This window comes from Mycobacterium sp. Root265 (assembly GCF_001428895.1).
In the GTDB taxonomy this organism is placed as follows: Bacteria; Actinomycetota; Actinomycetes; order Mycobacteriales; family Mycobacteriaceae; genus Mycobacterium.
On the sequence record NZ_LMJA01000030.1, the window covers coordinates 228,683 to 286,353 of the forward strand.

Below are 57,671 nucleotides of genomic sequence, written 5' to 3' on the forward strand. Positions count from 1 at the left end.
CCTGGTCGACGTGCAGTCGGTCACCAAGGTCGAGGGCATGGCGTTCCTGGCCGACGAGGTCGAGGGCATCATCGCCGCGGCGCTGGACGGAACGCTGCGCGAAAAGGAAACTGACAAGGCCAAATTCGCCCGGTTGGCCGCGGCCACCGTGGAATCTGTGGGAGCGAGCGCATGACGGACCTGATCGGCTCTGACCTGGGCCTGACCGAAGCCCTCAGCAAGACTGCGCTGGTACCGACGACGGACCAGCCGCAGAAGGGCAAGGACTTCACCAGCGACCAGGAGGTGCGCTGGTGCCCGGGTTGCGGTGACTACGTCATCCTCAACACGATCCGCAACTTCCTGCCCGAGCTCGGCCTGCGTCGGGAGAACATCGCGTTCGTCAGCGGTATCGGCTGCTCCAGCCGATTCCCGTACTACCTGGAGACCTACGGTTTCCACTCGATCCACGGTCGCGCGCCGACCATCGCCACCGGTCTGGCGCTGGCTCGCGAGGACCTGTCGGTGTGGGTGGTCACCGGTGACGGTGACTCGCTGTCCATCGGCGGTAACCACCTCATCCATGCGCTGCGACGCAACATCAACATCACGATCCTGTTGTTCAACAACCGGATCTACGGCCTGACCAAGGGTCAGTACTCGCCGACCTCCGAGGTCGGCAAGGTCACCAAGTCCACGCCGATGGGCTCGGTGGACTACCCGTTCAACCCGGTGTCGCTGGCGCTGGGCGCCGAGGCCACCTTCGTCGGGCGTGCGCTGGACTCCGACCGTAAGGGCCTGACCGAGGTGCTGCGCGGCGCGGCAGCCCACCGTGGTGCCGCACTCGTCGAGATCATGCAGGACTGCCCGATCTTCAACGACGGATCGTTCGACGCGCTGCGCAAGGAAGGCGCCGAGGACCGGCTGATCAACGTCTCCCACGGCGAGCCGATCACCTTCGGTGCCGACGGTGAGTATGCGGTGGTCAAGTCCGGGTTCGGCCTGGAGGTCGCGAAGACCGCCGATGTGCCCGCCGATCAGATCGTGGTGCACGACGCGACGATCGACGACCCGGCGTACGCCTTCGCCCTGTCGCGGCTGTCCGAGCAGAACCTGGACCACATGGTGATGGGCATCTTCCGCCAGGTGAGCAAGCCGACCTACGACGACGCGGCGCGCCAGCAGATCAGCACCGCACGTGAGGCCAAGGCGCACGACACGGCCGCACTGCAATCGCTGCTTCGCGGCAAGGACACCTGGTCGGTCGACTAACGTCAGCGGGGTGACCGCACCCCAGGGGCCCGCCACCGGTACGGCCCTGGCTGGGATCGTGCTGGCCGGGGGCGCTTCGCGCCGCATGGGGCGGGACAAGGCCACCCTCGTGATCCGGGGTCAGACACTCGTGGAACGGGTGGTGACCACCGTCGGCACCCGCTGCGGTCCGGTGTTTGTCGTCGCGGCGCCCGGCCAGGCGCTTCCCGAATTGTCTGCCCAGATCCTGCGCGACGAGGTCCGCGGCGTCGGCCCGCTGTTGGCGACGGCTCGCGGGCTGAGGGCCGCTGCGGACGCGGGCCGGGAATGGGCATTCGTCTGCGCGGTCGACATGCCCCACCTCAACGCCCGCATCATCGATGAACTGGCCGTCGCCGCCGCATCGACCGCGGCCGATGTGGTGCTGCCCTGGGACGGGCGGGACCACTACCTGGCCGGCCTGTATCGCACTGCGCTGTCGGTACGGGCGGACGAGTTGGTGGCGGCCGGCGAGCGCAGCATGCGCGCCCTGGTCGACGACGGCGACACCCAGCGCATCGTCATGGAGCAACGGCTCGAGTTGACCAACGTCAACACGCCGCAGGATCTGGGCTGATTGCGTACACAGCTGTGGCGACTGATCCAGCAAATTTGACATTCGTACGCGAATTTCGCCGTATTTATCTTCAACCGAGTTTATCGGCTCCAATAACGTTCGAATAACGAACGCGTGAATGAGATATCTCGTACGCCGGAATCGGCTGCGCCACCGGTATGGAACTGGTCCGATTACCCGAGATGCACTGGCGCACTGTTGATTTGAACCACCGGGGCGCGGACTGTCAATGTCCTGCGCACCAGCCTGATTCGCCTGTTGTCGCCATCATGGCGCCCTAATGCGAAGTGTGCAGGCCGTGGTTGTCGGCCCGCTTGCACCGCGCCTCGGGGTGGTGCCTCGTGGGGAGTCGGCGACCTGTGCAGCTGCACACCTATCTGGGGCGAAAAAACCTGCGGTGCAACTGTTTTGGTCAAATCAACGCGAATATTGCTGTGCTGCTATGTAGTTGCGCTATCTAACTTCGGACGATCCAAAGGTGTTCATCCGCAACAGAAGTGGCCGATCGGCTGAATCTGGGCGTAGGTTGGTAGGTCAGCGAACAGATCGCGACGCTGCAGCTTTTTCGGGTGTGTAAGAGCGGCGTTTTCGGGGAATCCTGCGATCTGCACACGGTAGGTAAGCGACGCCGGTGGCGCAGCTCACAAAAACCTTGTGATCTGCCTCACGAGACAGGTCTCGACCTGCAATTCAGGTTTCGCCATGGAATTCCGTGTTGACCTGCGCTGTCTGGGCGAATGCCCGGCCGTGATCATCCTGTGATCTGAAAGCGACACGTTCTCCATCGAAGTGACTTCGCCGCGCGATTTTTGTACGTTCAATTCAACTCCAGAGCCGGAGCAAATAATTACATAATCAAGAACCTGCGTGTGAGTGGGCCGACGACGGGATGAGATGCCTGTCGGGCAACCGGGTGTGTCATCCGGTGAGACGTCCTATGTCTCCCACTGTCGTGCCTGACCGAGATGGCACGCCCCAAATTCCCCGCCTGTGTATTCAGGCATTCCGTCCGCGTTCGCGCGGGCGTCTTTGGCGCGCGCTTGGCGAGAGGATTGACGTTGAAGAACATCCGCAAAACGTTCGGTATGGCCACTTTTGCCGGGGCGATCGCTGTTGCCCCGATGGCTATGGCCACAGGTACCGCACATGCGGACTCCGTGAACTGGGATGCCGTTGCAGCCTGCGAGTCGGGCGGCAACTGGGCCATCAACACGGGTAACGGCTACTACGGTGGCCTGCAGTTCACCATGGGCACGTGGCATTCCAACGGTGGCGCGGGTGCGCCGCACGCCGCCAGCCGCGAAGAGCAGATCCGCGTCGCGGAGAACGTGCTGCAGAGCCAGGGCATCGGTGCCTGGCCGTCCTGCGGTGGCCGGGGATAACCCGATATCAGACGAATCACAATGGCGCCGGGCTTTACGCCCGGCGCCATTGTTTTCTCATAGACACCGCTGATATCCCCCTGTCTCATAAGAAACTGCTAAAACTTCCGTCCCCTCCGTAACGGGTGATGTCGGTCACCCGAAACACCAGATAACCGCGTCGCAAGAACGCTTCACTCCTGGTTCGCGGCCCTCGTGTCACCGGTCGGGGAAGGACCGCAAATGAAGAACATCCGAATTGCCCTCAAGAACATCCTGACGAAGAGCCTGTGGGTGGCCGCCGCAACCGGCGCGCTCTCGGTGGCTCCGATGGCCATGTCGGCCACCGCCGCCGCCGACAGCGTCAACTGGGACGCCATCGCGCAGTGCGAGTCGGGTGGCAACTGGGGCATCAACACCGGCAACGGCCACTATGGCGGTCTGCAGTTCAAGCCGGCCACCTGGAACGCCAACGGTGGCGTCGGCTCGCCGGCCGGGGCTTCGCGGACCGAGCAGATCCGCGTCGCCGAGAACGTGCTGCGGACCCAGGGGCTCGGCGCCTGGCCCAAGTGCGGGCCGCGTGGTGCCACCCCGGCGGTCTTCAGCACCCCCGGAATCAAGACTCCCGCTCCGGCCGCCGTCGGCTGCCAGGCCATCCGCGGTGGCGCCGTGCTGGGGCTTTTCGACTTCCGCAAGATGTGCAAGATGGTGGAGACCGCCGCCGCGGCCTTCCAGCCGCGCTGATATCAGTCGCCGGGTAATACGAAGGCCGAGCGCCCGGCGATCGAGGCCAGGTGCCGGGCCAGTACCGCCTCCGGGATCAGAGCCGTGGCCCGGCTGGCCAGCCCACTGAGTACGGCCGGTCGCATGTTCACGACGCGGCCTACGGTCCGTGACTCGAGGACCAGCGCGCGCACCCGACGCCTGCGGAAATCGGCGAAACGCGCGAATGCGCTCGACAGATCGGTCTCCCCGCCGACGGTCAGCGCCGCCAGAATCGCGGCATCCTCCAGGCCCTGGCAGCCGCCCTGGCCCAGGTGCGGACGCATCGGATGCGCGGCATCACCGACGATCACCGCCCTGTCACGCGCCCACGTGGCAGCGGGAGCGCGATCGTAGAGGTCGTTGCGAAGCACCGCCGCCGGGTCGGTGGACGCCAGCAGGCCGGGAATCGGTTCCGGCCAGTCGCCGAAGACACGCTGCAGATGTGCGTGCTCTCCGCCCGCCGCCATCTGCCCCTGCGGCACCCGCTGGGTCGCGAACCAGTAGGTGTGCGTGGGGCCCATCGGCACGTGACCCACCTCGAGGCCCGGTCCCATGGTCTCTCCGGCGAGATCGGGATCCAGTGCGTACGAGGCGATTCCGCGCCAGGCCGTGTACCCCGCGTACCGCCGGGGAAGATCGCCGTTGAGGTGGCGTGCCACCGGCGAGTCGACCCCATCTGCGCCCACCACGGCGTCCACGGTGGCAACGGTCCCGTCCGACACGGTGATTCGGGCTCCGGTGCGGGACACCTCGACGGCGGTGGCTGCCACGCCGTGCGTCACCGTACCCGCGGGCAGGGCGCCGGCCAGGATTTCGGTGAGCGTGCCGCGGTGGATGATGACCAGCGGTTCGCCCAGGGCCCGCACGATCCGGTCGGCGGCCGGCCTGCGCAGCCAGCGGCCGTCACGCCAGCGCACCGCACCGGCGCTGACCCTGCCGCCGGCGGCACGCACCTGCTCACCCAGGCCCAGCACGTCCAGGGCGGCCAGGGCATTGGGCCAAATGCTGATGCCGGCACCGGTGGCGGTATCCGTGCGCTGTTCGATCACGGTCACGTCATGGCCCACCCGGCGCAGGGCGACGGCGGTGGCCAGTCCGGCAATACCTGCGCCGACGACCATGATGCGCTCGGACATGCCGCCGACCATATCGGGCGCCGCGTCAACCAGACGAGACAGCGAGGTCACATCACCGAAACGCAGCTTTGGTTTCCTGAAGGGCAACGTCGTCAACCACTGGTGTCCACGGGAAAGGGCTCATGCGACCGGACCTCGAGCTGACAAGTGTGCCCGGATGGGCACTGACCCCCACCCGACCCGATGCTGATCTGTCCGGGCGTGCGTGGACCATCATCGCGTTCGGGCCGGGCGGCGCCGATGTCGCACGGGACTGGGTAGCCCAGATCGACTCGGCCGGTGGTGAATCGGCGGTACGCCTGCACCAGGTCGACGCCGGGCAGGCGATCGAGGTGCTGACGGCCGACCTGGCCGATGCCCGGGTGGGCTGGCGGTTGATGATGGCCGGCCCCGCCGACGCCTGCCTGCACCTGCGCGGCGCCGCGACGGGCCTCGGTGTCGCCGACGACGAGATGACGGTGGCGTCCACCGAGGTCGATTCACGCGCGGTGCACTGTGTGCACTGCGGGGCCGTCACCCGGGCGCGGGTCCAGCTGGACGAAGTGCTGCCGTGCGGATCGTGCGAGCGGAAACTCCTGGTTTATTACCATGTTTCGCGTCGCGGCGGAACATATCTGGGCTTCATGGTCGATGCCGAAGAGCCGGCCGGGGCCGTCTCGTGAACACTCTCAAACTCGTCGTCACCGCGGTCGATGACACGATCGGCGGCATTCGGACCCTCACCCTGGCCTACCCCGACGGGGCGGCCCTGCCGTCGTTCACGCCCGGCAGCCACATCGTCGTGGACTGCGGTGGCAGTGCCAACGCCTATTCACTGACCGGCGATGGTAATTCGCCTACCGCGTATGTGATCTCGGTGCTGCGCTGTGACGAGGGCGCCGGGGGCTCGCGGTGGATCCACGACGAGCTGGCGCTGGGCGACACCGTCGCCGCCGGACTGCCGCGCAGCGCGTTCGCTCCGGTGCTGCGGGCGCGCCGGCACCTGCTCGTCGCCGCGGGCATCGGCATCACCCCGATGGTGTCGCACCTGCGCAGCGCGCAGCTGTGGGGACGGGACGTCCGGGTGCTCTACATCCACCGGGAGGGCCGGGCGGCCTACGCTGACGTCGTCGCAGGACTCGGCGAGCACGCGTCGATGCATACTGCGCGTGCGGCCTTCACCGACGAGCTGCTGGCCGCGCTGGCCGACCAACCCTTCGGCACCCACCTCTATGTGTGCGGACCGGCCTCGTTCATCGAGTACGTCACCGGTGCGGCCGCGGATCTGGGATGGCCGGCCAGCCGGATTCACCTGGAACACTTCGGATCCGACGCGCTCGATCCGGGTGAGCCGTTCGCGGCCCGGGTCACCTCCACCGGTGAGGAGTTCGTCGTCGACGCCGGTGTCTCGCTGCTGGAGGACTTGGAGCGCCGTGGCTTCGAGGTGCCCAATTTGTGCCGCCGGGGGGTGTGCGGAGAATGCCGACTCCCGGTCTCGGCCGGAACGATCACCCACCGCGATCTGTACCTGACCGACGCCGAGAAGGAGGCCGGCGACGCGCTGATGGCCTGCGTGTCGCGCGGTGGCGACGAAACCCTGGAGGTAGCACTGTGATCTCGACACCCGATCTCGTTCGTACCTTTCCTTTCCCGTTCGCCGCGGACACCTACCGCTACAGCACCAATGTCGAGCCCGCAGGCTCGGCGGTCCCCACCCCGGTCGGGCGCTGGGGTGAGCGGGTGGTCGATGTCGACAGCGAATACGAACACGAACTGGCCGAGCGGGCAGCCGTTCTCGCGACCGATCCCACCCGCAGCGCGGTGCTGCCACACATGCGCCCAGCCTGCTGGGACGCCATGCTGACCCTGATGCGCGAGCTCGCGAGCGGCTACCCCGACAGCATGTCCCTGCAGCGACACGGCACCGGGTGGCGCTGGCGCAACGACAGACTGGGCATCGAACAGGACTTCATCCTCGGCGATGAGAGCACGCTGCCCGCCGAACCGCTTGCCTATATCGCCGGCCAGGTGCAGGAGGACATCGTCCTGCTCGACCAACGCGACGGTGACCTGTTCGGTGACGCCGGCGTGGTCACCTTCGCCGCGGACTGGTCGTTCGGGTTCGACGTCGGCATGACGTTTCTGGAGATCCACGGGCCGGTGCCCCGGCTGCGGGCCACCGGCGTCATCACCCGCGCCAGGGATTTCCTCATGCGGTTGCAGCCCGGTGAGACCTACCGGCGCACCAACTGGACGTTGACCATCGGTCGCCGCCTTGACGTCTCGACCGAGCTGTATCACGAGTGGGGGCCCGACCGCACGATGATCAACGGCGTCACCGACGAGGAGTTCGGTCGGCTGGTGCATCTTCGGGTCGAGGTGCAGCACCTGATCCGGTTGCCGGAGTCGGGGTCGATCTGCTTCCTGATCCGCACCTATATGTTGCCGCTGGCCGATATCGCCGCCGTCGACGCCTGGCGGGTGCGCGCGGCGGCGGTGCTGGCCGAACTGCCCGAGGACATCGCCGACTACAAGGGCATCATCGGGTACCGCGACCGTGCGGTCCAGTGGCTGCGGTCCGCCTGACAGCCAGGCCGACTGTACGAGAAATCGCCCGGATCCTCGAGGATCCGGGCGATTTCGGTGTGCTCGATCAGTAGGTCGTCGGTTCTCCTTCGGCCACCGGGCCGGGCTCCACCGGCTTGTGCTCGATGATCGCCCGGTACGCGGCGTTCTCGTGCTGGATCATCCGGACGAAGAACCCGATGAAGAGCAACACCGCGAGGATGAACACGATCCACACGCCGAGCGAGTATCCGCCGAAGGTGAAGACCACGCCCGCGTCGTCGTAGCTGTCGATGGGACTGAACATTTACTTGACCTCCTCGGTGACCACCAGCACGGCACCGTTGGTGCGCATCGCGGTGATCGGGATACCTTCCGGGTACGGCGTGGCCGGAACCTCGCTGAGATCCAGCCCCTGCTCCTCGACCTCCGGCGGAATACGCAGCAGGCCAACCTTCTTCAGGCCCAGCGAGACCAGATAGGCGGGGATGAAGCCGAGTGCGGCGAAGACTACCGCGCCGACCGCCTGGCCCCAGAACGAGACGGACGGGTTGCCGTCGGTGTTCGGGTAGCCCGAGAGGAAGACGCCGGCCATCAGCACCGAGTACAGGCCGATGCCGCCGTGCACGGAGACCGCGCCGACCACATCGTCGATCTTGAACTTTTCCAACAGCTTTCCGAGGTACGGCGCGAGAGCGCCGGCGCCCAGCGCGATGAGGAAGCCCAGCGCCGGGTGGTACAGATCCATTCCGGATGCCACGCCGATGACGCCACAGAGGCCACCGGAGATGGTCCAGAACGGCTCGCCCCGCGATGTGACATAGGCGCCGATGATGCCGCCGGCCAGGCCCATCAGGGTGTTGAAGGCGAAGGCGCTCAACGTCGTCGGGCTTCCGTAGATGGTGGCGTAGCCGCTGGGACCGTAGATGACACAGCCCATCAGGAAGCCGAAGAAGCCGGTGAAGATCATCATCAGTCCGACCATGGTCAGCGGCAGGTTGTGCGGGCGGATGGTCACCGGAGTGCCGTCGGGCAGGAAACGCCCGATGCGCGGCCCCAGGTTGATCAGGATGCCCAGCGTCGCGAAACCGGCGATCATGTGCACGCACCCGGCCGCACCGACATCGTGGAATCCGAGCTTGGTGAGCATCCAACCGGCGCCGTGCCACCCCCAGGCTGCACCGATGATCCACGTGACCGACCCCACCATGACGGTGAGCACCAGGAAGCCGCTGGTCCGAATGCGTTCCAGCACAGCACCGGACATGATCGAACCGGTGGTGGCGGCGAACAGCGCGAAGGCCCCCCAGAAGATGCCGCTCGCCGGGTCCTGGACGTTCGGGCCCATATTGTCGCTCCACGGGAGCGCAGCCCTTGCGGCGTCGGTCATCTCGATGAAACCGCTGGGCATCGCGTTGTACAGGAACCAGCCGACGAAGAAGAACGATGCCACGATGGTGGCGAAGGCCAGCAGATTCTTCATCGCCGTGGCGAGCACGTTCTTGGACCTCGACGCGCCGACCTCGTAGGCGAGGAAGCCTGCGTGGATGAGCATCATCAAGGCGATGGACATCCAGTAGAAGAACTCGTTGTTGACGGCCGCCATCGTCGAGAGGGCGTCCTCCACTTCAGGTGTCAAAAGGACCTCCGCCGATCGTTTCTGGGGGATGGGGTGGGGGAGGCACTGCGTTTAACGACAGTGGCCTTGAGGTACTGACGGTGTACCGGATTGAAACTAACTGCGCGAATGTGTCCGAGCGGTCAAGGCGAGTTAATTCCGCGTGAAGAGGTGCGACGCACTCCGAAGTTGGGATCGGTAGCGTCGGCCACCCAACACGCTCTGTGCCATGACGACATTCACCCGCCTGGGCCTCGGCCTGGCCGCCACCGCACTCTCGATCTCGGTACTGACCGGATGCTCCAAGATCGACGACATCCGGGCCATCACCGACGCCGCGACCACCGGCGTCGAGCAACTGAGCGACAACGCCGACGGACTCACCGAGATCGCCGCCGGCGACCTGGTGACCGTCGAGGGAATCGACACGGCGCTCGGCGCCATCTCCGAGCGTGTCGGTGCCGGCCCGATGAATGTGGTCGAGATCGTCATCACCCAGCAGTTGATCACCGTGCAGGCCATCGACCCGGCCGCGCCCACGGAGCTCAACCAATGGACCTACACCGCGGGCCACGTTGGCGACCTGCGCCCCGTCGACTACGACGACGACACCGAGGCGCTGCAGCAGAACCTGTTTGCGGTGACCGACGTGCCCGCCACCGCGATCATGACCGCGATCGGCAATGCGATCGGGGCCAGCGGTATCGCCGACGGCGATGTGCAGTCCGTCGTCGTCAAGCGCAATCTGCCCTTCGGCGATGAGCTGCAGATCCTCATCAACGTGCAGGGTGAGCGCAGTGACAAGCAGGTGCGTGCGGACGCCACCGGTCGGGTCACCGAGGTCCTGTAGGCCACAGAGAACCCGGGAGAGGGGTCCAGCGATACGGTGATGTCATGACACCGTTCCATGACCTGGATGCCTATTTCGCGTTGCCCAGGGTGGCCGGGCTCGCCGTCGCCCCGGGCGGTGACCGGGTGGTGACCACGATCAGCGAACTGAACCACGACAGCACCGAATACATCACCGCCCTATGGGAATTGGACCCACAAGGCGTCGAGCCCGCCAGACGGCTGACCCGCGGCGCCAAGGGAGAGTCCGCACCCGTCTTCACCGCCGGCGGTGACCTGTTGTTCGTCGCGGTCCGGCCACGGGCCGGGGAGGACGAGCCGCCGGCGGCACTGTGGCGATTGCCGGCGGCCGGCGGCGAGGCGGTCCAGGAGCTCGCGCTGCCGGGCGGGGTCGCCGCGGTGCACACCGCGCAGCGCGCGGCGCGGACCGTCGTCACCGCACCGGTCCTGCCCGCGGCGAGGGATCTGGACGAGGACAAGCGGCTTCGCGCGCTGCGCAAGGACAACAAGGTGTCGGCGATCCTGCACACCGGATATCCGGTGCGGCACTGGGATCACGACCTGGGACCCGGCCAGCCGCACCTGTTCGACGCCGACGGCCAGCGCGACCTGACTCCCGGACCGGGCGGCGCCCTGCGCGATACGGCACTCGATGTCAGCGCCGACGGCAGTTTCGTGGTCACCGCATGGAACGCCGCGGCACCCGGGGTGGCGCTGCGCTCGCACCTCGTGCGTATCGATGCCGCCACCGGCCGGCACACCACGGTCGCCGAGGATCCCGGCGCCGATCTGGGGGAGCCCGCCATCTCTCCGGACGGAAGCCGGCTGGCCTTTCTCCGCGAGACAACCTCCACGCCGACCCGGGCGCCGCGGATCACTTTGTGCTGCATGAGCTTCGGCGAGGCGTGGGTGGAACTCGGCGACTGGGACCGCTGGCCGACATCGGTGACCTGGTCCGCCGACGGCGCACAGTTGATCGTCACCGCCGACGAGGGCGGGCGCGGACCGGTCTTCGCCGTCGATCCCGGCACGGCCGCGGTGACCCGGCTGACCGCCGACGATTTCACCTACAGCGATGTGCAGGCCGCCGCCGGCGGGGCGATATTCGCCTTGCGCAGTTCCTATCTGAGCCCGCCGCACCCGGTGCGCATTGACCCCGGCGGTTCCGTCACGGTGCTGCCCTGCGTCCAGCTGCCCGAGCTGCCCGGGCACGTCGAAGAAGTGACGGCCACCGCGCAGGACGGCGCCACGATCCGGTCCTGGCTCGTGCTGCCCGACGGCCTCGGCGAACAAGGTCCCGATCCGGCGCCGTTGCTCCTCTGGATTCACGGTGGACCGTTGGCCAGTTGGAACGCCTGGCACTGGCGGTGGAACCCATGGCTGCTCGCAGCGCAGGGTTACGCCGTGCTGCTGCCGGACCCGGCGCTGTCGACCGGATACGGCCAGGCCTTCATCCAACGCGGCTGGGGAGCATGGGGTGCGGCGCCCTACACCGATCTGATGGCGGTCACCGACGCCGCCTGCGCGCACCCCCGGGTCGACGAGTCGCACACCGCGGCGATGGGCGGATCCTTCGGCGGCTACATGGCCAATTGGATCGCCGGACACACCGACCGCTTCGATGCCATCGTCACCCATGCAAGCCTGTGGGCACTGGATCAGTTCGGGCACACCACCGACGGCGCCTACTGGTGGGTGCGCGAGATGACCGAGGAGATGACGCAGCGCAATTCCCCGCACCACCATGTGGCGAACATCCGCACACCGATGCTGGTCATCCACGGTGACAAGGACTACCGCGTGCCCATCGGGGAGGGCCTGCGGCTCTGGTACGAGCTGCTGAGCCTGTCCGGTCTGCCCGCCGACGACGACGGCAACAGTGCCCACCAGTTCCTCTATTACCCGTCGGAGGGGCACTGGGTCGGGGCCCCGCAGCACGCCAAGATCTGGTACCAGGTGGTCACCGCATTCCTGGGCAACCATCTGTTCGGTCGGGAGGTGGGCCCGCCGGAAGTCCTCGGGTAGCTTCGGGACCCATGACCTCCTCACAGCGCGAATTCGACATCGTCCTGTACGGCGCCACCGGGTTCGCCGGCAAGCTCACCGCGCAGTACCTGGCCGAGGCCGGGAAAGGTGCCCGGATCGCGCTGGCCGGCCGCTCGCTGGTCAAGGTCCGCGATGTCCGGGACACCCTGGGCGCCGAGGCGCAGGACTGGCCGCTGATCGAGGCCGACACCGCGCAACCGTCCACGCTGGCCGATATGGCGGCGCGCACCCAGGTGGTCATCACCACCGTCGGGCCGTACACGAAGTACGGACTGCCGCTGGTGCAGGCGTGTGTGGCGGCCGGCACCGACTACGCCGATCTGACCGGTGAGACGCTGTTCATCCGGGACAGTGCCGAACAGTTCCACAAGCAGGCCGTCGACACCGGTTCGCGCATCGTGCATTCCTGTGGATTCGATTCCGTCCCTTCGGATATCACCGTCTACGCGCTGCACGACCGGGTGCGCAAGGACGGCGCGGGCGAACTCGCCGAGACCAGCCTGGTGCTGCGCTCGTTCGCCGGAGGCGTGTCCGGCGGCACCGTTGCCTCGATGGTCGAGTTCATGCGGACCGCCGCGGAGAACCCGCAGTCACGCGGCGATCTCGCAGACCCCTATACGCTGACCACCGACCGCGGGGCCGAGCCGGATCTGGGCCACCAGTCCGACAATCCGTGGCGGCGCGGCCGGGAGATCGCCCCCGAACTCGACGGCGTCTGGACCGGTGCGTTCGCGATGGCCGCACCCAACTCGCGAATCGTGCGGCGCAGCAATGCCCTGCTGGACTGGGCGTACGGGCGCACGTTCCGGTACTCCGAGCAGATGAGCATGGGCTCCTCGGTCATCGCGCCGGTGGCTGCCGCGCTGGACACCGCGGTCAACGTGGGGATGTTCGGGCTGGGCACCCGTTACATCAACAAGGTTCCCAGCGGCCTGCTCGAGCGCGTGCTGCCCAGGGCCGGCACCGGTCCCAGCGAGCGCACCCGGGAGAAGGGGCATTACCGCGCCGAGACGTACACCACGACCACCACCGGCGCACGGTACCGGGCCACCATCGCCCAACAGGGCGACCCCGGGTACAAGGCCACCGCGGTGCTGCTCGGCGAGTGCGGGCTCGCGCTCGCGCTCGACCGCGACAAGCTCTCGGATCTGCGGGGGGTGCTGACCCCGGCCGCCGCCATGGGCGATGCGCTGCTGACCCGGCTGCCCGCCGCAGGGGTGACTTTGGAGACCGCTCGCCTCAACTGATTCGGGCGGTATGAACCGGGGCCGCGCCGAACGCCTGTGGGCCATGATCGATAAGGGCTAGGGTCCCTCTCAGGGGTACCTGACATCGACAGAGGTGAGTGGGAAATGGCCGGTCTGGATGAACTCTTCGCACAAATTCCCGTACAGGACATTGCGGCGAAACTGGGGGCAGACCAGGGCGAGGTGAACAGCGCCATCCGGACGCTGGTGCCGGCTTTGGTGGGTGGATTGCAGGCCAACGTCCAGGCCGATGACATCGACTCGACCGACCTGGAGGCCGCGGTGGGCTCGCAGGCGGCCAGTGGTCTGCTCGACGGCGGGGTCAAGGTCGACGATGTGGACGCCGGTGAGGGCGACAAGATCGTCGCCAACATCTTCGGCGGCAACGACAGCAACTCGGTCGCCTCGGCGCTGGCCGGCACCGGCGCCGGAAGCGGCGACCTGATCAAGAAGCTTTTGCCGATCCTGGCGCCGATCGTGCTGGCCTATATCGGCAAGCAGTTCTCCGGCAACTCCGCCCCCACGCAGCCGCAGTCCGCGCCGTCCGGCGGTGGGCTCGGCGATGTGCTCGGCAGCATTCTCGGCGGCGCCGGTGGCGGTGGTAACAATCCGCTGGGCAGCATCCTGGGCAGCGTGCTCGGTGGCGGCGGCCAGGGCGGCAATCAGGGCAATGTCATCGGGGACATTTTGGGTGGCCTGTTGGGTGGGAAGAAATAGCCCGGCGCGGTTTCCCTAGAATCGACGGGTGACCGACAGCCCGCGTGACCGTGCCGATGCCCTCCCCAAGTCCTGGGAGCCGAGCGCGGTAGAAAGCGAGCTGTATCAGGGCTGGGTCGACGCCGGCTATTTCACTGCCGATCCCAAGAGTGACAAGCCCGCCTATTCGATCGTGCTGCCGCCGCCGAATGTGACCGGCAGCCTGCACATGGGCCATGCGCTGGACCACACCCTGATGGATGCGCTGACCCGGCGCCGCCGCATGCAGGGCTACGAGGTGCTGTGGCTGCCGGGGATGGACCATGCCGGTATCGCCACCCAGTCGGTGGTGGAGAAGCAGCTCGCGGTCGACGGGAAGAACAAAGAGGAGTTCGGTCGCGAACTGTTCATCGACAAGGTGTGGGACTGGAAGCGTGAATCCGGCGGCACCATCGGCGGGCAGATGCGCCGCCTCGGTGACGGCGTGGACTGGAGCCGCGACCGGTTCACCATGGACGAGGGTCTGTCCCGCGCGGTGCGCACCATCTTCAAACGGCTCTACGACGCTGGGCTGATCTATCAGGCCGAACGGCTGGTCAACTGGTCCCCGGTACTGCAGACGGCCATCAGCGACCTCGAGGTCAAGTACGAGGACGTCGAGGGTGAACTGGTGTCGTTCCGGTACGGCTCCATGAAGGACGATGAGCCGCACCTCGTGGTCGCCACCACCCGGCTGGAGACGATGCTCGGGGACACCGCCATCGCGGTGCACCCCGACGACGACCGCTACCGTGCCCTGGTCGGCCAGACGTTGGCGCACCCGTTCCTGGACCGGCAGATCATCGTGGTGGCCGACGGCCACGTCGACCCCGAGTTCGGCACCGGCGCAGTCAAAGTCACCCCCGCCCACGACCCGAACGACTTCGAGATCGGGGTGCGGCACAACTTGCCGATGCCGTCGATCCTGGACAAGGCCGGCGCCATCACCGGCACCGGGACCCGGTTCGACGGGATGGACCGCTTCGAGGCCCGCGTCGCGGTGCGCGAGGCGCTCGCGGCCGAGGGGCGCATCGTGGCCGAGAAGCGCCCGTACCTGCACAGCGTCGGGCACTCCGAGCGCAGCGGCGAACCGATCGAGCCGCGGCTGAGCCTGCAGTGGTGGGTCAAGGTCGAATCGTTGGCCAAGGCCGCCGGTGACGCGGTGCGCAACGGCGACACCGTGATTCACCCCGCCAGCCTGGAACCGCGCTGGTTCGCCTGGGTGGACAACATGCACGACTGGACCATTTCGCGGCAGCTGTGGTGGGGCCACCGCATCCCGATCTGGCACGGGCCCGACGGGCAGCAGGTGTGCCTCGGTCCTGACGAGACCCCGCCCGAGGGCTGGGAGCAGGATCCCGACGTGCTGGACACCTGGTTCTCCTCGGCGCTGTGGCCGTTCTCCACCATGGGCTGGCCCGAGCGCACACCCGAGCTCGAGAAGTTCTATCCGACAAGTGTTCTGGTCACCGGTTACGACATCTTGTTCTTCTGGGTGGCGCGCATGATGATGTTCGGCACCTTCGTGTCCGGCGATGGCACAGTGCCCGAGGGGGAAACCGGTCGGCCCCAGGTCCCGTTCCAGAACGTCTTCCTGCACGGGCTGATCCGCGACGAGTTCGGCCGCAAGATGAGCAAGTCCAAGGGCAACGGCATCGACCCGCTGGACTGGGTGGAGAAATTCGGTGCGGACGCGCTGCGCTTCACCCTGGCCCGCGGGGCGAGCCCAGGCGGGGACCTTTCCATCGGTGAGGATCACGCCCGGGCGTCGCGCAACTTCGCCACCAAGATCTTCAACGCGACGAAGTTCGCCTTGATGAACGGTGCGGAGCTGGCCCCACTGCCGGCACCCTCGGAGCTCACCGACGCCGACCGCTGGATCCTCGGTCGGCTGGAAGAGGTTCGCGCCGAAGCCGATTCGGCTCTGGAGGGTTACGAGTTCAGCCGGGCCTGCGAGGCGATCTACCACTTCGCCTGGGACGAGTTCTGTGACTGGTACCTGGAGCTGGCCAAGGTGCAGTTCGGGCAGGACGACCATGCCACCCACACGGCCACGGTACTGGCCACGGTGCTGGACAGTCTGCTCAAGCTGCTCCATCCGGTGATGCCGTTCGTCACCGAGACGTTGTGGAAGACGCTCACCGACGGGGAGTCCATCGTCATCGCCGAATGGCCGTCGCCATCCGGTGTCGCTGTGGACTCCGTTGCCACGCAACGCATCACCGATATGCAGAAGCTGATCACCGAGGTGCGCAGGTTCCGCAGCGACCAGGGTCTCAATGACCGGCAGCGGGTGCCGGCGAAGGTGGTCGGTATCGATGCCGTGGGTCTGGACGCCCAGTTGCCTGCGATCGCCGCGTTGGCCTGGCTCACCGAGCCCGCGGACGGGTTCACCCCGTCGGCGGCCGTCGAGGTGCGGGTGACCGGGGGCACGGTGCTCGTCGAACTCGACACCTCGAGCACCGTCGACGTCGCTGCCGAACGCAAACGGCTGGAGAAGGATCTGGCCGCCGCGCAGAAGGAACTCGCCCAGACCGCAGGCAAACTCGGCAACGAGGCCTTCCTGGCGAAGGCGCCCGACGCGGTCGTCGACAAGATCAAGGCACGCCGGCAGTTGGCGGCCGAAGAGGTCGAGCGGATCACCGCCCGCCTCGCGGGTTTGCAATGACCCAACCCGCACCGGACGAGATCGCGGCGCTGCTGCAGGTCGAGCATCTGCTCGACCAGCGGTGGCCCGAGACCAAGATCGAGCCCAGCACCACCCGCATCTCCGCACTGCTGGAGTTGCTCGGCTCACCACAGCGCAACTATCCGGCGATCCACATCGCCGGCACCAACGGCAAGACCTCGGTGGCCCGCATCGTCGATGCCCTGCTGACCGCACTGCACCGGCGCACCGGGCGCACCGTGAGCCCGCACCTGCAGTCGGCGGTCGAGCGCATCTCCATCGACGGCAAACCGATCACTCCGGCCCAGTACGTCGAGACCTACCGGGAGATCGAACCGTTCATCGAGTTGGTGGACCAGCAGTCCGAGGCGGCCGGTGGTCCGCGCATGAGCAAGTTCGAGGTGCTCACCGCGATGGCCTTCGCCGCGTTCGCCGACGCGCCGATCGATGTGGCGGTGGTGGAGACCGGGCTGGGTGGGCGCTGGGACGCCACCAATGTGATCGCCGCGCCGGTCGCGGTGATCACCCCGATCGGGCTGGACCACACCGACTATCTCGGTGACACGATCGCCGAGATCGCCGGGGAGAAGGCCGGAATCATCATCAAGGCCGAGGACGACCTGGTTCCCGTCGATACCGTGGCGATCATCGGCCGGCAGGTCCCCGAGGCGATGGAAGTGCTGATGGCGGAGGCCGTGCGCGCCGATGCCGCGGTGGCGCGCGAGGATTCGGAGTTCGCGGTGCTGGAACGCCACGTCGCCATCGGCGGTCAGCTGCTGACCCTGCAGGGCCTGGGCGGGGTGTACCCGGAGATTTTCCTGCCGCTGCACGGTGAGCACCAGGCGCACAACGCCGTGCTCGCGCTGGCCGCGGTCGAGGCGTTCTTCGGGGCCGGCGCCGACCGTCAGCTCGATGTCGACGCGGTGCGCACCGGCTTCGCCTCGGTGAGCAGTCCAGGCCGGCTGGAGCGGGTGCGCAGCGCGCCGACGGTGTTCATCGATGCCGCCCACAACCCGGCGGGCGCCGCGGCGCTGAGCCAGGCCCTGGGCGACGAGTTCGATTTCCGCTATCTGGTCGGCGTCGTGTCGGTGATGGCGGACAAGGACGTCGACGGCATCCTCGCGGCCCTGGAGCCGGCCTTCGACATGATTGTGGTGACCGACAACGGTTCACCCAGGGCGATGGACGTGGAACTACTCGCCGCCAAGGCCGAGGAACGATTCGGCCCGGAACGGGTGGTCGTGGCCGCCGCGCTACCCGATGCCATCGAGACCGCGACGGCTCTGGTCGAAGAATCGGGCAATGACGGCGAAGGATATTCGGGGAGCGGCATGGTCATCACCGGTTCGGTCGTCACGGCGGGTGCAGCGCGCACCCTGTTCGGCCGGGACCCGCAATGAGCACCGCACCGGGCGGGGATGTGCCCGATCCCGACGCGACACCGCAGGCGCCGGTTCCCGGCGACCCGTGGCGCAGCTTCCGCGGCATCATGGCCGCCGCGCTGATCCTGGAGGCCATCGTCGTGCTGCTGGCCCTGCCGGTGGTGTCGGCGGGGGAGAACGGTCTGACCGCGCTGAGCGGAACGTTCCTGATCGGCATGGCGGTGGTGCTGGTGCTGATGTCCGGGGTGCAGGGCAGGCCCGGCATCATCTGGGTGAACCTCGGGATCCAGGCGGTGTTCATCGCCGGTGCGCTGATCCACGGCGCGATCGGGTTCATCGGCGTGGTCTTCGCCGGGGTGTGGGCGCTGATGATCTACCTGCGTAGCGAGGTCAAACGCCGTCAGGACCGCGGCCTGCTGCCCTTTCAGCAGGCTGCTCCGCCACCCGAGCGGGACTAGTCATTACTGCCCGGTAGGCTGTGCGCCGTGACTGAGCGGACCCTTGTTTTGATCAAGCCTGACGGCGTACAGCGGCACCTGATCGGTGAGATCATCGGCCGGATCGAGCGCAAGGGGCTGACGTTTGCCGCTCTCGAACTCAAGGTCGTCTCCGACGACCTCGCCCGGCAGCATTACGCCGAGCACGACGGCAAGCCGTTCTTCGGTTCGCTGCTCGAATTCATCACCTCCGGTCCGGTGGTGGCCGCGGTCGTCGAGGGCCCGCGTGCCATCGCGGCCTTCCGTCAGATCGCCGGCGGGACCGATCCGGTGGAGAAGGCGACCCCCGGCACCATCCGTGGTGACCTGGCACTTGTCACCCAGGACAATCTGGTTCACGGCTCCGATTCGCCCGAGTCGGCGGCCCGTGAAATCGCCCTCTGGTTCCCGGAACTGACCGGCGCTTAACCCCACGTTCTCACCGCTTCGTCAGATTCTGGCGAGCGGTGTGGGATACTTACCCCGGGAGACCGGCGCCACAACAGGGTCGGTCACCCGGATGAAGACTTCGACGAGCGCGACCATCGCGTTAGCGGTGCGGCGCCAGAGCGTCCAGCCATCATTCAGCCAGGCGCCGAGTTTGTTCATCGCGAACCGCTCGGGGCGAGACCATAACAAGTTCGGGAGAAGCTCCCCGGACCCATAGCGGAAGCCCTCGCGTGGCCGCGTCATTACGACGCGCCCGGGGGCTTGAGGAGAATTTGTGGCCGAAGATGCCCCTACCCAAGACCTGTCCGAGAACACCCAGAGCAGCGAAGAGTTGCCCGCGAAGCTGAGAGTCCACTCTCTGGCCCGCGTGCTGGGAACCACCAGTAAGCGCATCGTCGATGCACTCGCCGAGTTGGACGGTCGCGCGCGCAGCCCACACTCGACGGTCGAGCGGGCCCAGGCCGAACAGGTCCGCGAGGTCCTCAACGCCGAAGCCGCCGCATCCGCGGTCGAGGTCCCGGCCACCGACACCCCGGCGGACGTCGCAGCCCCGGAGCCGCCGGTGGCCGAGACGCCCGCCGCGGAGGCGCCGGCCGCCGAGCCGGAGCCCGCGCAGCCGGTCGTCGAGGAGCCCGAGTCCCGGCTGCTGCTGGAGGCCCCGCCGGTCGCCGAGGCGGCTGACGAGGATGCCGAGAAGTCCGCTGAACCCGCGCCGTACCTGCCGCTGTTCGTGGCGCCGCAGCCGGTCACGGCGTTCAAGCCGCGTCCGGTACCCGTACCCGACGACGTCGATGACGCCGACGACGACACCGACGAAGCCGACAGCGCTGACGGTGACGATGCCGGCGACGATGACCAGTCCGAACGGCCCGCCGCCCGGCGGCGTCGCCGTGGCCGCCGTGGCCGTGGCCGTGGACGCGGTGAGCAGAGCGCCGAGGACGGCGAAGACGCCGATGACGACGCCGCGACCGATGGCGCCGAGCAGGCCGGTTCCGAGGATTCCGATGGCGAGGATTCCGAGGGCGAGGACAACGATTCCGATGATGACGGCGGTGAGGACGGCACGGGCTCGGAGGCGGGCAGCCGTCGCCGTCGACGTCGCCGCCGCCGCAAGTCGGGTGCGGGCGACTCCGACGAGGCCGTGGCACCCGACGATCCGCCCAACACCGTCGTGCACGAGCGTGCCCCCAGGGAGAAGGCGGCCAAGGCCGGCCGCGACCCCGACGAGATCCAGGGCATCTCCGGGTCCACCCGGCTGGAAGCCAAGCGTCAGCGTCGCCGCGATGGCCGCGACGCCGGCCGCCGGCGTCCGCCGATCCTGAGCGAGGCCGAGTTCCTGGCCCGCCGCGAAGCCGTCGAACGCACCATGATCGTGCGGGACAAGATCCGCACCGAACCGCCGCACGAGGGCGCCCGCTACACCCAGATCGCGGTCCTCGAGGACGGCGTCGTGGTCGAGCACTTCGTCACCTCGGCCGCCTCGGCCTCGCTGGTCGGAAACATCTATCTCGGCATCGTGCAGAACGTGCTGCCCTCGATGGAGGCGGCGTTCGTCGACATCGGCCGTGGCCGCAACGGCGTGCTGTACGCCGGTGAGGTCAACTGGGAGGCCGCCGGTCTCGGTGGTGCCCAGCGCAAGATCGAACAGGCCCTCAAGCCCGGCGACTACGTCGTCGTCCAGGTCAGCAAGGACCCGGTCGGCCACAAGGGTGCCCGGCTCACCACGCAGGTCTCGCTGGCCGGCCGCTACCTGGTGTACGTGCCGGGTGCGTCCTCGACGGGGATCAGCCGCAAGCTGCCCGACACCGAACGCCAGCGCCTCAAGGAGATCCTGCGCGAGGTCGTCCCGGCCGGAGCCGGCGTGATCATCCGCACCGCGTCCGAGGGCGTCAAGGAAGACGACATCCGCTCGGACGTGAACCGGTTGCAGGAGCGCTGGACAGAGATCGAGGCCAACGCCGCCGAGGTCACCAAGAAGAAGGCCGGCGCCGCGATAGCGCTCTACGAAGAGCCCGATGTGCTGGTCAAGGTCATCCGCGACCTGTTCAACGAGGACTTCTCCGGTTTGATCGTGTCCGGCGACGATGCCTGGAAAACCATCAGTGACTACGTGAATGCCGTTGCGCCGGAACTGGTTCCGCGGATGACCAAGTACGAGCCGAGCGCGCCCGACGGCCCGGATGTGTTCGCGGTGCACCGCATCGACGAACAGCTGGCCAAGGCGATGGACCGCAAGGTGTGGCTGCCCTCGGGCGGCACCCTGGTCATCGACCGCACCGAGGCGATGACCGTCGTGGACGTCAACACCGGCAAGTTCACCGGCTCGGGCGGCAACCTCGAGCAGACGGTGACCAAGAACAACCTGGAAGCCGCCGAGGAGACCGTGCGCCAGCTGAGGCTGCGCGATATCGGCGGGATCATCGTGATCGACTTCATCGACATGGTGCTGGAGTCCAACCGGGACCTGGTGCTGCGCCGGCTGACCGAAGCGCTGGCCCGCGACCGCACCCGCCACCAGGTGTCGGAGGTGACCTCGCTCGGGTTGGTGCAGCTGACCCGCAAGAAGCTCGGCACCGGCCTGATCGAGGCGTTCTCCACGACCTGCACGCATTGCGCGGGCCGCGGCATCCATCTGCACGCCGATCCGGTGGACTCGTCGGCGCCGTCCGGAAATGGCGGTGGGCGCAAGTCCGAACCGGGCTCCGGCAACAGCCGGCGCAGCAAGCGTGGCAAGAAGGCGGCCAAGCCCGAAGAGGTCGCCGACGACATCCAGATGGCGAAGGTGCCCGCCCACGCGGCCGGAGAGCATCCGATGTTCAAGGCGATGGCGGCCGGCCATCACGGGCCGGATGACGAGGTGCCCGCCGACGCCGACGACGACGCCATCGAATCCGACGAGCCGACCGTTGACGGTGCAGAGACCGACGACACCGAGGAATCGACCGCCGACTTCGAGGAGTCCGGCACCGCCGAGGACTCGGACGACTCCGATGACGAGTCCGACGAGGACGATCTCGACCTCGACGATGACGACGACGAAGAGGACGACGACGAGATCGAGGTCCTCGACGACGACGATGACTCGGACGAGGACGATTCGGACGAGGACGACGACTCCGATGACGAGGACGACTCGGACGACGATGACGACGAGGACGATTCCGATGAGGATGACGACTCCGAGGACGCCGAATCGGCCGCCTACGAGCCTGCGGTCGCTGCCCCTAGGGGCCGGGTCCGCAGGCGGGCGGCGGCCCGACCGGCAGGTCCACCGGCCGGATAGACGGTATCGAACAGGCGGTTTGACCCTCTACCCGCTGGTCACGTACCCTTGACCAGTTGTCGCGGGGCTTGCAGCCGCAACTGCTGGCTCGGCCCGCACCCAAGACCCGCACGTGCATGTTCGAAATTTGCGCGCGCCCAGACGAACGAAGCAGAGGTAGATCCACGATGGCAGCCGATAACGCCACGTACGCAGTCGTCAAGACTGGCGGCAAGCAGTACAAGGTCGCCGTCGGGGACATTGTCAAGGTAGAGAAGATCGAGTCCGAGCCCGGCTCGTCGGTCTCTCTGCCGGTTGCTCTCGTCGTCAACGGCGCCGATGTCACCACCTCGGCCGACGACCTGGCCAAGGTCGCCGTCACCGGCGAGATCCTGGAGCACACCAAGGGCCCCAAGATCCGTATCCACAAGTTCAAGAACAAGACCGGCTATCACAAGCGCCAGGGCCACCGTCAGCAGCTGACGGTGCTCAAGGTCACCGGAATCAAGTAAGAACGGGAGCGAACAGACATGGCACATAAGAAGGGCGCTTCCAGCTCTCGCAACGGTCGCGACTCAGCCGCCCAGCGGCTCGGCGTCAAGCGTTTCGGCGGCCAGGTGGTCAAGGCCGGCGAGATCCTGGTCCGTCAGCGCGGCACCCACTTCCACCCGGGCGTGAACGTCGGCCGCGGTGGCGACGACACCCTGTTTGCCACGGCGCCCGGCGTCGTGGAATTCGGCGCCAAGCGCGGCCGCCGGACGGTCAACATCGTCCGTCTCGTGCGCTCGGAAGCCTGATAAACCGAGGACTTTCTGCGAACGTGAAGCTGCTGCGGGTTCTCTGAAGAAACTCGCAGCAGCTTTCGTTTTTCGGAAGGACTTATCTCATGCCCCGTTTCGTCGATCGCGTGGTCATCCATGCGCAGGCCGGCAACGGCGGCAACGGCTGTGCCTCGGTGCACCGCGAGAAGTTCAAACCCCTCGGTGGACCCGACGGCGGCAACGGTGGCCGCGGTGGCTCCATCGTGTTGGTGGTGGACCCGCAGGTGCACACCCTGCTGGACTTCCATTTCCATCCGCACATCGTCGCCTCGTCCGGTAAGCCGGGCGCCGGCAGTAACCGTGACGGCGCCATCGGCGGCGATCTCGAGGTCAGGGTTCCCGACGGCACCGTGGTGCTCGGCGAAGACGGCCGGATGATCGCCGACCTCGTCGGTGCGGGCACCCGCTTCGAAGCCGTGGTCGGTGGCCGCGGCGGTCTGGGCAACGCGGCACTGGCCTCACGTGCCCGCAAGGCCCCCGGGTTCGCCCTGCTCGGCGAGAAGGGCCAGGCCCGCGATCTCACCCTGGAACTCAAGACCGTCGCCGATGTCGGCCTGGTCGGGTTCCCGTCGGCGGGCAAGTCCTCGCTGGTCTCCACCATCTCGGCGGCCAAACCCAAGATCGCGGATTACCCGTTCACCACCCTGGTGCCCAATCTGGGCGTGGTGTCCGCCGGTGACCACACCTTCACCGTCGCCGATGTGCCCGGCCTGATTCCCGGCGCCTCCGCCGGCCGCGGTCTCGGCCTGGATTTTCTGCGTCACCTGGAACGGTGTGCGGTGCTGGTCCACGTCGTCGACTGCGCCACCATGGAACCCGGCCGTGACCCGATCTCCGATATCGAGGCCCTGGAAGCCGAGTTGGCCGCCTATCAGCCGACCCTGCAGGGTGACTCGACGCTCGGGGATCTCGCCGACCGTCCGCGCGCGGTGGTGCTGAACAAGATCGACGTTCCCGACGCCCGCGAGCTCGCCGGTTTCGTCCACGAGGAGGTCGCCGAGAAGTTCGGCTGGCCCGTCCTGGAGATCTCGGCGGTGAGTCGGGATGGTTTGCGGCCGTTGATCTTCGCTTTGTGGGACATGGTGGCCGCCTACCGTGCCGCGCAGCCCGAGGTGGCTCCGCGCCGCCCCGTGATCCGCCCGATCGCGATCGACGAGACCGGTTTCACCGTGACCCCGGACGGCCAGGGCGGTTTCGTGGTGCGTGGCGCCCGGCCCGAGCGCTGGATCAACCAGACCCAATTCGACAACGACGAGGCCGTCGGCTACCTCGGGGATCGCCTCGCTCGCCTCGGCGTCGAGGACGCGCTGCTCAAGCAGGGCGCCAAGCCCGGGTGCGCGGTCACCATCGGCGACGTCACCTTCGACTGGGAGCCGCAGACCCTGGCCGGAATCGACACCCAGATGTCCGGTCGCGGAACCGATCTGCGCCTGGAGCAGACCGACCGCATCGGTGCGCCCGAACGTAAGGCTGCCCGCCGGGAGCGTCGTCTCCCCGACGTGGACGAGTCGTGAGCCTGCACCGGGAGGCCGTCCGGACAGCACGCAGTGTCGTCGTCAAGATCGGCACCACGGCACTGACCACCCCGTCCGGGGTGTTCGACGCCGGGCGACTGGCCGGGCTGGTCGAGGCCATCGAAGGCCGGATGAAGGCCGGCTCCGATGTCGTCATCGTGTCCTCGGGCGCGATCGCGGCGGGCATCGAACCGCTCGGATTGAGCAGGCGCCCCAGCGATCTGGCGACCAAGCAGGCCGCCGCCAGCGTCGGGCAGGTGGCTCTGGTCAATGCCTGGAGCGCGGCGTTCGCGCGCTACGAGCGCACCGTCGGGCAGGTATTGCTGACCGCGCATGATATCGCGATGCGGGTGCAGCACAACAACGCTCAGCGCACACTGGATCGGCTGCGGGCACTGCACGCGGTGGCGATCGTCAACGAGAACGACACGGTGGCCACCAACGAGATCCGCTTCGGTGACAACGACCGGCTCTCGGCACTGGTGGCACACCTCGTCGGCGCGGACGCGCTGGTGCTGCTCTCCGATATCGACGGTCTCTACGACGGTGACCCGCGCAAGGCCACGGCCGACAAGCCCGCCCGGTTCATCCCCGAGGTGGCCGCCGACGGTGACCTCGACGGTGTGATCGCCGGGCGGGGGAGCAGTCTGGGCACCGGAGGGATGGCCTCGAAGCTGTCCTCGGCCCTGCTCGCCGCGGACGCCGGGGTGCCGGTCCTGTTGGCCGCAGCGGCCGATGCCGCGGCCGCTCTGGACGACGCGTCGGTGGGCACGGTCTTCGCTCCGCGCTCCGAACGCATGTCGGCGCGGCGGTTCTGGGTGCGCTACGCGGCCGAGGCCAGCGGCGCGCTCACACTGGACGAAGGTGCGGTGCACGCGGTCGTGCGGGGCAGGCGATCGCTGTTGCCCGCCGGCATCACCGCGGTATCCGGCAAATTCCACGGCGATGACGTCGTCGAACTGCGCGGGCCGGATGGGGAGACGGTCGCCCGCGGTGTGGTGGCCTATGACGCGGCCGAATTGGCCGACATGATCGGCCGCTCCACCCGCGAACTGCCACCGGAATTACGGCGTCCCGCCGTGCACGCCGACGACCTCGTCGCGACCTGACCTGAAACCGCCGAATCCGGCATTTCACAGGTACCTGTGATTTCCAGCTAATTCTGGTTGGCAAATTTGCCGCAGACAAATGGGGCGTTGCCTGCAACTTTGCGTTCGCCCCGCGTTGTCGCTGATCATGATCACAATGCCCCTGCATGACGATGCCTTGAGCTAATGCCGCCATGGTGCCGAATATCGCGGTATGCTCCCTCCCAATAAAGTGTCAGCAAAGGGGAAGTAGGGGCATGACACGTCGATCGGTACTCGCGGTAGGGGCGCATCCCGACGATATCGAACTTGGCTGCGGGGGCGCCTTGGCTAAGCATGTCGCGGCCGGTGACAAAGTCGCGATGCTGGTGGTGACCCGCGGTGAGGAAGGCCCCGGCCGGTCGGCCCAACGTGTTTCCGAGCAGCTGGCAGCCGTCGAAGTACTCGGCGTGGACACCTTGCTGTGGGGCGAAGGGTTCCTGGACTGCCGGGTGTCACTGCAGGAATTCGAACTCGTGCACCTCATCGAGGACGCCATCGAGCAGGTTTCGGCCACCGTCATCTACACCCATATGGCCAATGACAGCCACCAGGATCACCGGGTCGTCTCGCGGTGCACCATGGGTGCGGCGCGCTGGGTGTCGACCATCATGGCCTACGGCGGACCGTCGGCGGTCAGCTTCAACCCCACCTCGTTCATCGACATCTCCGATTCCCTCGACAAGAAGGTCGAGGCCCTGATGTGCCATGTCTCGCAGGCCGAGGCCAGCGAGAAGGTCAGCGCGTCGTGGGTGCGCAGCGCGGCCGAGCATTACGGATTTCTGTGCAGGCGCCCGTTCGCCGAGGGTTTCGAACCGATCCGCCAGGTCGTCGATTTCTGAGGCTGTGCCGAACATCGATCCTGTCGCTGTGCCAACGTTTCTCGTAGTGGGCGCCGGCACCACCGGTATCGGCGCCGCGGTCCGCCTCACCGAACTCGGTATCGACCACCTCGTGGTGGACGCCGGGGATCGGCTCGGCGGGATGTCCGCCTCGGTCACCGACGACGCCGGCTTCACCTGGGATCTGGGTGGCCATGTGCTGCACAGTCACTTCGCCGACTTCGACCGTGCCGTCGAGGCCAGCGGCGTCCGGCTCAACCACGTCACCCGCAACGGCTGGGTGTGGCTGTACGGCGACGGGCCACAAAGCCTGGTGCCCACGCCGATTCAGCAGCAGCTCACCGAGTTGCCCACGGATCTGGACCCTGACGCCCCGGTCGACCATCTTGCCGACTACTACCGCAACAACTTCGGCAGCCGGCTCTATGACGAGTTCTTCGAGCCGTACAACCGCAAGATGTGGACCCTGCCGCTGGAGGACGTCGACCACGAATGGACCTCGCTGCGCAGCGGAAGCGCCGCGCGCAATGTCCCGGTGCTCGGGTTGGCCGGCGGGCCGCCGCCACCGGCGTCGACGTTTCCGTATCCGGTCGGGGGGACCGGAGCGCTGTGGCAGGCGGTGCACGACCGGTTGATGACACCGGCTTCGGTCCGGCTGCGGACCCGGGTGCTCGATGTGGACCCCGTCGCCCGGGAGGCGCACCTGGACGACGGCAGCACGGTGGCGTTCCGGTTCTGTATCAGCACCGCCCCGGTCACCGCCGCGTTGGGCTGGATCGGCTGGTCCGAGCCGGCGCAGACCCTGCGCGCCAGCAGAGTTCACGCAGTCGGCCTGGGATATGACGGTCCGCCACCGGCGACGCTGGCGGACAAGACCTGGCTGTACTGCCCGGCGGAATCGGTGCCCTGGTACCGCGCGACGATGCTGAGCAATTACGACCCGGCCAACGCCGGACCCGGCCGGTGGAACATCCTGTGCGAGGTACCGGTTTTCGCCGACGACGCGATATCGGCGCAGGACGCGGTCGAGGGTGTGCAACGCTCGCTGCAGCTGCTCGGCGCCGACCCGGCACGGGTGGTCGGCCGCTTCGCCGACACCCTGGACTTCGGCTACCCGGTGCCCACGCTGGGGCGGGATCGACTACTGCGCGAAGCCGACGAGCGGTTACGCGCGCACGGCATCTACAGCCGGGGCCGCTTCGGGGGCTGGCGGTACGAGTCGTCGAACCAGGACTACGGCTACGTCCAGGGCCGCCAGGCCGTCGACAATGCGCTGTCGGGCACGCCCGAGGATGTCTACTGGCACCCGGAGCGGTTCTGAGCACGTCCGCATCGGCTAACCCTCCAGATACAAAGCACCCCTGATGATTTCGGTCAGCGTGCCCGCCAGTTCGGCGTCATAGGAACTGGGCTGTAACGGCAGGTTCTGCTGGCATACCCGCTCCACCATCCACACCAGGCTGCTGGCCGTGGTGGCCGCGGGCAGCGCGGCGCGGATGGATCCGTCGGCTTGGCCGGCCTCGATGACACCGGCGAACTGCGCGCCGATCCCGGTGAGCAGTTCGCGGTAGGTCTCACCGACCTGCGCGTCGTAGCCGGCCATCTCGTTGAGTGCGATGAGCACCGGTTGGTGGCGCCGGTAGCTGGCGATGATGCGGGCCATGGCCGAGCGGATGTCGGTGGGGTCGCGGCGTCCGGCCACCGTCCACCACTGGGCGGCGTCCTCGGTCAGGTCGCCGAACACCTGGCGCGCCAACCGGCGCAGCAGATCGCCCTTGTCCTCGAAGTAGATGTAGAAGCTGGCCCGGGATATCCCGGCCTCGGTGGCGAGGCGGTCGACGCTGAGCTCGGTGAAACTGGTGCCATCGGTCATCAGCCGGTCGGTCGCGTCCAGCAGCCGGCGTTCGATCTGTGCGCGGCGCTCCTGGCGGTTGGCCTGCGACTTGCGCGTTGCCCGTGTCACCGATGGCATGTGCCCAGCGTATCGGCCACCGCATCATCTTGACTAGACACGCTGTCTAGACTTATTGTCGCAGACATGACTGTGTCACCGATCACAACCGCTCGGCGCTCCTATGACCCCATCGACATCTCGTCGAAGGTGTTCTGGGCGACCACGGCTGCTGAGCGAGAGAAGTCCTTTGCTCAACTGCGGGCGCAACGACCGGTGAGCTGGCACCGGCCGGTCGAGGAGACGCTCCTGCCCGACCCCGAGGATCCCGGCTATTGGGCCGTCACGCGCCATGCCGACATCCAGGCCGTGAGTCGCGACAGCGAGACGTTCCTGTCCGGGAAGGGCGTGCTGTTCGACAGCGTGCCCGAAGAGCTGCTGGAGGCCTCGCAGTCGTTTCTGGCCATGGATGCGCCGCGGCACACGCTGATCCGCAAGGTGGTGCATTCGGCGTTCACACCGCGGCAGGTGGCCCGGATCGAAACCTCGATCAAGGCCAATGCCCGCGCGATCGTCGAGGAGCTCAAGGCCGCAGGCAGCGGGGTCGATTTCGTCGACCAGTGCGCCAAGGAACTTCCGATCCGCACGCTCTCGGACATGGTGGGCATCCCGGAATCAGAGCGCCAGCAGGTCGCCCACGCTGCCGATGCGTTGGTGTCCTGGGCCGATCCGATCTACCTGGACGGCCGCAATGCACTGGAAGTACTGCTGACCAGCCAGTTCTATCTGCATCAGGTCGCTCAGGCGCTGGCCGCCGATCGCCGGGAGACCCCGGGTGACGATCTGATCAGTGCGCTGGTGCACGCCGAGGTCGACGGGGATCGGCTCACCGACGCCGAGGTGTCGGCGTTCTTCGTGTTGCTGGCGGTCGCCGGTAACGACACCACCCGACAGGCCAGCAGCCACGCGCTGAAGGCGCTCACCGACTTCGGTGACCAACGGGCTTGGCTGATGGAGGATTTCGATGACCGCATCGGCGGCGCAGTCGAGGAGTTCGTGCGGTGGGCCAGCCCGGTGATGACGTTCCGGCGCACCGCCGCCGTCGACGTCGAACTCGGCGGCCAGCAGATCGCGGCCGGTGACAAGGTCGTCATGTTCTACGCATCGGGCAACTGGGACACCGAGGTCTTCGACCGCCCCGAACGGTTCGACCTCAACCGGAAACCCAACGCCCATCTGAGTTTTGGCGGCGGCGGACGGCACTTCTGCCTGGGCGCGCATGTGGCCCGGACGCAGCTTCGGGCGTTGTTCGGTGAGCTGCTGAACCAGTTGCCGGATATCGCCGCCGGTGAACCCGCCTACCTGCAGGGCAATTTCGTGCACGCCATCCGGGCCATGCCCTGCACTTTTTAGCCTGTCGGCGTGGATGCGAGCTCGCCGGCGAGCAGCGTCAGCAGCTCCGAGCAGCCCGCCTCCAGCTTCACCGTGGCCAGCGCGTCACCGCGGGTGGGTCCGCGGTTGATGATGGCGATCGGCATACCCGCGGCGGCCGCATGCCGGACGAACCGGTAGCCGGAGAACACCGTCAGCGACGAGCCCGCGACCAGCAGGGCATCGGCGGCGTCGACCAGTGAAAAAGCTTGCTGCACACGCTCCTTGGGCACGCTCTCGCCGAAGTAGACGATATCGGGTTTGAGCATGCCGCCGCAGCGCGGGCAGTCGAGATACCGGAAGCTGGAGGTGTCGTCCACCACGGCGTCCGCGTCGGGGGCGACTGCGATACCCCCCACCTGTTCGGCACGTTCGGCGAACCCCGGGTTGAGCGCCTCCAGTTCGTCGGCCAGTGCCTCGCGGGACATGGTGCGCCCGCAGTTCAGGCACACGACCTGGGCGTAGGTGCCGTGCAGGTTGACCACGTGCGTGCTGCCGGCCTTCGTGTGCAGCAGGTCGACATTCTGGGTGATCAGCCCCGTCACCACCCCGGCGGACTCCATGCGTGCCAGCGCGCGGTGGCCGGCATTCGGAACGGTATCGTCCATGTGGCGCCAGCCGAGATGATTACGCGCCCAGTAGCGCTGCCGGAACACCGGGTCGGAGCGGAACTGGCCGATCGTCATGGGATTGCTGGGCGGGGAATCGGGCCCACGGTAATCAGGGATTCCCGAATCGGTGGACATCCCCGCACCGGTGAGGACCGCCACCCGGCATCCGGTCAGAGCCGCGACCAATTCGGGAGCATCCACCTCATCGAGGATAGGCGCGTCCAGCCCATCGACGCATGGCATGGTGGCCCCATGGCGTGGCTCTCACCCGATCAGCTGGCCGATCGCTGCCGGCGCGCCGCGGCGGCGGCTCTGGCGGCCGGTCGTGCGCTCGGACTGCAGGCCGAGTCCGCGACCGTCCTGCACGACGTGTTCTCGGTCGTGGTGCGACTGGATCCGACTCCCGTGGTGGCGCGGGTGCCGGTGGTGCTGCCGCAGGGTTACACGCCGGACCTGCAGCAGGCCCGTCAGCAGCGTGAACTCGACGTGGTCGCCTGGCTCGACGCCCAGGGTGTGCCGGTCATACCACCCAGCCCGCTGGTGCCGCGGACCCCGGTGCGCCACGACGGATTCCCGATGACGTTCTGGGAGTTGGCCGACGTGGCACCCGATCACGAGCCCTACTCCGGTGTGGCCATCACCAAGAGCGCCGAACTGCACGCCGGGCTCTCCGGGTACCGCGCGCCGCTACCGTTCCTCGCGCCGTTCAACGAGGCGGCGCCGGGCATGTTCGCCGCACTCGAGGAGTCCGAGCTGTTGAGCTCCGCCGACATCGACCGGGCTCGTGCCGAATACGCCGCGTTGCGCACGGAGCTCTGCGACTCGGCCGCGTTCGCCGCGCGGCATCCCGGTGTCACGGTGCAGGCCGTGCAGGGAGATGGCCCGTCACACAACGTCATCCGCACCACCAGCGGCATCAAGTTCTCCGATTTCGAGGACGTGTCACTCGGTCCCGTCGAATGGGATCTGGCGATGCTGGGCCCCGAAGCGGTCGCCGAGTACGACGCCGCCGCGGTCCGGCTCGGGCTGCGGCCCACCGATCCGCAGGTGCAACGCCTCATGGACACGGCCCGCGCCATGCAGTTCATCAGCTGTGCGACGTTGGTGCCCCAGCTGCCGGTGCTGGCAGATGGGCTGGCCTCGGTGATTGCGAGCTGGCGGGCATCGGCGCCCCTGACCTGACCTGAGTTGTTGCGCGCAATGCCAGAATGGCCGGGTGGACTTCTACTCCGCCTACCGACACGGCTTCGTCCGCGTGGCCGCCTGTACACACCACACCGCCCTGGCCGATCCGGCTGCCAACGCCGAATCGGTGCTGCGGCTGGCCCGGGAATGCCATGACGAGTCCGTCGGGCTGGCGGTGTTCCCGGAACTGACGCTGAGCGGCTACTCGATCGAGGACATCCTGCTGCAGGACACCCTGCTCGACGCCGTCGAAGACGCGCTGGCCACCGTGGTCGCCGCATCCGCGGATCTGCTGCCGGTGCTGGTCATCGGCGCACCGTTGCGGCACCGCAACCGGGTCTACAACACCGCCGTGGTGATTCACCGCGGTGCGGTGCTCGGAGTGGTGCCCAAGTCCTACCTGCCGAACTACCGCGAGTTCTACGAGCGTCGGCACTTCGCGCCCGGTGACGGGGTGACCGGAACGATCCGGCTCCACGGGGACGCCGGGGCGAGCGGAGCGGCGGGGGCCAGTGATGTGCCGTTCGGGTCCGATCTGCTGTTCGCCGCCGCCGACCTCCCGGACTTCGTGCTGCACGTCGAGGTCTGCGAGGACATGTGGGTGCCCGTGCCGCCGAGCGCGCAGGCGGCTCTGGCCGGTGCGACGGTGCTGACCAACCTGTCCGGCAGTCCGATCACCATCGGCCGGGCCGATGACCGCAAGCTGCTGGCCCGCTCGGCGTCCTCGCGGTGCCTGGCCGCCTACGTCTATGCCGCTGCCGGTGAGGGTGAGTCGACCACTGACCTGTCCTGGGACGGGCAGACGATGATCTACGAAAACGGGGTGCTGCTCGCCGAGTCCGAACGCTTCCCCAAGGGGGAGCGGCGCAGCGTCGCCGATGTCGACGTCTCGATGCTGCGCGGCGAGCGGTTGCGGATGGGCAGTTTCGACGACAACGCCCGTGCGCACCGCGGCACCGTGGACGCGTTCCGCACGGTCGAGTTCACCCTCGACCCGCCCGACGGTGATATCGGGCTGCGCCGTCAGGTGGAGCGGTTCCCGTTCGTACCGTCGGATCCCACTCGGCTGCAACAGGATTGCTACGAGGCCTACAGTATCCAGGTCGCCGGCCTGGAGCAGCGGCTACGCGCACTGAACTTCCCCAAGATCGTGATCGGCGTCTCCGGCGGACTGGACTCCACCCACGCCCTGATCGTCGCCGCCCGCGCGATGGACCGGGAAGGCCGGCCGCGCAGCGACATTCTCGCGTTCACCATGCCGGGGTTCGCGACCGGTGATCGCACCAAAGGCAACGCCATCGCGCTCAGCCGGGCACTGGGGGTGACGTTCGCCGAGATCGACATCCGGGAGACCGCACAGCTCATGCTCACCGAGATGGACCACCCGTTCGGCCGTGGCGAGAAGGTCTACGACGTCACCTTCGAGAACGTGCAGGCCGGGCTGCGCACCGACTACCTGTTCCGGCTGGCCAACCAGCGTGGCGGCATCGTGCTGGGCACCGGCGATCTCTCCGAGCTGGCGCTGGGCTGGTCCACCTACGGCGTCGGTGACCAGATGTCGCATTACAACGTCAACGGCGGTGTGCCGAAGACGTTGATCCAGCACCTGATTCGGTGGGTCATCTCATCGGGTCAGTTCGACGATGCGGTCGACGAGGTGCTCCAGTCGGTGCTCGACACCGAAATCACCCCGGAGCTCGTGCCCACCGGCGAGGACGAAGAGATCCAGAGCAGCGAGGCCAAGGTGGGGCCCTATGTGCTGCAAGATTTCTCGTTGTTCCAGGTGCTGCGCTTCGGATTCAGTCCGTCGAAGGTGGCGTTCCTGGCCTGGCACGCGTGGCACGACGCCGAACGTGGACACTGGCCGCTGGGCTACCCGCTGGACAAACGGCCCGCCTACTCCCTCAAGGAGATCCGGCGCTGGTTGCAGGTCTTCGCGCAGCGCTACTACTCGTTCTCCCAGTTCAAACGATCGGCGCTGCCCAACGGTCCCAAGGTCTCGGCCGGCGGTGCGCTGTCGCCGCGCGGCGACTGGCGGGCACCCTCGGACATGTCCGCCCGCATCTGGCTCGACGAGATCGAGCGCAACATTCCGGAGAGTTAGTCCTACAACCGGCCGTCGACACGAAGGTCGGGGTGCACCCAGTCGGGGGAGCGGCGCTCCTTGAAGGCCACGAAACCTTGGCGTGCCTCGGGTCCGCTGTAGCTGGCCTTCATGCCGATGCGGTCGAACAGACCCAGGTAGTTGTCCAGGCTGGACTTGATCACCGAACGGGCCGCCGGGGCGGTCCGGCAGACCTGTGCCAGCACCTCTTTGGCCTCGGCGAGCAGATCGTCATGGGCCACCACCCTGGTCACCAGACCCCACTCGAGGGCCTCGGCGGCGGTCAGGACGCGGCCGGTGAACATCAGGTCGCGGGTGCGCACCGGGCCGATGAGCCGGGCCAGCATCTGGCTGTAGTAGGTGTCGGCGATCCCGCGGAACAGTTCGGGTACCCGGAAGGTCGCGCGGTCGCTGACCACCGCCATATCGCTGCACAGCGCGATCTGCATGCCGCCGCCCTGGGCCAGGCCGTTGACCGCCGATACCACCGGCTTGACCGATTGGCGCAGCGTCTCGAACGGCGTCACATCCATCGACAGCGCCGAGCCCCACGTCATCCAGTCATCGGAACCGTCACCGCCTCCCAGATCGCCGCCGGGGGCGAAGACGTCGCCGGTTCCGGTGATCAACAGGCCGGCCAGGTCGGGATCGGTCTCGACATGACTGATCGCGTACCGGATGCCGAAGTACATCGCAGGCGTCATCGCGTTGCGCGCCTCGGGCCGGTCCAGGCGCACCACCCCGAACGGGCCCTGCCGCTCGAATTTCAGGAACGGGGTACCGAGCCAGTCGCCCTCGGGCGGTCGCGGTGTCATGGCAGCCGACTATAACGGCAACTGTTGGTGATTCAGTTCAGTGCATCCTCGATTGCCTCGTCATCGGGCGCGCAATCACCGGCCCCCGGGACCAGCGTCGCGAGCGCGCCCGCGGCGCACGCGCGGCGCAACGCGTGCGCGGGGTCGGCGGCCCAGCCCGCGGCCAGCACACCGGCGAAGACATCCCCGGCGCCGGTGGTGTCCACTGCCTCGACGGCCGGGGCGGCGACCCGGGCCTCCCCGTCGGCGCTGCGGTGCACGGCTCCTCGTGCACCGAGCGTGGTGACCAGGTGGGGCACCGGCCAGTCCCAGCGCTGCGCCTCGTCCTCGTTGACGATCACGACGTCGGTGACCTCGGCCAGCTGCGCCAGCGCGGCCGGGTCGGCGCCCACCGGGGAGGCGTTGAGCAGCACCGCCGCGCCGGCGCCCCGGGCGACCCGGGCCGCGGCGAGCGCGGTGCCGATGGGAATCTCCAACTGCATGAGCAGCACCTCGCAGCCGGCGACCAGATCGCGCAGACGCGGCGAGCTCAGACTGAGATGTCCGTTGGCACCCGGCGCCACCACGATCACGTTCTCGGCGTGCGCATCCACCACGATGCTCGCCGTCCCGCTGGGCACCGGCAGTGCGATGACACCGCCGACGTCGACCCTGTTGGCTTCGAGATGGGCACGCAGCGCCGCACCGGTGTCGTCCTCGCCGACCGCGGCCACCAGCACTACATCGGCGCCGGCGCGGGACGCGGCGACGGCCTGGTTGCCGCCCTTGCCGCCGGGGGACCGGGCCATCGAGGAGGCCAGCACCGTCGCGCCGGGCGCAGGCAGTGCCTGCACGGCGAAAACGAAGTCCATGTTCACGCTGCCCACCACACACACCCGCGCCACGCGCTCACCGTAGTCACCATCGGCGTCCCATGGGCGAGATCGAACTGAGGGTCGTCCAGGCCCGGGATCGAAGAAGAAATCGCAACCCTGTGTTCGATCTCGCCCATGGGGTGACCTCGCGGGACCCCACCGGGCTGGACCCGGGGATGCCCGATACCCTGGCTTAATGAGTGTACAGACACCTGTCACGACCGACCTGCGGCAGCAGGTCCACGATGCTGCGGCGGCCGCCCGGATCGCGGCTCGCGCGCTGGTCACCCTGAGCACCGTCGCCAAGAATCGCGCGCTGCATGCCGCCGCCGACGCCGTGCTGTCCCACGCGCACGACATCCTGGCCGCCAACGCCGAGGACCTGGATGCCGCGCGTGCCGCGGGCACCGCCGAATCGATGCTGGATCGCCTCGCCCTGAACCCGCAACGCATCGACGGGATCGCCGCCGGGCTGCGCCAGGTGGCCGGCCTGCCCGATCCGGTGGGTGAGGTGCTGCGCGGCAGCACCTTGCCCAACGGCCTGCAGCTACGCCAGCAGCGGGTGCCCCTCGGCGTGGTCGGCATCGTCTACGAGGGCCGCCCCAATGTCACCGTCGACGCCTTCGGGCTCACCCTGAAATCCGGCAACGCGGTGCTGCTGCGCGGGAGCTCGTCGGCGGCACGCTCGAACGCGGCGCTGGTGTGGGCGCTGCGCGAGGCCCTGGTCGCCGAGGGGCTGCCCGCCGACGCGGTGCAGCTGCTGCCCAGCGCGGACCGGTCCAGTGTCACCCATCTGATCCAGGCCCGCGGACTCGTCGATGTCGTGATCCCGCGCGGCGGCGCCGGATTGATCGCCGCGGTGGTCCGCGACGCCACCGTGCCCACCATCGAAACCGGCGTCGGCAACTGTCACGTCTTCGTGCACGCCGCGGCCGATCTCGATGTGGCCGAACGCATCCTGCTGAACGCCAAGACCCGGCGGCCCAGCGTCTGCAATGCCGCCGAGACCCTGCTGGTGGACAGGTCCGCCGCCGACACCGCGCTGCCCCGGCTGCTCAACGCGCTGCAGGACGCCGGGGTCACCGCGCACCTCGACCCCACCGACGAGGAGCTGCGCGCGGAATTCCTGTCCATGGACATCGCGGTGCAACTCGTCGACGGCGTCGACGGCGCCATCGAGCACATCAACGAATACGGCACCGGCCACACCGAGGCCATCGTCACCACGGAACTTGCTGCCGCGCAACGATTCACCGAGCAGGTCGATGCGGCCGCGGTGATGGTGAACGCGTCGACCGCCTTCACCGACGGTGAGCAGTTCGGCTTCGGCGCCGAGATCGGCATCTCCACCCAGAAACTGCACGCCCGGGGGCCGATGGGGCTTCCCGAACTGACCTCCACCAAATGGATCGTGTGGGGCGACGGCCAGACCCGCCCCGCCTGAACACCGCTGCGAAAAGAGAACATGTGAGCCTCCCTGCCCGCCCGGCCCCGCTGTTCGCCGATATCGACGATGTCGCCAAGCGGCTCGCCGAAACCGGCTACCTACCCGACAAGGCCACCGCCACTGCCGTTTTCCTGGCCGACCGGCTCGGTAAGCCGCTGCTGGTGGAAGGTCCCGCCGGCGTCGGAAAGACCGAACTGGCCCGCGCCGTCGCGCAGACCACCGGATCGGAACTGGTTCGCCTGCAGTGCTATGAGGGCGTGGACGAGGCACGTGCCCTCTACGAGTGGAACCACGCCAAACAGATCCTGCGGATCCAGGCCGGAACCGCGGGCACCGGCGACTGGGACCAGACCAAGACCGACGTGTTCAGCGAGGAGTTCCTGCTGAGCCGTCCGCTGCTGACCGCGATCCGGCGCACCGAGCCGACCGTGCTGCTCATCGACGAGACCGACAAGGCCGATATCGAGATCGAGGGCCTGCTGTTGGAGGTGCTCTCCGATTTCGCGGTCACCGTGCCCGAACTCGGCACCATCAAGGCCGAACGCACCCCGTTCGTGCTGCTGACCTCCAATGCCACCCGCGAGTTGTCCGAGGCGCTCAAACGGCGTTGCCTGTTCCTGCACATCGACTTCCCCGACCCCGATCTGGAACGGCGCATCCTGCTGTCCCGGGTGCCCGAGCTGCCTGAGCGCATCGCCTCGGAGCTGGTGCGGATCATCGGTGTGCTGCGCGGCATGCAGCTCAAGAAGGTGCCATCGGTGGCCGAGACGATCGACTGGGGCCGCACGGTGCTGGCACTGGGCATGGACACCATCGACGACGAACTGATCGCGGCGACGCTCGGAGTGGTCCTCAAGCACCAGTCCGATCAGGTCAAGGCGGCCGGCGAGCTCAGGCTGAACTGATGGTCTCCCGCCGGACCCGCCCGCCGCAGCCGCTGGCCCCCAACGGAATCCCCGGACACCTGGTGGAGTTCGTGGAGGCGTTGCGCGGTGTGGGCATCGCGGTGGGTCCATCGGAGACGGTGGACGCCGGCCGGGTGATGACCGTGCTCGGGCTGGGCGACCGGGAGGCCCTGCGCGAAGGCCTGGCGTGCGCGGTGCTGCGCCGCGCCGACCATCGCGACACCTACGACGCCATGTTCGACCTGTGGTGGCCGGCCGCGTACGGCGCGCGGACCGTGATCGACGAGGAACCCGATCCCGAGGCCGGCCCGGAGGGGATGCCGCCCGAGGACATCGAGGCGATGCGCGCGGCACTGATCGACATGCTGGGCTCCGACAGCGATCTGGAGAACCTCGACGACCGGTTGGCCGCCATGATCGCCCGGATCGTGGAGGCCTACGGCCGGTACAACTCCAGCCGCGGCCCCTCGTACTCGTCGTATCAGGCACTCAAGGCGATGGCGCTGGACGAGCTGGAGGGACGCCTGCTGGCCGGGTTGCTCGCGCCCTACGGCGAGGAACCGACTCCGACCCAGGAGGAGATCGCCAAAGCGATGGCCGCGCAGCGTGTTTCGCAGCTGCGCCGGATGGTGGAGGCCGAGACCAAGCGGCGCACCGCCGAACAGCTGGGCCGCGACCACGTGCAGATGTACGGTGTGCCGCAGCTCGCCGAGAACGTGGAGTTCCTGCGCGCCTCCGGTGAACAGCTGCGCCAGATGCGCAAGACCGTTCAGCCGCTGGCCCGCACGCTGGCCACCCGGCTGGCCGCCAAGCGGCGGCGGTCCGCGCACGGCCAGATCGATCTGCGCAAGACGCTGCGCAAGTCGATGTCGACCGGCGGCGTACCCATCGAAGTCGTCCTCAAGAAGCCACACCCGGCCCGGCCGGAACTCGTGGTGCTCTGTGACGTCTCGGGCTCGGTGGCCGGTTTCAGCCACTTCACGCTGATGCTGGTGTCGGCACTGCGCCAGCAGTTCTCTCGGGTACGGGTGTTCGCCTTCATCGACACCACCGACGAGGTGACCCACATGTTCGGGCCGGACGCCGACCTGGCCGTCGCCGTGCAGCGCATCACCCGCGAGGCCGGCGTCTACACCCGCGACGGGCACTCCGACTACGGGCACGCGTTCGTGTCGTTCGCGCAGAACTTCCCCAACGTGCTGTCGCCGCGTTCCTCGCTGCTCATCCTCGGTGACGCCCGCAACAACTACCGCAACCCCGAGACCGAGCTGCTGACCCGGATGGTGAACGCCAGCAGGCACGCACACTGGCTGAACCCCGAACCCAGGCACCTGTGGGGCAGCGGCGACTCCGCCGTCCCGCGCTACACCGACCTGATCCCGATGCACGAATGCCGGTCGGCCAAGCAGCTTGCCGCGGTGATCGACGCCCTGCTGCCGGTCTGACCCGTCGGCACGTTCGAGCGGCCCCGAACCCTGCCGTAAGCTGGCTCTTCGTGGCAGCACGGCGCAGGTTGGGTGTGATGGGTGGGACGTTCGATCCCGTGCATCACGGACATCTCGTGGCTGCCAGTGAAGTGGCCGATCAGTTCGAGCTCGACGAGGTCGTCTTCGTGCCGACCGGGCAGCCCTGGCAGAAGCGCGAACGCCACGTCACCGCCGCCGAGGACCGCTACCTGATGACGGTCATCGCCACCGCGGCCAACCCGCGGTTCTCGGTGAGCCGGGTCGACATCGAACGCGGCGGCGCCACCTACACCAAGGACACCCTGCGCGATCTCGCCGCCCAGAATCCCGACACCGACCTCTACTTCATCACCGGCGCGGACGCGCTGGCCTCGATCCTGTCCTGGCAGAACTGGGAGGAACTGTTCTCCCTGGCCCGTTTCGTCGGGGTGAGCAGGCCCGGCTACGAACTCGACGGCGAGCACATCGCCGAGGCCATGAAGGAACTGCCCGAAAACGCCCTCACCCTGGTGGAGGTACCCGCATTGGCGATCTCGTCGAGTGACTGCCGGCTGCGTGCCCAGCAGTCCCGGCCCATCTGGTACCTGGTGCCCGACGGTGTCGTGCAGTACGTGTCCAAACGCAACCTCTACCCCGCATCGGCGGGCAGGGGCGCAGCGACCGGGGACAACGAACAGGAGACACCTTCATGACCGCCACCCAGGAAGCCATCGAGATGGCCACCGTCGCTGCCCGCGCCGCCGCGGACAAGCTCGGCAACGACGTCCTCGTCATCGACGTATCCGAGCAGTTGGTCATCACCGACTGCTTCGTGATCGCCTCGGCGTCCAACGAACGTCAGGTCAACGCGATCGTCGACGAGATCGAGGACAAGATGCGCGCCGCCGGGCACAAGCCCGCGCGCCGCGAGGGCACCCGGGAAGGGCGCTGGACCCTGCTCGACTACGTGGACATCGTGGTGCACGTCCAGCACACCGACGAGCGCGAGTTCTATGCGCTGGAGCGGTTGTGGCGGGACTGCCCGGTCGTGCCGGTGGATCTCGAAGCCGGTGACGCGCCGCAGGACGGCGAGTGAGCGTGCGCCGGCTGGTGCTGTTGCGCCACGGCCAGACCGAGTGGAACGCCGGCAGCCGGATGCAGGGCCAGCTCGACACCGATCTGACCGACCTGGGGCGCGAGCAGGCCAATGCGGCGGCCGAGGTGCTGGCCAAGCGCCAGCCCCTGGTCATCGTGTCCTCGGATCTGCGTCGTGCCCTGGACACCGCCACCGCACTCGGCGAGCGATCCGGCGTCGAGGTGTCCGTCGATGAACGCCTGCGCGAAACCCATCTGGGCGACTGGCAGGGCCTGACCCACCTCGATGTCGACGCGGTGGCGCCGGGTGCCCGGCTGGCCTGGCGCGATGACGCCCGGTGGGCCCCGCACGGCGGTGAGAGCCGGGTCGACGTCGCGCAGCGCAGCGTCCCGCTGGTCACTGAAATTCTTGCCGCGCAGCCGGGCTGGGGTGCAGACGAGCCCGACCGCCCGGTGGTGCTGGTGGCGCACGGCGGACTGATCGCCGCGCTGACGGCCGCACTACTGGATCTGCCGGTGGACAACTGGCCGGTGCTGGGCGGTATGGGCAATGCCAGTTGGGCGCAGCTGTCCGGCCACGATGTGGGCGACACCATCAAGTGGCGCCTGGACGTGTGGAACGCCTCGGCGCAGGTGGCCAACGATGTCCTCTGACAGCCCCCGCCGGAATACACTGCTGGTCTTTTGCGATTCGCTGTCCTACTACGGCCCGACCGGCGGACTGCCCGCCGACGATCCCAGGATCTGGCCGAATATCGTTGCCGAGCAACTCGGTTGGGATGTCGAACTGATCGGCCGGATCGGGTGGACCTGCCGCGACGTGTGGTGGGCGGCCACCCAGGACCCGCGTTCCTGGGCGGCTCTGCCGCGCGCCGGAGCGGTGATCTTCGCGACCTGCGGCATGGATTCGCTGCCCTCGCCGCTGCCCACCGCGGTGCGCGAACTGATCCGTTACGTCCGGCCGCCGTTCCTGCGCCGGTGGGCCCGCGACGGTTACGGCTGGCTCCAGCCGCGACTGTCCCCGGTGGCGCGACCGGCGCTGCCCCCGCACCTCAGCGTGGAGTACCTGGAAATGACCAGGGCCGCCTTGGATTTCAACCGACCCGGGTTGCCCGTGGTCGCCACCATTCCCTCGGTGCACATCGCCGAGACCTACGGCAATTCGCACCGGTGGCGTGAGCCCATCGTCAAGGCCATCACCGGCTGGGCCGACGAGCATCAGGTGCCCGTGGTGGATCTGAAGGCCGCCGTCGGTGCGGAAGTGATGAGCGGGCGGGGCAACCCCGACGGCATCCACTGGAACTTCGAAGCGCACGCCGCGGTGGCCGACCTGATGCTCAAGGGTCTCGCCGAAGCCGGTGCGTACCAACCGGACACCTCCGACCGGTCATGACCGTCCAGGTGGTGACGGATTCGTCGTCACGGCTCAGTCTGGACGAACTCAAGCAGTGGTCGATCCGCCAGGTGCCGCTGCATGTCCTCGTCGACGACCTCGACCTGCGCGACGGCATCGACGACATTCCCAACGACGTGTTCGACCGCAGCCAGGTGACGACCTCGGGGGCCTCACCGGCAGACCTGGCGCAGGCCTACCGGGAGGCATTGGCCGACAGCGACGGTGACGGTGTGGTCGCGGTACATCTGTCGGCGGCACTGTCCAGCACGTTCAGTTCCGCCGCGGCGGCCGCCAGGGAATTCGGTTCGGCTGTGCGCGTGGTGAACACCCGGTCGGCGGCCATGGGGGTCGGGTCCGTCGCACTGGCCGCGGCGCGCGCGGCCGCGGCCGGTGCCGAACTCGACGCCGTCGAAGCCACGGCCCGCGCCGCCGTCCCACGGGGGCACGTGTTCATCGTCGTGCACCGCCTGGACAACCTGCGCCGCAGCGGGCGCATCGGCACCGCGGCCTCCTGGCTGGCCACCGCGTTGTCGGTCAAGCCGCTGCTGCACCTGGACGTCGACGGCCGGCTGGTGCTGGCGCAGCGGGTACGCACCGTGTCCAAAGCGCATGCCGCCATGGTGGATTCGATCGCCGAGGTGGTGGGGGAGCGCTCCGCCTCGATCACCGTGCACCACGTGGACAACCACGATGGCGCCGCCGAGCTGGGTGCGGCGCTGACCGCGCGGCTACCGCAACTGGAGTCGCTGACGGTGCGCGATATGGGTGCGGTGCTGGCCGTCCACGTGGGTGCCGGCGCCGTCGGTGCGTGCGTCAGCCTCGCCGAGACCTAGCCGGCGAAGCGACCGGTCACCGGCGGCAGATCCTTGAGGGTGGCGATGCCCGGGGCGGCGGCGACCACCGCGGGCACCGCGTTGGTGACCGGCATGGCGGTGTAGATCATGCCCAGGCCCATGAATCCCGGTTCGGTCCAGTCCTTCGGCGGCAGGCAGTGCAATACGGTGCGCATATTCGGTAGGCCGAACACCTGGATGACGTGGCCGTGCTCAAGCGGTTTGGGCGGCGTGACATGGTCACCCATCGTCCAGTTGAACCCCACGCTGACGACATTGCGGTCGCCGACCCAGCCGCGGTGATAGCCGAGCACGCTGGCGACGGTGCCCTTCGGGATCGTCATGAAACCGAGGTCGGAGTCGCCGGTCGCGGCGGTGAAGGTGACGTCGAAGGTCATCCGGTCCAACCTCGCGCCGATCGCGTCGGCCATCATTGCTGCGGATTCGGCGAACACCTCACTTTCCCGGCGCACGCTCTCGGCCAGCCCCGGGGTGTCCGGGTCCTGCGAGAATCCCATGGCGGTCTGGGTTTCCGCGGATTCGTAGGTCGAGCAGTCCACCGACTCGGTGATCCTGATCTCATCGACCCGCTCGCACGAGCCCGACAACACCATGCCGACCATGTTGGTCATGCCCGGGTGTGCGCCGCTGCCGAAAATGGTCGAATTACCGGCCGCGCAGGCCTTTCTGATGCGATCCAGATCCTCGGGCGTCTGCTTGCCGCCGGTGATCCAGGCCGCACTCGAGCAGACGTTGACGCCGGCCTCGAGCAGCGCGACGAGTTCGTCGACGCTGGGCCACAGCGGGTTGTAGCAACAGGCATCCGGCTTGAGGGCGATCAGCGCGTCGATGTCGTTGGTGGCCTTGACGCCGGTCGGGGTCGGCCAGCCGGCGAGTTCGGCGGCATCGACTCCGACCTTGTCTGCCCCGTGGGCGTAGACGCCGACGAGTTCCATGTCGTCGCGACCGATGATGGCGTGCAGCGAGCGGGTGCCGATGTTTCCGGTGGTCCACTGGATGACGCGGAGGGGAGTCTCACTCATGGCGTGAACACTATTCCGACAGTGTTCACCGCGGTCCGGAAAAGGGTGAAATGATCGTGGGATGGCTCTGGATACCGGTTCGGTGCAACGCTGGTTCGACGACTACCTCGCGGTGTTCGCGGCGGCCGTGCGTGGCGAACGCTCGATCTCGGCGCTGCTGGACTGCTACGCCGTCCCACTGACCCTCACCACCGATGAGGGCGCGATCAGCCTGGCCACCAGCGACCAGCTCGCCGCCGTGATCCAGGGCCAGGTCGACGGGTTACGTGCCCAGCGTTATCACCACACCACGCTGTCCAATGCCGAGGTGACGGTGCTCAACGGTACGTCGGCGCTGTACCGGGGAGCGTTCGTGCGCCACGACGCCGACGGTGCCGAGCTGGGCCGGGTCGCGGTGACCTACCTGCTGATCGACGGCCCGGAGGCCGCACAGATCGCGGTGCTCGCTTCGCACGGCGACTAGGTCGGTCGAGACTCGATCCAGTCGATCAACGCTGCCAGCGGCATCGGCGCGGCCAGAAAATAACCCTGTGCCAGCTCGGCGCCGAGTTCTTTGGCGTAGGTCCACATGTGCTCGTCGGCGATACCTTCAATGACGACCCTCGCCTCCATAGCATGAGCGAGTTGCACTGAGGCCGTAAGGATTTTGGCGGCTCGGCCGCCGACCTCGACGGCTCGCTGGATCATGGACTGATCCACCTTGATGATGTCCGGCTGAAGACGATCGAGGGTTTCCAGATTGGAATAACCGGTTCCGAAGTCGTCGACACTGATGGTCGCGCCAAGGCGGCGGAGCACCGAAAGGGTGTGGATCGCCCGCCCCTCGGGAGCCAGCAGCACCGATTCGGTAACCTCGGCGATGACGCGTTCGAACCCGCCCGCGGGATTCCAGGTCAGCAGCCGTTCGGCGGTGTCGCGCTCCTCGAGTTCGACACCCGAGAGGTTTACCGCCATCAGGGGTTGGCTCTCGCCGAGGCGATGGTGCAGACGGGTGATGTCCGCATCGAGCAGTTTGAGTACGATTCGGCCGATAGCGCGCAGTTGGCCGGTATCCAGCGCGTGCGTGATAAAGGTATCGGCGGTGGCCAGTTCACTACCTCGGCGCCATCGCAACAGTGCTTCGACATGGGCGAGCTGGCCGGTTTCCACGTCGATCACCGGCTGGTAGTGCAATTCGAAGTCACCGGCGCGCACCGCCCCTGCCAGCTCGCGGCGTAACTCGGCGCGCTCGTCGGCACGGTCGTTCATGTCCTGGGTGAAATAGGCATGCCGGTCACCGCCCTGGCTCTTGGCCGCGTACATGGCGGTATCCGCATTGTCCAGAAGTTCCTCAGCGGTACGACCGTCCTGCGCGTGCACGGCGATGCCCACCGATGCCGACACATAGGCCAGCACACCGTCGATGGCCACGGGTTCCCGCACGGCAGTGGAGATCCGGTGGACGAGTGACTCGATGCTGTTCACATCATCGACGTGGGTGATGAGCATGGCGAACTCGTCGCCGCCGAGTCGCCCGATGACGTCGTGGCGACGTGCAGCGCGCTGCAGCCGGCCGGCGATTGTTGCCAGCACCGCGTCTCCGCTGCGGTGACCGAAGCGGTCGTTGATCGCCTTGAATCCGTCCAGGTCGATCCAGAGCACGGCAAAGCCCGACGTGCCCGAAGATGCCAATTCGTCGGTACGCGAACGGAAGTACGTTCGAGTCAAGAGCCCGGTCTGCTGATCGAACTGTTCGCGCGCGGCGAGGTCGGCACTCACCTGGCGCAATCTGGTCGCGTCGTGCAGCAGGGCAACCCGCGCGGGCACAGTGTCCGGGTCCGCGGCGTCGGAGGTGATCACAGCGACCGTCTCGATGCTCACCGCCCGGTACGTGCCCTCCGGGCCGAGGATCCGTCGCGCATCGAGGGCCAGGCCGGTCGTGGACGGTGCGAGCAGCGATGCGGCCGGGTCGTGTTCGAGGAGCACGTTCAGTGGGGTTCCGATCATCGCCTCGGGTGAGTACCCGATGATCGCGCCGACCGATCCACTGGCCTGCAGGACGCGATCGTCGGCGTCGAGCACGAGCACGCCGACGGTCTCGGTGCTCAACAATGCTTCCAGGACGGCGGTTCGACCGGCGGCAGCCGACTGCAGACGATGCCGGTCGGTGACGTCGAGCGCACTTCCGGTGATCGACGGGACGCCGTGGACCGCGCTGTCGGTGTGGATCGCAGACTCATCGATCCAGCGAATGGTGCCATCGGGCCGGATGATTCGGTATTCGAGTTGCCAGCGGCGGTCGGTGCTCGCCATGGCTGCAGCCACTCGGTCTCGATCAGCGGGATGTATTGCGGCAGTCAGCAGTCCAGGGTCCGCCAGCACGCGTTCCCGAGCCAGTCCGTAGATGTCTTCCACCCTTTTGGTGACATAGATCAGCGCGCCGGAATCATCGCGCTGCCAGACGAGTTCGCGTACGGATTCGGCGACCGTCTCGAGGTTCGCCAGCGCGTGTTCCCGTTCGCGTTGGGCCTGCGCGATGTCGCTGACGTCGATGACCACCACCAGTGCACCGAGCACCTCGCCCGACGAGCCCGTATAGGGTTGCAGTTGCAGCAGGAAATCGCGGGTCTCGTCGTTCAGCTCGATGAGTCGTGATGCCCTGGTGGCCATGGTTTCACGTAGGTCCATCGCCAGGCTGGGCACCGCGATCGTGGTGGGCACAGAGGGCAGTGGGCGGCCGATATCCTCCTGAATCAGGGAGAACACCCGCACCGCCAAAGGGCTGTACCGCACGATTCGCAGCTCGTGGTCCACCATGACCAGCCCGCTGGTCATCGAGGCCTGGATGTTCTCCAGATCGGTGTTGGCGCTGCTGAGTTCGGCGCCGCGTGCCTCCAGTTGCTGGTTGAGGGTGGTGAGTTCCTCGTTCGCCGTCTCGAGTTCCTCATTGGTGGCTTGCGCCTCCTCGGAGGTGGCTTGCAATTCTTCGGAACTGGCCTGTAGTTCCTCGTTCAGCGCTTGTAGTTCTTCGTTGGAGTGGCTCAGATCGTCGATGGTGGCCTGCAGCGCATCATGAGCGGCTTCGAGCGCCGCACTGAGCGGTGAGGAGTCCGGGTCGATGACCACCGGTGGTTCGGACGTCTGGAGTGCCGCCGCGCGGAAGCTGATCACCGCGCCGATCCCGTCGGCGAGCACCGGGATGAGGCTGACCTCGACGGAGCCGTCAGCACCCGTCGAGACCCGGCGTAAGGCCGCGGTGCCGGCACCCTGCCGGATCTGGCTGAGCATGGTGCGCACCGCCAACCGGTAGGGCTCACGCAACATCTCGGTGACATGACCCGAGTGACGCCCTTCGCCCAGTGCGCACCAATCGGATACGTCGCCGATCACCTCGATGAGCGTGTCGTCGTCGTCGAGCACCAACGACGGTGCCGCCAAGGTGCGCAACAGCCTGCGGTACATGGCGGGGTTGTAGGCGTGGCGCGGCAAGGCGACTGCAGCGTTCGGTGCGGGCAGCGCCGTTTGATAGCGCCCGTGGGGGAGAGGTGCCGGTGTCGCGGATTCCAGGCGTCGGTAGATGCGGTGACCGTCGCCCGTAGCGGAGAACAGCGAATCCACTTGCGGTACTTGTTCGGATTTGCCGAGGATGAGCAACCCGTCGGGCAACAGGGCGAACTGGCACAGTCGCAGCACCCGGTCCTGAAGGTGCGGCTGAAAGTAGATCATGGTGTTACGCAACGAGATCAGGTGCAGCCGTGGGAATGGTGGGTCGTATGCGACGTTGTGCGTGGCGATCACGACGCATTCCCGCAGAATCGGCGACACCTCCCACTCGCCGTCGACCGAGCGCATCCAACGGTCGCGCAGTGGTGCTGGTACCGCTGCGACCGATTCTTCCGAATAACGCGCTCGCCGCGTCGCCGTGAGACCACGTTCGTCCAGGTCGGTGGCGAAGATCTTGAGTCGCCGGGGAAGATCGCCGGGGCCGGCGTCCAGTGCGTCGGCGGCGAGCATGGCAACCGTGTAGGCCTCCTCGCCGCTGGCACACCCGGGCACCCACATCCTCAGTTGGGTGTTCGGTGGGAGCTCGCCGACAGCTTCGCGGAGCAGGACCGACAGCGCTTCCCATACCGGCGCATCGCGGAAGAAGGCCGTCACACCGACCAGGATGCCGCGACTCAACATCGCCGCCTCGGCGGGGTCCGAGGCGAGGCCGAGGACGTAGTCGGCAGGTGTCTGGTCGGCGATCCGCTGGCGCCGCTCGATCTGCCGGCGCACGGTGGTCCTCTTGTAACCGGAGTAGTCGATGCCGGTCGCCGAATGCAACGCCACGATCGCCGCTTCGACCGCGGAATCGTCGAGTGCCACCCCGGTGGACCGCTCCGGCTGCACCTCTCCGGCAGAGGACGGGTGAACGGTGAGGATGTTCGCCAGCGCCGCCGGGATGTCGTGCGGTGGCAACTGCAGGTCTGTCGACCCGGTGGCATACGCGGCACCGGGCATCGAGCCGAACGCTGCGCTGGCCTGATCCTGGATGATGACGACGCCCCCGGCAGCCGTGACCGCCTCCACCCCGGCCGCGCCGTCCTCACCCGTGCCGGACAGCACCACGGCCACGGCTTCTTCGCCGAGGGCAAGCGCGGCCGAGATGAACAACCGGTCGATGCTCGGCCATGGACGGCGATCTTCGTCGGGCGCGACGAGGTTCACGGTGATGGCGTTCGATGCGGTCGCGCTGACCGTGATGTCGGTCCTGGGTGGAGTCACGAACACCATGTCCGGTCCGAGCGCAAGTCCGTCAGTGGCTTCCACGACCCGCAGCGAGGTGGACCGGGTGAGCAGGGACGCCAGGGCACTGGTGTCGTCCGGCGCCAGATGCTGCGCGATGACGAAGCACCATCCCAGCCCCGGATGCGCGGCTCCGAGCAACTGCTTCAGGGCGTCGAGGCCACCTGCGGAACTTCCCACCACGATGACCCGCGAAGCATGGTCATCGTCGGGCATAGGCGAGCCTCTCCCGCAATTTGACGGTGTTGATCATTTTCAATGTAACAGCCGTTTCGACGCCCAGACGCACGAATTCGCGCGTGCAGAAGCGTACGCGGCGGCGTTGCGGCGAGGCGCGCCACGCCGGCGGCTCCCGGTCCCTGATCCGTGTCGTGCCGGGATGTGCACGCCTGGCCTCAGTTAATGGTCTGCGCCTCATTCGTTGTTCGAATCGGAGGCAAATCGGTGCCGCTCATTCACAATGCCGGATTCATCCACAGCCTGACCCGTGACGGCCGGCGACGAGCTCGGTAGGTCGGTCCAGATGCCTACCGTCGGCTCATGGATACCGAATCGCCTGCACAGCGTCTGACGCGGCGCATCGGCACCGACCGCGACGCGGCAACCGAAGTGCCGGAGGAAGAATCGGACACCGCCCTGGCCAGGTGGCTGCCCGACGGTGACAGTCGCTCCGCGCGGGACTGGCTCGGTGCGTTGCGGGCCGATCCGGGTCGCGCCGGTGTGATCGCGTTGCTGGGCGTCGGGATCATCGCCGTGCTGGTGACGGTGTTCACGGTGATGCGCGATTCTCCGCCGCCGGTCTCCTCGGCCAATCTTCCTGCCGTGCAGATGGTTTCCTCGGCGAGCGCCACCCCCGGACCGCCGGCGCCACCGGATGGGCCGGTGGTGGTCAGCGTCGTCGGTCTGGTCAACACGCCGGGACTGGTGACGCTGACGCCGGGGGACCGGATAGCCGACGCGCTGGAGGCCGCCGGTGGCTCGGTGGACGGCGCGGATCTGGTCGGGCTGAATCTGGCGCGCCGCGTGGTCGACGGCGAACAGATCATTGTCGGGTTGGCCGCCCCGGCAGGATCGCCGTCACCGATGGGCAGTTCGGTGAGTTCGGCGACTCCGGCCGAGCAAGCCGCCCCGGCGGCACCGGCCGCAACCGCTGTGCCCGGGGGACCTGTCGATCTGAACACCGCGACCCCCGCGGATCTCGACGCGCTGCCCGGGGTCGGCCCGGTCACCGCCGCGGCGATCATCGCGTGGCGCGAGGCCAACGGGAAGTTCACCAGCGTCGACCAACTCAGCGAGGTGGACGGCATCGGTCCGGCGCGCCTGGACAAGCTGCGTGACCTGGTCGATGTGTGAACCCCGAAGAACGCCAGGTGGATATCCGGCTGGTCCCCGCCGCGGTGACCAGCTGGACGGTGACCGCCGCCGGAATCCTCTTCTCACCCTCGGTCATCGTGGCGATCGTGGTCAGCACCATCGCGGCGACGGCGCTGGCCGGACGGTGGTGCGCCCGGCGCGGGATCCGGCTGGGGGTGGCCGGGGTGGCCGCGGTCGCGGTGATCGGCACGGCGTTCGGCCTGTCGATCGCGATGCGTGCCCACGACGTGCGGCAGCACCCGATTGCCGCACGCCACGGCCACACCGCCACCGTCGGTGTGGTCCCCACGGAGTCACCGCGCTCATTGGGGCAGGGCCGCATCATGTTTCGGGCCGGGTTACGCGAGCTCGACGGCAGCCCGCTGAGCGGGATGGTGCTCGTCTTCGCGCCGGTGACGGATTTCGCCGCACTGACCGTGGGCCGCCCGGCCACCTTCCGGGCCCGCATCGGTCGTCCACTGCGGCGCGATCTCAGCGTCGCGGTGCTCACCGCGATCGGTGAGCCGACGCTCGGAGCCGTACCGAGGGTGCGCCGGCTGTCCGGGCACATCCGCTCGGAATTCGCCGAAACGGCCCGCCGGGTGCTGCCCGCCGATCAGGCCGCGATGCTGCCCGCCCTGGTGCTCGGCGACATGTCGGCGGTCACGGCGACGACGGTCGACGACTTCAAGGTCGCGGGCCTGACCCATCTGACCGCCGTGTCGGGCGCCAACGTCACCATCGTGTGCGGCACCGCCCTGCTGTCGGCCGCGGTGATCGGCCCCCGGCTCGCCGCGCTGCTGGCATTGGTGGTGCTGATCGGGTTCGTCGTCGTGGTCGAACCGTCGGCGAGCGTGCTGCGCGCGGCCGTCATGGGCGGCATCGCGCTGCTGGCGGTGCTGACCCACCGCCGGCGGCAGGCCATCCCGGTGCTCTCGGCCAGCGTCATCGCGCTGATGTCGGTGGCCCCGCAGTTGGCCGTCGACGCCGGCTTCGCGTTGTCGGTGGTGGCGACCGCAGCCCTGGTGGTGGTCGCCCCGATGTGGTCGGCCCGGCTGATCGAGCGCGGGTGGCCCACACCACTGGCGGCGGCGGTGAGCATCGCACTGGCCGCTCAGCTGGTCACCGCCCCGCTGATCGCCGGGATCTCGGGTCGGTTCAGCGTGCTCGCGGTGCTGGCCAATCTGGTCGTGGCCGCCGTGGTCCCGCCGATCACGGTGATCGGCACCGCCGCGGCAGCACTGTCGGCGTTCTCGCCGACGGGTGCGGGCCTGCTGATCCGGTTCACCGGGCCGGAGCTGTGGTGGTTGCTGACGGTGGCGCACCGCATCGCCGCGGTGCCGGGGGCGTCGGTCACCGTTCCGTCCGGCGCCGCCGGCATGGCATTGGTCACCACGGTGAGCATCGTGGCGATCCTGAGCTGGCGCCGGCGGTGGGGCCGGATGCTGAGTGCCGGCGCGGCGTGTTGTCTGCTGGCCTGGACCCTCTCCGGTGTTGTCGCCGCGGCGTGAAACGATCCTTGGGTGACCGACACCGCGGAATTGCACCTCGTCCTCGGCGATGAGGAACTGCTCGTCGAGCGTGCGGTGGCCGGCGTGCTGAAAACAGCCCGGAAGAAGGCCGGCACGGTCGATGTCCCGGTGGACCGGTTGCGCGCCGGTGAGGTCAGCACCAGCGAGCTCGCCGAGCTGCTGAGCCCGTCGCTGTTCGCCGATGAGCGGGTGGTCGTGCTGGAATCCGCCGGTGAGGCGGGCAAGGAGGCGGCGTCGCTGATCGTCAGCTCGGCAGCAGACCTGCCGCCGGGCACCCAGCTGGTCGTGGTGCACTCCGGCGGCGGACGCGCCAAGGCGATGGCCGACCAGCTCAAAAAGCTTGGTGCTCAGGTGCATCCGTGCGCGAAGATCGCCAAGCCCGCCGAACGCGCCGATTTCGTGCGCCGCGAGTTCCGGTCGCTGAAGGTGAAGGTCGACGATGACACCGTCTCGGCGATCCTCGATGCGGTCGGTTCGGACATCCGGGAGCTGGCGGCGGTGTGCTCACAGCTCGTCGCCGACACCGACGGCACGGTGGACGCCGCAGCGGTGCGCCAGTACCACCAGGGCAAGGCCGAGGTGAAAGGTTTTGACATCGCCGACAAGGCCGTCCTCGGTGACGTGTCCGGGGCGGCGGAGGCGCTGCGGTGGGCGATGCTCAGCGGAGAACCCCACGTGGTGCTCGCCGATGCGCTGGCCGAGGCGGTGCACACCATCGCCAGGGTGGGCCCGATGCGGGGTGACCCGTACCAGTTGGCCGGGGAACTGGGCATGCCGCCGTGGCGGGTGCAGAAGGCGCAGAAGCAGTCGCGGCGTTGGTCGCCCGACCGGGTGGCCGAGGCACTGCGGGTGGTCGCGTCGTTGAACGCCGACGTCAAGGGCGCGGCGGCCGACGCGGATTACGCGCTGGAGGCCGCGGTGCGCAAGGTCGCCGAACTCGCTACCGACTGAGCCCGGACACGCAAAAACCCGCGCGTGACGGCGGAGCGTCGACGCGCGGGTGTGCGGAAGAGATCAGAGCTGGTTGACGGCCAGCGCCAGCGCGGACTTCTTGTTCGCGGCCTGGTTCTTGTGGATGACGCCCGAGCTGGCAGCCTTGTCCAGCTTGCGGTTGGTCGCGACCAGCAGTTCGCCGGCCTTGTCCTTCTCACCGGCGTCGATGGCCTCGCGCAGCCCGCGCACAGCCGTACGCAGCGACGACCGGACGGACTGGTTGCGCAGTCGACGGCGCTCGTTGGTCTTGATGCGCTTTTCCTGCGACTTGATGTTGGCCACGCGTGTAGTTCCTTCGTAAAACGTCGGTTGGATACGTAAGTCTTTGGCCCGGCAACGGGCAGCGGTTGTCCAGGTTACCAGCGGGGGTGCCAATCCCCCAAAGCGGAGCGAGTGGCCTGCCGAAATGGCGGACTTACGGCAGCATGGCACCGGTGAGTCTACGAACCCTGCCGAACGAATCAGCCCGTACGTCACGTCCCGGTTCGCGCGCGGTCAAACGCCAGGCCGGCATTTTCGACGGCTATGAGAATCTGGGCAGATACTCGGCGGCCTTCGACGAGATGTTCGACGCCGAAGGCAACGTCCGCGGACCCTACAAGGGGATTTTCGCTGAACTCTCGCCGTCGGACGCTTCCGAGCTGGCCGCCCGCTCCGAAGCCCTCGGCCGCGCCTTCATCGACCAGGGCATCACCTTCTCGCTGTCCGGCCAGGAACGCCCGTTCCCGCTCGACCTGGTGCCGCGCGTCATCTCCGCGGCCGAGTGGTCACGCCTGGAGAAGGGCATCGCGCAGCGGGTCAAAGCGCTCGAGCTCTACCTCGACGACATCTACGGCGAACAGGAGATTCTGCGCGACGGGGTGATTCCGCGCCGGCTCATCACCTCCTGCGAGCACTTCCACCGCGAGGCCGTCGGCATCGTGCCGCCCAACGGCGTGCGTATCCACGTCGCGGGTATCGATCTGGTCCGCGACGCCCAAGGCACCTTCCGGGTGCTCGAGGACAACCTGCGCAGCCCGTCGGGGGTGTCCTACGTGATGGAGAACCGCCGCACCATGGCGCGAGTGTTCCCGAACCTGTTTGCCTCCCACCGGGTGCGGGCGGTGGGCGATTACTCCTCGCATCTGCTGCGCGCGCTGCGCAAGGCGGCGGCCACCAACGAGGCCGACCCGACCGTCGTCGTGCTGACCCCCGGCGTCTACAACTCGGCCTACTTCGAGCATTCGCTGCTGGCCCGCCAGATGGGCGTCGAACTCGTCGAGGGCCGAGACCTGTTCTGCCGCGACAACACCGTCTACATGCGCACCACCGAGGGGGAGCGGCAGGTCGACGTCATCTACCGCCGCATCGACGACGAGTACCTGGATCCGATGCAGTTCAAGCCGGATTCGGTGCTCGGGGTGGCCGGGGTCCTGAACGCCGCCCGGGCCGGCAATGTGGTGATCTCCAGTGCGGTCGGCAACGGCGTCGGGGACGACAAGCTGGTCTACACCTACGTGCCGACCATCATCGAGTACTACCTCGGCGAGAAGCCGTCGCTACTCAACGTCGACACCTTCCGGTGCTGGCTCGACGACGAGCGCGAGGAAGTGCTCGACCGGGTCGACGAACTGGTGATCAAACCCGTCGAGGGTTCCGGCGGCTACGGCATCGTGTTCGGCCCCGACGCCTCCGAGAAGGAACTCGCGGCGATCACCAAGAAGGTCCGCGCCGACCCGCGCGGTTGGATCGCGCAGCCCGTCGTCCAATTGTCCACCGTCCCCACCCAGATCGACGACACGCTGGCACCCCGGCACGTGGACCTCCGGCCGTTCGCGGTCAACGACGGCGATGACGTCTGGGTGCTCCCGGGCGGATTGACCCGGGTGGCGCTGCCGGAAGGTTCATTGGTGGTGAACTCCAGCCAGGGCGGCGGCTCCAAGGACACCTGGGTGCTGGCCTCGCGGACCTCGGCCGCCGATCGCGAGCTGGCGGCCGCCGAGGTGGTGCGGGCGCTGCCGGATGGCCCCAAGACCGGTAAGCCGTCGGTGGCCGAAAAGGTCTCCCGCAACGGCAAAGCCGGCCGGGAGGTTAAGGGCGAACAGACCCAGCAGCAGCAGACCCGCGACTTCCGGGGCTCGTCCGGCCAGAACGAACAACAACAGCAGCAGCAACAACAGGTGGTGGTCGACTGATGCTGGCACGTAACGCGGAATCGTTGTACTGGATCGGCCGCTATGTGGAGCGCGCCGACGACACCGCACGCATCCTCGACGTCGTGGTGCACCAGCTGCTGGAAGATTCCAGCGTGGACCCCGACCAGACTTCACGGGTGCTGCTGCAGGTGCTCGACATCGAACCACCCGACCAACAGCTGGACGTGTGGTCGCTGACCGACCTCGTCGCTTTCGGCAAGGACACGAAGGGCGGCTGCTCGATCGTCGAGTCGATCACGGCTGCCCGCGAAAATGCCCGTGGGGCACGCGAAGTCACTTCCACCGAGATGTGGGAGTGCCTCAACACCACCTACAACGCGCTCGCCGAGCGGGAACGGGCGGCTCGCCGGCTCGGTCCGCACGAGTTCCTGGCCTACGTGGAGGGCCGGGCCGCGATGTTCGCCGGGCTGGCCGATTCGACGCTCTCGCGCGATGACGGCTACCGCTTCATGGTGCTGGGCCGGGCCATCGAACGCGTGGACATGACGGTGCGCATGCTGTTGTCGCGGGTCGGTGACAGCGGTTCCTCGCCGGCCTGGGTCACGGTGCTGCGTTCGGCGGGCGCCCACGACACCTACCTGCGCACCTACCGAGGTGTCCTGGACGCCAGCAGGGTGGTCGAGTTCATGTTGCTGGACCGGCTTTTCCCGCGATCGATCTACTACTCGCTGCGGTTGGCCGAGCACAGCCTCGACGAACTGCTGCACCGCAGGCACAACCGGGTCGGATTGACCGCCGAAGCGCAGCGGTTGCTCGGACGGGCCCGCAGCGAGCTGGAGTTCCTGCCGCCCGGCGCGCTGCTGGAATCCCTGGAAGATCAACTGGCAGCCTTGCAGCAGACATGTGTCGAAGTGGGAGACGCATTGGCACTGCAGTACTTTCACTCGGCACCATGGGTCGCGTGGACCGATGCCGGCCGTGCGGGTGGCACCGTCATCGAAGAGGGGGAGATCTGATGTGGCGTATGCGGGTGGTCCACGCAACGGGCTATGCGTACAAGTCGCCGGTCACCGCGTCGTTCAACGAGGCTCGGCTGACCCCGCGGTCGGACTCGCGCCAGAACGTGATCCTCAACCGGGTGGAGACCGTGCCCGCCACCCGGCAGTACCGGTACGTGGACTACTGGGGCACCGCCGTCACGACCTTCGACCTGCACGCGCCGCACGTCGAGCTGGAGGTCACCGCCTCCTCGGTGGTCGAGACCGAAAAGCCCGATGCCCCAGAGATATCGGTGAGCTGGGCGGACCTGGAATCCGCGGCGGTGATCGACCGTTTCGACGAGCTGCTCACCCCCACGCTCTACACCCCGGCCAGCAAGCGCATCGAGCGGGTGGGCCGGCGTATCGCCAAGTACCACGAACCGCAGGAGGCCGTCATCGAGGCCGCGCGCTGGGTGCACGGCGAGCTCAAGTATGTCGCCGGTACCACCGGGGTGCACTCATCCGGGCTGGACGCGCTGCGTGAAGGCAAGGGCGTCTGCCAGGACTTCGCGCATCTGACGCTGATCCTGTTGCGCGGGATGGGTATTCCGGCCCGCTACGTCTCGGGGTATCTGCACCCCAAGCGCACCGCGAAGGTGGGCGACACCATCGAGGGTCAGAGCCACGCCTGGATCCAGGCCTGGACGGGGGACTGGTGGCATTACGACCCCACCAACGACAAGGCCATCAACGAGCAGTACATCAGCGTCGGCGTGGGGCGCGACTACGCCGATGTGACGCCGCTGAAGGGCATCTACTCCGGCGAGGGCTCCACCGATCTGGACGTCGTCGTGGAGATCACCCGGCTGGCTTGACGCGATTTGAGGAGTTTTTGTCGGAATGAGTGGCTGTTGCGAATTGGTTGGGCGGTTTCTTGGTGCTGGCCGTCTGTGGCTGCTGACTCGGGGCTATCCGGTGGCGTGGTGGAGCCTGGAGTGGCTGTTGCGAATTGGTTGGGCGGTTTCTTGGTGCTGGCCGTCTGTGGCTGCTGACTCGGGGCTATCCGGTGGCGTGGTGGAGCCTGGTCAGGTTGAGTGCTGCGGCGGCCAGGTGCAGTTCGGCGGTGACCGCGTTCAGGCCGCGGCGGGCGTAGCAGCGCAATCCGATGCGGTCTTTGAGGTGGCCGATGACGGGTTCGACGGTGGCGCCGCGGCGTTTGTAGCGCTGCATCTGGTCGGGGTTTCGTAGTCGGTGGCGCATCGCGTCGGTCGGTGAGGCATCCACTGGAGGCGGACCGGGGGTGGGGCGCTCGATCGCGTCGCGGTGAATCTCGCGGCCCTTGCCAGCGGAGATGAGCCGGTCGGGTCCGGTGCTGGTGAGATTGTCTTCGGTGAAGTAGCCGTTGTCGGCCAACACGAGCCCGATTGTCTTGCCCAACGCGTCCATGCGGATGGTGGCTTCAGCCAAAGATGGTGTCCAGCAATGCATATCGTTGGCATCCTGAGACACGTGAACCGCGATGATGACGTGGTCGTCAGAGCAGACGATCTGGCTGTTGTAGGCCTGCACTGATCCACCGCCGCGGCCCTGGCGCATCAGCCGTGCGTGGGGGTCGGTCAGGTTGACCAGCGGCCCGTCAGCGGGACCGTGACGGGCCTGTTCGTAATCGCGTCGCCGCGCCGCGGTGCCGCGCTCGTCGATACCCCCGGCCGCCTGCTGCTGGTGGGCCTTGGCCAACGCCGCCTCGGCGTTACGGATCTGGCGACGGATCTCGCTGCGTTGCCGGGCGTGCCAGGTTCCCCGCACCCCGATCAGCGGGGCGAGCCGGGCCTGGTCACGGGCCAGTCGGGCCGCCCAGATCTGCACGGGGTCGGTGCCCGCTGGTGGGGACCCCTTCATCGTCTGGCCGGCTTGCAACCGTGCCAGATACTGCTGTTGGCGTTCGGTATCAGCGGCATCCTCGGCGCTGTGGCGGGCGTCCTGTTCGGCGATCTCTGCCAACGCTTTCTTGATCGCCGCCGCTCGCCCCGCCCGGTTCTTCAACTCAGGGGGCACCGCCGGTGGTCCGCCGGCGGCGGTTTCGGCGGCGTCCTCAGCGGCATCGACCTTGGCGGCATCAGCCACCGCGGACTGCGCCAGGCGCTGGGCCTGTTCACGCACCCACTTC

51 protein-coding genes and 2 pseudogenes (2 of these 53 running past the window's edge) are annotated in these 57,671 nt (G+C 67.8%); 41 read left to right on the plus strand and 12 right to left on the minus strand.

Going from position 1 to position 57,671, the window contains the following annotated elements; translation table 11 throughout:
* The 5 genes and pseudogenes from ASE48_RS23650 to ASE48_RS33540 all read left to right on the plus strand — a co-directional run.
* Positions 1-175, plus strand: partial view of a 2-oxoacid:acceptor oxidoreductase subunit alpha gene (locus ASE48_RS23650; protein ID WP_057169594.1) — the 3' portion only. 1,754 nt of this gene lie to the left of the window's left edge; only the last 175 of its 1,929 coding nucleotides appear in the window; the start codon falls outside the window, past its left edge; its stop codon occupies positions 173-175.
* Positions 172-1,251 carry a 2-oxoacid:ferredoxin oxidoreductase subunit beta gene (locus ASE48_RS23655; RefSeq protein WP_057169595.1) on the plus strand — a complete coding sequence of 360 codons (1,080 nt, stop codon included), beginning with the start codon at positions 172-174 and terminating at the stop codon, positions 1,249-1,251. The genes ASE48_RS23650 and ASE48_RS23655 overlap by 4 nt, the downstream gene beginning before the upstream one ends.
* A gap of 10 nt (positions 1,252-1,261) precedes the next feature.
* Positions 1,262-1,846: a molybdenum cofactor guanylyltransferase gene (mobA, locus tag ASE48_RS23660; protein WP_268766325.1), complete on the plus strand. Its 585-nt coding sequence runs from the start codon at positions 1,262-1,264 to the stop codon at positions 1,844-1,846.
* Positions 1,847-2,994: 1,148 nt separating this feature from the next.
* Positions 2,995-3,228, plus strand: a pseudogene (locus ASE48_RS23665) (transglycosylase family protein); the annotation flags it as partial.
* 333 nt (positions 3,229-3,561) lie between these two features.
* Positions 3,562-3,792, plus strand: a pseudogene (locus tag ASE48_RS33540) (transglycosylase family protein); the annotation flags it as partial.
* 161 nt (positions 3,793-3,953) lie between these two features.
* On the opposite strand, the gene ASE48_RS23675 reads toward ASE48_RS33540, so the two are convergent.
* Positions 3,954-5,108 (minus strand): FAD-dependent oxidoreductase, encoded by a 1,155-nt coding sequence (locus ASE48_RS23675; protein ID WP_057170000.1) that lies wholly within the window; start codon positions 5,106-5,108, stop codon positions 3,954-3,956.
* A 122-nt stretch (positions 5,109-5,230) separates the two neighbouring features.
* Between ASE48_RS23675 and ASE48_RS23680 the strand changes: the two genes are divergently transcribed.
* The 3 genes from ASE48_RS23680 to ASE48_RS23690 are packed head-to-tail and all read left to right on the plus strand — an operon-like array spanning position 5,231 to position 7,673.
* On the plus strand, positions 5,231-5,770 hold the full coding sequence (locus ASE48_RS23680) for a dimethylamine monooxygenase subunit DmmA family protein (RefSeq protein ID WP_057169597.1): 540 nt from the start codon (positions 5,231-5,233) through the stop codon (positions 5,768-5,770).
* Complete coding sequence (locus tag ASE48_RS23685; RefSeq protein WP_057169598.1) at positions 5,767-6,702, plus strand: PDR/VanB family oxidoreductase; 936 nt, start codon at positions 5,767-5,769, stop codon at positions 6,700-6,702. The genes ASE48_RS23680 and ASE48_RS23685 overlap by 4 nt, the downstream gene beginning before the upstream one ends.
* A complete protein-coding gene (locus tag ASE48_RS23690; RefSeq protein WP_057169599.1) occupies positions 6,699-7,673 on the plus strand; it encodes a heme-dependent oxidative N-demethylase family protein in 975 nt (324 codons plus the stop codon). Before ASE48_RS23685 ends, ASE48_RS23690 begins: the two co-directional genes overlap by 4 nt.
* A 67-nt stretch (positions 7,674-7,740) precedes the next feature.
* Here ASE48_RS23690 and ASE48_RS23695 read toward each other — a convergent pair whose 3' ends face one another.
* Both ASE48_RS23695 and ASE48_RS23700 read right to left on the minus strand, forming a co-directional pair.
* Positions 7,741-7,959, minus strand: a complete 219-nt coding sequence (locus ASE48_RS23695; RefSeq protein ID WP_057169600.1) for a hypothetical protein — start codon at positions 7,957-7,959, stop codon at positions 7,741-7,743.
* Positions 7,960-9,291, minus strand: coding sequence for an ammonium transporter (locus tag ASE48_RS23700; RefSeq protein ID WP_057169601.1), 1,332 nt, complete (start codon positions 9,289-9,291; stop codon positions 7,960-7,962). It lies immediately after the preceding gene.
* 208 nt (positions 9,292-9,499) lie between these two features.
* On the opposite strand from ASE48_RS23700, the gene ASE48_RS23705 reads away from it, so the two are divergent.
* The 8 genes from ASE48_RS23705 to ndk all read left to right on the plus strand — a co-directional run bounded on the left by ASE48_RS23705 (position 9,500) and on the right by ndk (position 19,102).
* Complete coding sequence (locus ASE48_RS23705) at positions 9,500-10,120, plus strand: hypothetical protein (RefSeq protein ID WP_057169602.1); 621 nt, start codon at positions 9,500-9,502, stop codon at positions 10,118-10,120.
* A 44-nt stretch (positions 10,121-10,164) separates the two neighbouring features.
* Complete coding sequence (locus ASE48_RS23710; protein WP_057169603.1) at positions 10,165-12,144, plus strand: S9 family peptidase; 1,980 nt, start codon at positions 10,165-10,167, stop codon at positions 12,142-12,144.
* 11 nt (positions 12,145-12,155) lie between these two features.
* Positions 12,156-13,412 (plus strand): saccharopine dehydrogenase family protein, encoded by a 1,257-nt coding sequence (locus ASE48_RS23715; protein WP_057169604.1) that lies wholly within the window; start codon positions 12,156-12,158, stop codon positions 13,410-13,412.
* A 105-nt stretch (positions 13,413-13,517) separates the two neighbouring features.
* Positions 13,518-14,129, plus strand: a complete 612-nt coding sequence (locus ASE48_RS23720) for a DUF937 domain-containing protein (RefSeq protein WP_057169605.1) — start codon at positions 13,518-13,520, stop codon at positions 14,127-14,129.
* A gap of 28 nt (positions 14,130-14,157) precedes the next feature.
* Positions 14,158-16,815 (plus strand): valine--tRNA ligase, encoded by a 2,658-nt coding sequence (locus tag ASE48_RS23725; protein WP_057169606.1) that lies wholly within the window; start codon positions 14,158-14,160, stop codon positions 16,813-16,815.
* Entirely contained in the window at positions 16,812-18,215 is a 1,404-nt protein-coding gene (gene folC, locus ASE48_RS23730; protein WP_057169607.1) for a bifunctional tetrahydrofolate synthase/dihydrofolate synthase, read from the plus strand. The genes ASE48_RS23725 and folC overlap by 4 nt, the downstream gene beginning before the upstream one ends.
* Entirely contained in the window at positions 18,212-18,655 is a 444-nt protein-coding gene (locus ASE48_RS23735; protein WP_057169608.1) for a DUF4233 domain-containing protein, read from the plus strand. Before folC ends, ASE48_RS23735 begins: the two co-directional genes overlap by 4 nt.
* Before the next feature lie 27 nt (positions 18,656-18,682).
* Complete coding sequence (ndk, locus tag ASE48_RS23740; RefSeq protein ID WP_057169609.1) at positions 18,683-19,102, plus strand: nucleoside-diphosphate kinase; 420 nt, start codon at positions 18,683-18,685, stop codon at positions 19,100-19,102.
* A 21-nt stretch (positions 19,103-19,123) separates the two neighbouring features.
* Here ndk and ASE48_RS23745 read toward each other — a convergent pair whose 3' ends face one another.
* The gene (locus ASE48_RS23745; protein ID WP_156409346.1) at positions 19,124-19,282 is read right to left on the minus strand and encodes a hypothetical protein; all 159 of its coding nucleotides are present in this window, start codon (positions 19,280-19,282) and stop codon (positions 19,124-19,126) included.
* A gap of 115 nt (positions 19,283-19,397) precedes the next feature.
* Here ASE48_RS23745 and ASE48_RS23750 point away from each other — a divergent pair, with 115 nt between their 5' ends.
* The 7 genes from ASE48_RS23750 (at position 19,398) to ASE48_RS23780 (ending at position 28,010) form a co-directional block, all read left to right on the plus strand.
* Positions 19,398-22,406: a translation initiation factor IF-2 N-terminal domain-containing protein gene (locus tag ASE48_RS23750; protein ID WP_057169611.1), complete on the plus strand. Its 3,009-nt coding sequence runs from the start codon at positions 19,398-19,400 to the stop codon at positions 22,404-22,406.
* A 167-nt stretch (positions 22,407-22,573) separates the two neighbouring features.
* Complete coding sequence (gene rplU / locus ASE48_RS23755) at positions 22,574-22,897, plus strand: 50S ribosomal protein L21 (RefSeq protein WP_057169612.1); 324 nt, start codon at positions 22,574-22,576, stop codon at positions 22,895-22,897.
* A gap of 18 nt (positions 22,898-22,915) precedes the next feature.
* Positions 22,916-23,182 (plus strand): 50S ribosomal protein L27, encoded by a 267-nt coding sequence (gene rpmA, locus ASE48_RS23760; RefSeq protein WP_019513236.1) that lies wholly within the window; start codon positions 22,916-22,918, stop codon positions 23,180-23,182.
* A gap of 89 nt (positions 23,183-23,271) precedes the next feature.
* Positions 23,272-24,720 carry a GTPase ObgE gene (gene obgE / locus ASE48_RS23765; protein ID WP_057169613.1) on the plus strand — a complete coding sequence of 483 codons (1,449 nt, stop codon included), beginning with the start codon at positions 23,272-23,274 and terminating at the stop codon, positions 24,718-24,720.
* The gene (gene proB, locus ASE48_RS23770; RefSeq protein ID WP_057169614.1) at positions 24,717-25,829 is read left to right on the plus strand and encodes a glutamate 5-kinase; all 1,113 of its coding nucleotides are present in this window, start codon (positions 24,717-24,719) and stop codon (positions 25,827-25,829) included. Before obgE ends, proB begins: the two co-directional genes overlap by 4 nt.
* Before the next feature lie 236 nt (positions 25,830-26,065).
* A complete protein-coding gene (locus ASE48_RS23775) occupies positions 26,066-26,689 on the plus strand; it encodes a PIG-L deacetylase family protein (protein ID WP_057169615.1) in 624 nt (207 codons plus the stop codon).
* A 28-nt stretch (positions 26,690-26,717) separates the two neighbouring features.
* Positions 26,718-28,010 (plus strand): protoporphyrinogen/coproporphyrinogen oxidase, encoded by a 1,293-nt coding sequence (locus ASE48_RS23780; protein WP_057170001.1) that lies wholly within the window; start codon positions 26,718-26,720, stop codon positions 28,008-28,010.
* A gap of 15 nt (positions 28,011-28,025) precedes the next feature.
* Here ASE48_RS23780 and ASE48_RS23785 read toward each other — a convergent pair whose 3' ends face one another.
* Entirely contained in the window at positions 28,026-28,661 is a 636-nt protein-coding gene (locus ASE48_RS23785) for a TetR/AcrR family transcriptional regulator (RefSeq protein ID WP_057169616.1), read from the minus strand.
* A 66-nt stretch (positions 28,662-28,727) separates the two neighbouring features.
* Between ASE48_RS23785 and ASE48_RS23790 the strand changes: the two genes are divergently transcribed.
* Entirely contained in the window at positions 28,728-29,993 is a 1,266-nt protein-coding gene (locus ASE48_RS23790; RefSeq protein WP_057169617.1) for a cytochrome P450, read from the plus strand.
* Here ASE48_RS23790 and ASE48_RS23795 read toward each other — a convergent pair.
* Complete coding sequence (locus ASE48_RS23795; RefSeq protein WP_057169618.1) at positions 29,990-30,823, minus strand: NAD-dependent protein deacetylase; 834 nt, start codon at positions 30,821-30,823, stop codon at positions 29,990-29,992. The genes ASE48_RS23790 and ASE48_RS23795 overlap by 4 nt on opposite strands.
* Before the next feature lie 51 nt (positions 30,824-30,874).
* On the opposite strand from ASE48_RS23795, the gene ASE48_RS23800 reads away from it, so the two are divergent.
* Positions 30,875-31,804 carry a phosphotransferase gene (locus ASE48_RS23800; protein WP_057169619.1) on the plus strand — a complete coding sequence of 310 codons (930 nt, stop codon included), beginning with the start codon at positions 30,875-30,877 and terminating at the stop codon, positions 31,802-31,804.
* Between the two features lie 34 nt (positions 31,805-31,838).
* Positions 31,839-33,911, plus strand: coding sequence for an NAD(+) synthase (locus ASE48_RS23805; protein WP_057169620.1), 2,073 nt, complete (start codon positions 31,839-31,841; stop codon positions 33,909-33,911).
* A 2-nt stretch (positions 33,912-33,913) separates the two neighbouring features.
* Here the strand turns inward: ASE48_RS23805 and ASE48_RS23810 are convergent, their stop codons facing one another.
* A complete protein-coding gene (locus ASE48_RS23810) occupies positions 33,914-34,726 on the minus strand; it encodes an enoyl-CoA hydratase/isomerase family protein (protein WP_057169621.1) in 813 nt (270 codons plus the stop codon).
* A gap of 32 nt (positions 34,727-34,758) precedes the next feature.
* Positions 34,759-35,610 (minus strand): ribokinase, encoded by an 852-nt coding sequence (locus tag ASE48_RS23815; protein ID WP_200962245.1) that lies wholly within the window; start codon positions 35,608-35,610, stop codon positions 34,759-34,761.
* 166 nt (positions 35,611-35,776) lie between these two features.
* Here ASE48_RS23815 and ASE48_RS23820 point away from each other — a divergent pair, with 166 nt between their 5' ends.
* The 8 genes from ASE48_RS23820 to ASE48_RS23855 all read left to right on the plus strand — a co-directional run bounded on the left by ASE48_RS23820 (position 35,777) and on the right by ASE48_RS23855 (position 42,701).
* The gene (locus ASE48_RS23820) at positions 35,777-37,024 is read left to right on the plus strand and encodes a glutamate-5-semialdehyde dehydrogenase (protein ID WP_057169622.1); all 1,248 of its coding nucleotides are present in this window, start codon (positions 35,777-35,779) and stop codon (positions 37,022-37,024) included.
* Between the two features lie 23 nt (positions 37,025-37,047).
* Positions 37,048-37,932, plus strand: coding sequence for an AAA family ATPase (locus ASE48_RS23825; RefSeq protein WP_057169623.1), 885 nt, complete (start codon positions 37,048-37,050; stop codon positions 37,930-37,932).
* Positions 37,932-39,377 (plus strand): vWA domain-containing protein, encoded by a 1,446-nt coding sequence (locus ASE48_RS23830; protein ID WP_057169624.1) that lies wholly within the window; start codon positions 37,932-37,934, stop codon positions 39,375-39,377. The genes ASE48_RS23825 and ASE48_RS23830 overlap by 1 nt, the downstream gene beginning before the upstream one ends.
* Positions 39,378-39,445: 68 nt before the next feature.
* The gene (gene nadD, locus ASE48_RS23835; RefSeq protein WP_268766334.1) at positions 39,446-40,090 is read left to right on the plus strand and encodes a nicotinate-nucleotide adenylyltransferase; all 645 of its coding nucleotides are present in this window, start codon (positions 39,446-39,448) and stop codon (positions 40,088-40,090) included.
* Entirely contained in the window at positions 40,087-40,473 is a 387-nt protein-coding gene (gene rsfS, locus ASE48_RS23840) for a ribosome silencing factor (protein WP_057169626.1), read from the plus strand. The genes nadD and rsfS overlap by 4 nt, the downstream gene beginning before the upstream one ends.
* Positions 40,470-41,126 carry a glucosyl-3-phosphoglycerate phosphatase gene (gpgP, locus tag ASE48_RS23845; RefSeq protein WP_057169627.1) on the plus strand — a complete coding sequence of 219 codons (657 nt, stop codon included), beginning with the start codon at positions 40,470-40,472 and terminating at the stop codon, positions 41,124-41,126. The genes rsfS and gpgP overlap by 4 nt, the downstream gene beginning before the upstream one ends.
* Positions 41,116-41,865: a diglucosylglycerate octanoyltransferase gene (gene octT / locus ASE48_RS23850; RefSeq protein WP_057169628.1), complete on the plus strand. Its 750-nt coding sequence runs from the start codon at positions 41,116-41,118 to the stop codon at positions 41,863-41,865. Before gpgP ends, octT begins: the two co-directional genes overlap by 11 nt.
* Entirely contained in the window at positions 41,862-42,701 is an 840-nt protein-coding gene (locus ASE48_RS23855; RefSeq protein WP_057169629.1) for a DegV family protein, read from the plus strand. Before octT ends, ASE48_RS23855 begins: the two co-directional genes overlap by 4 nt.
* Here the strand turns inward: ASE48_RS23855 and ASE48_RS23860 are convergent.
* Positions 42,698-43,744, minus strand: coding sequence for an NAD(P)H-dependent amine dehydrogenase family protein (locus ASE48_RS23860; protein WP_057169630.1), 1,047 nt, complete (start codon positions 43,742-43,744; stop codon positions 42,698-42,700). The genes ASE48_RS23855 and ASE48_RS23860 overlap by 4 nt on opposite strands.
* A 61-nt stretch (positions 43,745-43,805) precedes the next feature.
* Between ASE48_RS23860 and ASE48_RS23865 the strand changes: the two genes are divergently transcribed.
* Positions 43,806-44,207 carry a DUF6841 family protein gene (locus tag ASE48_RS23865; RefSeq protein WP_057169631.1) on the plus strand — a complete coding sequence of 134 codons (402 nt, stop codon included), beginning with the start codon at positions 43,806-43,808 and terminating at the stop codon, positions 44,205-44,207.
* Here the strand turns inward: ASE48_RS23865 and ASE48_RS23870 are convergent.
* Entirely contained in the window at positions 44,204-48,727 is a 4,524-nt protein-coding gene (locus ASE48_RS23870) for an EAL domain-containing protein (RefSeq protein WP_057169632.1), read from the minus strand. The two genes, ASE48_RS23865 and ASE48_RS23870, sit on opposite strands and share 4 nt — an antisense overlap.
* A 324-nt stretch (positions 48,728-49,051) precedes the next feature.
* On the opposite strand from ASE48_RS23870, the gene ASE48_RS23875 reads away from it, so the two are divergent.
* From ASE48_RS23875 to holA, 3 genes are read left to right on the plus strand one after another with little or no spacing between them, the layout of a single operon-like run.
* A complete protein-coding gene (locus ASE48_RS23875) occupies positions 49,052-49,864 on the plus strand; it encodes a ComEA family DNA-binding protein (RefSeq protein WP_057169633.1) in 813 nt (270 codons plus the stop codon).
* Positions 49,861-51,375 (plus strand): ComEC/Rec2 family competence protein, encoded by a 1,515-nt coding sequence (locus tag ASE48_RS23880; protein WP_057169634.1) that lies wholly within the window; start codon positions 49,861-49,863, stop codon positions 51,373-51,375. Before ASE48_RS23875 ends, ASE48_RS23880 begins: the two co-directional genes overlap by 4 nt.
* A 30-nt stretch (positions 51,376-51,405) precedes the next feature.
* Complete coding sequence (gene holA, locus ASE48_RS23885) at positions 51,406-52,347, plus strand: DNA polymerase III subunit delta (protein WP_162264271.1); 942 nt, start codon at positions 51,406-51,408, stop codon at positions 52,345-52,347.
* A gap of 63 nt (positions 52,348-52,410) precedes the next feature.
* Here holA and rpsT read toward each other — a convergent pair whose 3' ends face one another.
* Positions 52,411-52,671, minus strand: coding sequence for a 30S ribosomal protein S20 (gene rpsT / locus ASE48_RS23890; RefSeq protein WP_057169636.1), 261 nt, complete (start codon positions 52,669-52,671; stop codon positions 52,411-52,413).
* Between the two features lie 281 nt (positions 52,672-52,952).
* Between rpsT and ASE48_RS23895 the strand changes: the two genes are divergently transcribed.
* The 3 genes from ASE48_RS23895 to ASE48_RS23905 are packed head-to-tail and all read left to right on the plus strand — an operon-like array spanning position 52,953 to position 56,379.
* The gene (locus ASE48_RS23895) at positions 52,953-54,563 is read left to right on the plus strand and encodes a circularly permuted type 2 ATP-grasp protein (RefSeq protein WP_442928760.1); all 1,611 of its coding nucleotides are present in this window, start codon (positions 52,953-52,955) and stop codon (positions 54,561-54,563) included.
* Positions 54,563-55,540: an alpha-E domain-containing protein gene (locus ASE48_RS23900; protein WP_057169638.1), complete on the plus strand. Its 978-nt coding sequence runs from the start codon at positions 54,563-54,565 to the stop codon at positions 55,538-55,540. The genes ASE48_RS23895 and ASE48_RS23900 overlap by 1 nt, the downstream gene beginning before the upstream one ends.
* Positions 55,540-56,379 (plus strand): transglutaminase family protein, encoded by an 840-nt coding sequence (locus ASE48_RS23905; RefSeq protein ID WP_057169639.1) that lies wholly within the window; start codon positions 55,540-55,542, stop codon positions 56,377-56,379. Before ASE48_RS23900 ends, ASE48_RS23905 begins: the two co-directional genes overlap by 1 nt.
* 184 nt (positions 56,380-56,563) lie before the next feature.
* Here the strand turns inward: ASE48_RS23905 and ASE48_RS23910 are convergent, their stop codons facing one another.
* Positions 56,564-57,671, minus strand: partial view of a transposase gene (locus ASE48_RS23910; protein ID WP_235571442.1) — the 3' portion only. The gene runs 416 nt beyond the window's last position; 1,108 of the gene's 1,524 nt are visible here — the last part of the coding sequence; its start codon lies off the right edge, out of view; it ends in the stop codon at positions 56,564-56,566.

Coding starts and splice junctions, on each gene's coding strand:
- ASE48_RS23900 (WP_057169638.1), top strand. CDS start 54,563: ATGCTGGCACGTAACGCGGAATCGTTGTACTGGATCGGCCGCTATGTG.
- ASE48_RS23870 (WP_057169632.1), bottom strand. CDS start 48,727: ATGCCCGACGATGACCATGCTTCGCGGGTCATCGTGGTGGGAAGTTCC.
- ASE48_RS23800 (WP_057169619.1), top strand. CDS start 30,875: ATGGCGTGGCTCTCACCCGATCAGCTGGCCGATCGCTGCCGGCGCGCC.
- rsfS (WP_057169626.1), top strand. CDS start 40,087: ATGACCGCCACCCAGGAAGCCATCGAGATGGCCACCGTCGCTGCCCGC.
- ASE48_RS23860 (WP_057169630.1), bottom strand. CDS start 43,744: ATGAGTGAGACTCCCCTCCGCGTCATCCAGTGGACCACCGGAAACATC.
- ASE48_RS23895 (WP_442928760.1), top strand. CDS start 52,953: ATGTTCGACGCCGAAGGCAACGTCCGCGGACCCTACAAGGGGATTTTC.
- folC (WP_057169607.1), top strand. CDS start 16,812: ATGACCCAACCCGCACCGGACGAGATCGCGGCGCTGCTGCAGGTCGAG.
- ASE48_RS23790 (WP_057169617.1), top strand. CDS start 28,728: ATGACTGTGTCACCGATCACAACCGCTCGGCGCTCCTATGACCCCATC.
- rpmA (WP_019513236.1), top strand. CDS start 22,916: ATGGCACATAAGAAGGGCGCTTCCAGCTCTCGCAACGGTCGCGACTCA.
- ASE48_RS23810 (WP_057169621.1), bottom strand. CDS start 34,726: ATGACACCGCGACCGCCCGAGGGCGACTGGCTCGGTACCCCGTTCCTG.
- ASE48_RS23745 (WP_156409346.1), bottom strand. CDS start 19,282: ATGAACAAACTCGGCGCCTGGCTGAATGATGGCTGGACGCTCTGGCGC.
- rplU (WP_057169612.1), top strand. CDS start 22,574: ATGGCAGCCGATAACGCCACGTACGCAGTCGTCAAGACTGGCGGCAAG.
- ASE48_RS23820 (WP_057169622.1), top strand. CDS start 35,777: ATGAGTGTACAGACACCTGTCACGACCGACCTGCGGCAGCAGGTCCAC.
- ASE48_RS23675 (WP_057170000.1), bottom strand. CDS start 5,108: ATGTCCGAGCGCATCATGGTCGTCGGCGCAGGTATTGCCGGACTGGCC.
- ASE48_RS23855 (WP_057169629.1), top strand. CDS start 41,862: ATGACCGTCCAGGTGGTGACGGATTCGTCGTCACGGCTCAGTCTGGAC.
- ASE48_RS23680 (WP_057169597.1), top strand. CDS start 5,231: ATGCGACCGGACCTCGAGCTGACAAGTGTGCCCGGATGGGCACTGACC.
- ASE48_RS23655 (WP_057169595.1), top strand. CDS start 172: ATGACGGACCTGATCGGCTCTGACCTGGGCCTGACCGAAGCCCTCAGC.
- ASE48_RS23695 (WP_057169600.1), bottom strand. CDS start 7,959: ATGTTCAGTCCCATCGACAGCTACGACGACGCGGGCGTGGTCTTCACC.
- octT (WP_057169628.1), top strand. CDS start 41,116: ATGTCCTCTGACAGCCCCCGCCGGAATACACTGCTGGTCTTTTGCGAT.
- ASE48_RS23830 (WP_057169624.1), top strand. CDS start 37,932: ATGGTCTCCCGCCGGACCCGCCCGCCGCAGCCGCTGGCCCCCAACGGA.
- ASE48_RS23785 (WP_057169616.1), bottom strand. CDS start 28,661: ATGCCATCGGTGACACGGGCAACGCGCAAGTCGCAGGCCAACCGCCAG.
- ASE48_RS23775 (WP_057169615.1), top strand. CDS start 26,066: ATGACACGTCGATCGGTACTCGCGGTAGGGGCGCATCCCGACGATATC.
- ASE48_RS23705 (WP_057169602.1), top strand. CDS start 9,500: ATGACGACATTCACCCGCCTGGGCCTCGGCCTGGCCGCCACCGCACTC.
- ASE48_RS23905 (WP_057169639.1), top strand. CDS start 55,540: ATGTGGCGTATGCGGGTGGTCCACGCAACGGGCTATGCGTACAAGTCG.
- ASE48_RS23715 (WP_057169604.1), top strand. CDS start 12,156: ATGACCTCCTCACAGCGCGAATTCGACATCGTCCTGTACGGCGCCACC.
- ASE48_RS23710 (WP_057169603.1), top strand. CDS start 10,165: ATGACACCGTTCCATGACCTGGATGCCTATTTCGCGTTGCCCAGGGTG.
- obgE (WP_057169613.1), top strand. CDS start 23,272: ATGCCCCGTTTCGTCGATCGCGTGGTCATCCATGCGCAGGCCGGCAAC.
- ASE48_RS23865 (WP_057169631.1), top strand. CDS start 43,806: ATGGCTCTGGATACCGGTTCGGTGCAACGCTGGTTCGACGACTACCTC.
- ASE48_RS23720 (WP_057169605.1), top strand. CDS start 13,518: ATGGCCGGTCTGGATGAACTCTTCGCACAAATTCCCGTACAGGACATT.
- ASE48_RS23735 (WP_057169608.1), top strand. CDS start 18,212: ATGAGCACCGCACCGGGCGGGGATGTGCCCGATCCCGACGCGACACCG.
- ASE48_RS23875 (WP_057169633.1), top strand. CDS start 49,052: ATGGATACCGAATCGCCTGCACAGCGTCTGACGCGGCGCATCGGCACC.